This window comes from Bradyrhizobium sp. MOS003 (assembly GCF_003020125.1).
Classification (GTDB): Bacteria; Pseudomonadota; Alphaproteobacteria; order Rhizobiales; family Xanthobacteraceae; genus Bradyrhizobium.
In genome coordinates, this window is sequence record NZ_PYFW01000008.1 from 225,942 (window position 1) to 281,767 (window position 55,826).

The following is a 55,826-nucleotide window of genomic DNA, read 5'->3' on the forward strand; positions in this document are numbered from 1 at the left end:
GACCGCGCCAAATATCAAAAGCCCGATCACGATCTCGACACGATCGGCGACCTCTTCGCCGAGTTGCGAAGCTGCTGGTCGCCGCCATCGGATAGTGCGCGCGCGGGCATGCAGATGTCGGTGCGTTTCAGCTTCAACAGGGCCGGTGGCCTGATCGGCCCGCCGCGCCTCACATTCGCGACCCCAGGCGCTCCGGCCGACACCCGTACGACATATCTGAAGGCGATTAACGCGTCGCTGAACGCCTGCCTGCCGCTGAAATTCACCGGCGGACTCGCCGGCGCCCTGGCCGGGCGGCCGATCGCGATCCGCTATGTCGACAATCGTGAGCTGGGAAAATAGCTCTATCCCCTCATCCTGAGGAGCGCGTTCGTCACGCGCGTCTCGAAGGATGAAAGGCCCCCGCTGTTGCCGCAGCCGGGCCTGCATGGTTCGAGACGCGCGCAAGGGCGCGCTCCTCACCATGAGGGGTGAGAGTTGCGACCGCCGGGCAATCGATGATACGCCATTGGTGGGGGCTGCTTTGCGGGGAGGATGTCGTGGGTCTGCTGGTCATGATCCTGGGGCTTGCGCTGTTTTTTGCGGCCCATGTGTTCACCACCAAACGTGAGGCGCGCGCGCAGGCGATCGCGAGGCTGGGTGAGGGGACCTACAAGATCCTCTATGCCATGGTCTCGCTCGCGGGTCTCGCGCTGATCATCTGGGGCTTTGCGCATTACCGTGCGACGGGATGGATCGACGTCTGGTATCCGCCGAAGGCGATGAAGCACATCACGCTCGCGCTGATGCTGCCTGCGGTCATTTTGGTGGTCGCCTCCTATCTCCGCGGCCGCATCTACGCGACACTGAAGCACCCCATGCTGGCCGGTATCAAGCTGTGGGGGGCGGCGCATCTTTTGGCCAACGGCGACCTCGGCTCCATCATCCTGTTCGGCTCGTTCCTGGGCTGGGCTGTCTATGACCGCATTTCGCTTAAAGCTCGCACCGACGCCGGTGGCCCGCCGATTCCGGTGGGCGGCGTCAGCAACGATCTGATTGCGGTCGCCGTCGGTGTCGTCGCCTATCTCGCTCTGGCCTTTGCGTTCCATCCGGTCGTGATCGGCGTCCCCGTGATCGGGGTCTAGCCGGTCGGCACAAGACGAAACCCCGATGTCCATGTGTGGAAGCCGATAAGAGCAACAAGCAGAGGGCCCTTCGATGGACTGGTCGCAATCTCAGATCCCGCCGATGCGGTTCGAGGCGCGTTTTGGCGACCGCGTGGTGCCGGCCTTTTGCGACCGGCCGTCCAGCGTATGGGCGATGATCGCGGAGGCGCGCGATCGCAATGCCGACGGTGAGGCGCTGGTCGCAGGCAACGCCCGGCTGAGCTGGCGGCAGGTCGTGGAGCAGGCTGCGCGGATCGCCGCGGGCTTCCGCAAGCTCGGCCTGCAGCGCGGCGACCGCGTCGCGATCCTGCTCGGCAACCGCATCGAATTCCCGCTGCTGCTGTTCGCCGCCGCGCATGAGGGGCTGGTGACGGTGCTGCTCAGCACGCGCCAGCAGAAGCCGGAGATCGCCTATGTCCTCGCCGATTGCGGCGCCAGGATCCTGATCCACGAAGCAGGCCTTGCCGAGCGGCTGCCCGATGCGCAGGAGCTGCCTGATCTTGTCCACCGTATCGCCGTCGACGATGATCCGGCTCGCTCGCACTTCGCCGCGCTCGCCGACAACCCGCGGGCGCCTGCGCCGGTTGAGGTGAGCGAAGAGGACACCGCGATGATCCTCTACACTTCGGGCACCACAGGCAAGCCGAAGGGGGCGATGCTCACCCATTGCAACATCGTCCATTCCTCGATGGTATTCGTATCCTGTCTGCAATTGACGCAAGCGGACCGATCCATCGCTGCGGTGCCGCTCGGCCATGTCACCGGTGTCGTCGCCAACATCACGACCATGATCCGCTGCGGAGGCGCGCTGATCATCATGCCTGAGTTCAAGGCGGCCGATTATCTCAAGCTCGCCGCACGCGAGCGCGTCACCTACACGGTGATGGTGCCGGCGATGTACAATCTCTGTCTGCTGCAGCCCGATTTCGACGGCTACGATCTGTCGAGCTGGCGCATCGGCGGCTTCGGTGGCGCGCCGATGCCGGTCGCCACCATCAAGAAGCTCAAGGCGACCATTCCCGGCCTGAAGCTGATGAACTGCTACGGCGCGACCGAGACGACGTCGCCCTCGACGATCATGCCGGGCGAATTGACCGAAAGCCATATCGACAGCGTCGGCCTGCCGTGTCCCGGCGCTCGCATCGTCGCGATGGATCCGGACGGGCGCGAGCTGCCCCATAGCGAGATCGGCGAGCTCTGGATCCAGAGCGCCTCCGTCATCAAGGGCTATTGGAACAACCCGAAGGCCACCGCCGAGAGCTTCACCAGCGGGTTCTGGCATTCGGGCGATCTCGGCTCGGTCGATGCGGAAGGCTTCGTGCGCGTGTTCGACCGGCAGAAGGACATGATCAATCGCGGCGGCCTGAAGATCTATTCGGCCGAGGTGGAATCCGTGCTGGCCGGCCATCCCGCCGTGATCGAGAGCGCGATCATCGCCAAGGCCTGCCCGGTGCTGGGCGAGCGCGTCCACGCGGTGGTGGTGACGCGGGAGCCGGTGGCGGACAGCGACTTGCGGGCTTGGTGCGCCGAGCGCCTGTCCGACTACAAGGTTCCCGAGACCATGGCGATCACGCCCCAGCCGCTGCCCCGCAACGCCAACGGCAAGGTGCTGAAGCGGCAGCTTCGGGAGCTCCTGGGCGCTTGAGCCGACAGGTGCGCCACGGGCTGACCGGGTGGTTAACGCCTTGATCGGGCTCGCTTTGCCTTGCCAGCGCCATATCGTTAGGGTACCTCGCCGCCACGTGGGGGACGGGATTCCTGACGCGAACGCCTTGGCGCGCGCACCCGGACGGGCATGGGATTGGCATAAGTGGCTGAATTATTTGACGAAGTCGACGAGGAAGTACGTCGCGAACAGCTCAAGAAGCTGTGGGATAAATACTCGGTCTACTTCATCGCCCTGATGGTGCTGGTCGTGGCGGCCGTCGGCGGCTGGCGCGGCTATCAGTATCTGGAGGCCAAGAAGGCCGCCGAGGCCGGCGCCGCCTTCGAGAAGGCGGCCGAGCTGTCCGATCAGGACAAGCATGCCGAGGCGGAGGCCGCCTTCACCGAGCTCGCCGGCAAGGCGCCGTCTGGCTATCGCACCCTGGCGCGGCTGCGCGCCGCGGCCGAGGCGGCGCCCCGCGACGCCAAGGCTGCCGCCAAGATGTATGACGATATCGCTGCCGACCGCAGCGTCGGTGGTGAGTGGCAGGATCTGGCCAGGATCCGCGCCGCCGGTCTGCTGCTCGACAGCGCGTCCTATGCCGACATGCAGCAGCGGCTGGAGCCTTCCGCGGCGCCCAAATCGACCTTCCGCCACAGCGCCCGCGAGATGCTGGCGCTGTCGGCCTGGCGCAACAACGACATGACCGCGGCCCGCAAATGGCTCGACGCGATCGGTGAAGACGGCGAAACGCCACCCGGCCTGCGCTCGCGCGCCGAAGCGCTCCAGGCCCTGCTTCCGCCCGTCGCCAAGAGCTGAGCAAAAAGAGCTGAGCAAGAACAGCTGACGACGGCCCTTTGACGTAAACGAGACACACACGATGCGCCGCACGCCACGCTTGATCGCAGCCGCCGTCCTGATCGCCTTCACGGGCGTCCTGGGCGGCTGCTCCAGCTTCGATCCAAGCGACATGCTCGACTTCCTCGACACTAAGAAGAAGCTGCCGGGCGACCGCAAGCCGGTCTTCCCGGATGGCGTGCCGGGCCTCGAGCAGGGCGTCCCGAAGGAGATGTACAAGGGCGCTCAGCAGCAGCAGCCGGATCCGAACGCGCCTGCCGTCGCGGCTTTGCCTGCGGAGCCGCCGCCCGAGCCGGCCAAGCCGGCGAAGGGAGCCAAGGCGAAGCACACCAGGCAGCCCGCCGCCGCAGCCGTCGCGCCCGCGGAGGCGCCTGCCGGCGAGGTTGACGGAGAGGCCCAGCCGGAGGCGGCGCCGGCCACGGCCGCTCCACCGCCCAAGCACAAGATCGTCCGCAAGCGCACCACTGCACCGCCGCCGGACCAGCCGGTCCAGCAGGCGCAACCGACCCAGACCACGCAGCAGCAGACGCAGGGCGGCTTCCCGGCGCCGCTGCCGAGCGGCAGCTTCTCGCGCTGATATTCTTCATTGCATTGACAGACGCGGCTCCGGCAGCGCACGAATGATTCATGTCCTTCACGATCGCCATCATCGGCCGGCCCAATGTCGGCAAATCGACGCTGTTCAACCGTCTGGTTGGGCAGAAGCTGGCGCTCGTCGATGACCTGCCCGGGGTCACCCGCGACCGCCGCGAGGGTGAGGCCAGGCTCGGCGATCTCGAATTCACCATCATTGATACCGCCGGCCTCGACGAGGGCGCCAAGGGCTCGCTGACCGCGCGTATGCAGGAGCAGACCGAGACTGCGATCGCGCAGGCCGACGCGCTGTTCTTCGTCGTCGATGCCCGCGTCGGCCTCACGCCGACCGACCGCGCCTTCGCCGATTTCGCCCGCAAGGCCAACAAGCCGGTGCTGCTGGTCGCCAACAAGAGCGAGGGCAAGCACGGCGATGCCGGCGCGATGGAAGCCTTCGCGCTCGGCCTTGGCGATCCCATCCAGATCTCGGCCGAGCACGGCGAGGGCATGGGCGAGCTTTACGACGCGCTCGCCAAGCTGATGCCGGAGCCCGTCGAAGAGGATGAAACCGAGGACGACGAACCGCTCACCGAGGAAGAGGCCGCGACGCGCCCGATCCGGGTCGCCATCGTCGGCCGGCCCAATGCCGGCAAGTCGACGCTGATCAACCATCTGCTCGGCGAGGAACGCCTGCTGACGAGCCCGGAGGCCGGCACCACGCGCGATTCCATCGCGGTCGAAATCAACTGGAAGGGCCGCGAGTTTCGCGTGTTCGATACCGCAGGTCTCCGCCGGCGCTCCCGCATCGAGGAGAAGCTGGAAAAGCTCTCGGTCGCCGATGCCCTGCGCGCGGTCCGTTTTGCCGAAGTCGTGGTGATGATGATGGATTCGCAGAACCGCTTCGAGGAGCAGGATTTGCGCATCGCCGATCTGATCGAGCGCGAGGGGCGCGCGTTGGTGCTCGCCGTCAACAAATGGGATCTGATGGAGAGCAAGGGGGGCGGCGCGATCTCGGGCCTGCGCCGCGATGCCGACCATTTGCTGCCGCAGATCAAGGGCGTGCCGATCGTCGCCGTCTCGGGCCTGATGGGCGAGGGCATCGATCGGCTGATGCAGGCGATCCAGGATGCCTACGCGCTCTGGAACAAGCGCGTGTCGACTTCGGCATTGAACCGCTGGTTCGAGCAGGCAGTTCAGGCCAATCCGCCGCCGGCCGTGTCCGGGCGACGGCTCAAGCTCAATTACATCACCCAGACCAAGGCGCGCCCGCCGAGCTTCGTGCTATTCTGCTCGCGCGCCGACGCGGTGCCGCAGTCCTATCTGCGCTACCTCATCAATTCCATGCGCGAGACTTTCGAACTGCCGGGCACGCCGGTGCGCATCACCTTGCGCGAGAAGGCCAACCCCTTCGCCCATAAGCGCAAGCGGCCGTCGTGAGCAACGATGCCGGCGAGGCGATGGCGCAGAGCGCTGCGCCGGTCCGGCGCGGTGCCGTCGCCTTCATCTTCGTCACCATCCTGCTGGACATGCTCGCGCTCGGCGTGATCATGCCGATCCTGCCGAAGCTGATCGAGAGCTTCGTCGACAACGACACCGCGCACGCGGCGCGCATCTTCGGCCTGTTCGGCACCGCCTGGGCGCTGATGCAGTTCGTGTTCTCGCCGCTGTTGGGAGCGCTGTCAGATCGCTTCGGGCGGCGGCCGGTGGTGCTGCTGTCGAATTTCGGCCTCGCCGCCGATTACGTGCTGATGGCGCTGGCGCCATCCCTGCTGTGGTTGTTCGTCGGCATCTCCGGCATAACCTCGGCCAGCATCTCGACGGCGTTTGCTTACATCGCCGACATCACGCCGCCGGAGCGGCGCGCGGCGGTGTTCGGCCGGATTGGCGCGGCCTTCGGTGCCGGCTTCATCCTCGGGCCGGCGCTGGGCGGCCTGCTCGGCGATATCGATCCGCGGCTGCCGTTCTGGGCGTCGGCCGCCCTCAGCTTCGCCAATGCGCTCTACGGGCTGTTCGTCCTGCCGGAATCGCTCGCGCCCGACAAGCGCGCGCCGTTCCGCTGGAGGAGCGCCAGTCCGGTCGGTGCACTCCGCCTGCTGCGCTCCAATGCGATGCTTGCCGCGTTGTCCGTCGTCAATTTCATCGCGCAGGTCGCGCATGTCGTGCTGCCCTCGACCTTCGTGCTCTATGCGACCTATCGCTACGGCTGGGATTCCAAGACCGTAGGATTGACGCTGGCGATGGTCGGCATCTGCGCCATGGTGGTGCAGGGGCTCGCAATCGGCGCCATCGTCCGGGTCCTCGGCGAGCGGAATGCACTGCTGCTCGGCCTGTGTTGTGGGGCGCTCGGCTTTTTGGTCCTCGGCAGTGCACCGACCGGGCCGCTGTCCTGGATCGGGATTCCCATTCTGGCGCTGTGGGGCATTTCGGGTGCAGCGTCTCAAGCGCTGATGACGCGGCTGGTCGCGCCCGATCAGCAGGGCCAGCTCCAGGGCGCGACCGCGAGCGTGCAGAGCATGTCGCAACTCGTCGGCCCGTTCCTGTTCACGCTCACATTTTCATATTTCATCGGCGCCAGCGCGCCGCTGCATCTGCCCGGCGCGCCGTTCCTGCTCGCGGCGATGCTGATGGTGGTCTGCGTGGCGATCGCGGTGCGGACGCTGGGTGGACCGAGGACGGCCGAGTAGAAGTAGGGCGGATTAGCGAAGCGTAATCCGCCGTTTTCCAGGTGAGAGAAGTGGCGGGTTACGCCTGCGGCCAACCCGCCCTACGAATGGCTGTGGAGAATGCCGCGCGAGATCCCGGGTTCGATGCTTCGCATCGCCCCGGGATGTTCGCTACGCGGTTACTTCTTCACCAGCGGGCACTCGCTGTCCTTGAGCGGCTTGGCGGCATCTTCCGCCGAGATCGTGGCGATCTGCTTGTAGTAGTCCCACGGTCCCTTCGACTCCTCGGGCTTCTTCACCTCGAACAGATAGGCCGGGATGAGGCGGCGGCCGTCCTGACGCAGCGGCCCGTTGCCGAACAGCGGATCGTCGGTCGGCAGCTCCTTCATCTTGGCGACGACCTTGGCGCCGTCATGCGGATTGCCGCCGAGCGCGTCCATCGCCTTCAGATAGTGCAGCACCATCGCGTAGTTGCCGGCCTGGGTCATCGACGGCATCGCGCTCTTGCTGGCCAGCGCCGAGAAGCGCTTGGACCATTCGCGGGTCTTGTCGTTCATATCCCAGTAGAACGACTCCGTGAAGGTCAGCCCCTGTGCGGTCTTCAGGCCGAGCGAATGCACGTCGTTGATGAACAGCAGCAATGCCGCGAGCTTCTGACCGGCGGAGACGATGCCGAATTCGGCCGCCTGCTTGATCGAGTTCGTGGTGTCGCCGCCGGCATTGGCGAGGCCCACGACCTTGGCCTTGGACGATTGTGCCTGCAGCAGGAAGGACGAGAAGTCCGCGGTGTTGATCGGATGCTTGACGCTGCCGAGCACCTTGCCGCCGTTTGCGGTCACGACCGCCGTGGTGTCGCGCTCGAGCGCGTGGCCAAAGGCATAATCCGCGGTCAGGAAGAACCAGCTGTCACCGCCGGCCTTGGTCAGCGCCTTGCCGGTGCCGTTGGCCAGCATATAGGTGTCATAGGTGTAGGAGACCGTGTTCGGCGTGCAGGCCTTGCCGGTCAGGTCGGCGGAGGCGGCGCCGGAGTTCAGCAGGACCGCATTCTTTTCCTTGACGAGGTTGCTGACTGCCAGCGCGACACCGGAGTTCGGCGTATCGGCGATCGCATCGACCTTCTCGTTGTCGATCCACTGCCGGGCGATGTTGACGCCGACGTCGGGCTTGTTCTGGTGATCTCCGCTGATGACGTCGATCTTCCAGCCCTTCTTGAGCAGGCCGGAATCCTCGACCGCCATCTTGATCGCAACCACGGAATTGGGGCCGCCGATGTCGGCATAGAGGCTCGACATGTCATTGAGCACGCCGATCTTGACGGTCTTGTCCTGCGCGTAGGCGGATGTTGAAAAACCGAAGGCAGCACAGGCCAGAAGGGCCGCGGAGCGGCGCACGAACGTCGTCGTCATAAAAGGTTTCCTCCCTTGTCAAATATGCGGACGGCTCTCTTGCGGAGCCTTGTTCCGGCTGATGGCTCTAGCCTGTCCCAGGGCCGGCGGCAATGCGCCTAAAGCCGGATGACGCTGCGTCGTAGCGTCATCCGTCGGTTAACTTTTGGGCAAAATGCGTCGAGACGCTATTTGAGGGCGTCCGAGGTCAGCTTGAATTTCTGGATGCGCTTTCCGGTATCGACCTCGGCGGTATAGACATTACCCTTGCCGTCGATCGCCATGGCATGCACCCAGTGGAATTGACCAGCGTTGCGGCCGTTGTGCCCGAAGCTGCCGACCACGCTGCCGTCGTCGCGCTTGATCACCCTGATCTCGTTGTTCTCGCCGTCGGCGCTGAGCAGCCATGTCTGCTTCGGATCGGGCCAGATCGCGATGTCCCACACCGCGCCGTTGCCGAGCGTGTTCTTCTCGAAGAAGAACTCCTTCACGAAGCTGCCGTCCTTGTTGAACACCTGGATGCGGTTGTTGATACGGTCGCAGACATAGACGAGGCCGTCATTGGCCAGCTTCACGCAATGGACCGGATTGCCGAATTGCTGCGCCACCGGGGCCTTGGGATCGTACGGCCCTTGCTTGGCATCATCGGGCTTGTTGCCATAGGCGCCCCAATGCCGCTTGTAGGCGAGCGTCGTCGCATCGAACACGATGACGCGGCGGTTGCCGTAGCCGTCGGCGACGTAGATCTCGTTGGCCTCCTTGTCGATCGCGGTCTCGGCGGGCTTGCCGAGCTGGGTCGTGTCGTTGCTGCCGAGGCTCGGCGCGATCTTGCCAATCTGGGCAACGAACTTGCCGTCGAGCGTGAACTTCAGAATCGCATTATCATTGTCGGCATTGCCGCCGACCCAGACGAAGCCGCGTTCGTCGACCTCGATGCCATGCTCGCGGCCGACCCATTCGTAGCCTTGGCCGGGACCGCCCCATGAGCGCAGCAGATTGCCCTCGGCATCGAACTCGAGCACGGGCGGCGCCGAAACGCAGCATTTCGAGCGCGGCGGGGTGAGGCTCGCGCCCTTCTCGTCGTCGGTGAGCGAGCGCGGGCGATGGATCACCCAGATGTGGCCCTGCCCATCGACGGTGATGCCGCCGACCTGGCCGAGGATCCAGTTGTTCGGCAGCTGCTTCGGCCAGGAGGCATCGACCGCGAAAGTCGGAACGTCGCCGGCGGTCGCCGCATACGGAAGCGCGAATACGACGGCTGCGATCAGAATGGAGAGAGCGTGACGTGCGAGCGCAGACGCAGAGCCTGCGCGATCAAGCCATGGCGCCATGGCAACCTCCCTTTTTGGCGTGCGGCTTGCTGCCGCTTGCGCGCGGGCAGTCAATCGCGGGGAGGCAGTCGAGTCAATCAGGCAAGGGATTTACGCGGGCGAGCGGAAGCTCAGCAGGCTGCGGGTCTTGTAGTCGTAGAACTTGCCGGTCTCGGTCCAGTCGGGCGAGCACATCGGCACGATGAATTCGGCGACCTGCTCGGCCGTGTCGAGCGTCGCCGGGTCTTCGCCCGGCATCAGCGTGGCCCGCATGCGGGTGCGGACCGGGCCCGGGTTGAACAGATTGACGCGCAGCCTGGTGTTCGCAGTCTCCTGCGCCCAGGCGCGGGCCAGCGTCTCCAGCGCGGCCTTGGACGCCGCATAGGGACTGACATAGGCGGTCGCCTTGTTGGCGGCGCCCGACGTGACGAACACGGCGCGGCCGGCGTCGGACTCCTTCAGCAGCGGCTCCATGCAGCGGATCAGCTGGAAGTTGGCGGAGACGTTGACGGCCATCACGTCGGTGAAGCTCTTCAGCTCGATATGGCCGATCGGCGAGGACGGGCCGAGCACGCCGGCATTGCCGACGAGGATGTCCAGCTTGCCGTAGCGTTCGTGCAGGCCGGCGCCGAGCCGCGCGATGCCGTCGGAATCGGTGAGGTTCAGCGGCACCAGCGTGGCGCTACCGCCCAGTTTCCGAATCTCGTCGTCGAGCTCCTCAAGCCCTCCTTGCGTGCGCGCGGTGGCAACGATATGCGCGCCGGCTTTCGCCAGCGCGAGCGCCGTGGCGTAGCCGATGCCGCGCGAGGCGCCGGTGACGAGAGCGATGCGGTCGGCGAGGGGATTTGTCATCGTCGAATACTTCCGTCATGCCCGGGCTTGCCCGCCTGCGCGGCCGAAGCCGCTTCGGCGAGGCGAAGGCCCGGGGCATCCACGTTCTTTGCGGCGGGTATTACAGACGTCGATGGCCGGGACAAGCCCGGCCATGACGAAAAAGCAGCCCTCTGATGAGCCCCGGGATGACGGCTGCGCCGTCAGCTCGCTTCCGCCAGCAGCGACAGCTGCCGCGGCTGCTGCTCGGTCTGGGTCTGGTCGGTGAGGTGGGTCGGATACGCCCCGGTGAAGCAATGATCCGAGAACTTCGGATTGGCGGGGTCGCGGCCGGGCTCGCCCATGGCGCGGTACATGCCGTCGATCGACAGGAAAGCGAGCGAGTCCGCGCCGATAATCTCGCGCATCTCCTCCAGCGAATGGGTCGCCGCCAGAAGACCGCCGCGGTCGGGCAGGTCGATGCCGTAATAGTCGGGATAGAGGATCGGGGGCGAAGCGAGGCGGAAGTGCACTTCCTTGGCACCGGCATCGCGCATCATGCGCACGATCTTCTTCGAGGTGGTGCCGCGCACCAGCGAGTCGTCGATCAGGATGATGCGCTTGCCTTCGATCGCGGCGCGGTTGGCCGAATGCTTCATGCGCACGCCGGATTCGCGGATCGCCTGCGTCGGCTGGATGAAGGTGCGGCCGACATAATGGTTGCGGATGATGCCGAGCTCGAACGGCACGCCCGAATGCTGGCTGTAGCCGACGGCGGCGGGCACGCCGGAATCCGGCACCGGCACCACGACGTCGATCGGCACGTGACTCTCGCGCGCGAGCTGCGCGCCGAAGGCCTTGCGCACCTCGTAAACCGAGCGGCCGTGGACGATGGAGTCCGGACGGGAGAAGTAGATGTATTCGAAGATGCAGGGCCGCGGCGCGATCCGCGGAAACGGCTTGTGGACGTCCTGGCCGTTCTCGTCGAACACGACGACTTCGCCCGGCTCGATGTCGCGCACGAAGCGGGCGCCGATGATGTCGAGGGCGCAGGTCTCCGACGTCAGGATCGGGCAGCCGTCGAGCTCGCCGAGCACCAGCGGACGGATGCCGCGCGGATCGCGCGCGCCGACCAGCTTCTTGTTGGTCAGCGAGACCAGCGCATAGGCGCCCTCGATCTCGCGCAGCGCGTCGATATAGCGTTCGATGAAGCGGCTGCGCCTTGAGCGCGCGACCAGGTGCAGGATCACCTCGGTGTCGGTGGTCGACTGCATCATCGCGCCGCTCTTCACGAGCTCGCGGCGCAGCGTCAGGCCGTTGGTGAGATTGCCGTTGTGGGCGACCGCGAGGCCGCCGGCATTGAGCTCGGCGAAAAGCGGCTGCACGTTGCGCAGGATGGTGGCGCCGGTGGTGGAGTAGCGGACATGGCCGACGGCCATGTTGCCGGGCAGGCGGTCGATCACCTCGCGGCGGGAGAAGGTGTCGCCGACGAGGCCGAGGCGGCGTTCGCTGTGAAACCGACTGCCATCGTAAGAGACGATGCCTGCGGCCTCCTGGCCGCGATGCTGAAGCGCGTGCAGGCCGAGCGCGGTGATGGCGGCGGCGTCAGGGTGACCGTAGATGCCGAAGACGCCGCATTCCTCGCGCAGCGTATCTCCTTCCAGGTCGTCCTGAACCTCTAGCGCGGCCGGACCCGGGCCGGCGTTTGGATCGAGATCAAATTGGGCGTCCTGGTCAGGGTCTCGCATCTCGTCCGCGCCTCTCTTTGGGGCTAAATCAACGCGCCGCAGGTTTCTCGATCAGCTTTTTCAGGCCGTCACGAGCAGGTTTACTGTATCCATCGCCACTGCCCGAAGGCTGCTGCTCGGATTCAGCTTGATCATCATCTGGTTTGTTTTTCTTGAATCTCTTCAAGATGGTGTTCTCGGGGTCGTCAGGCAAGAGCGCCATCAGCCAATCTCCGGTTCCCTGCAGCACCACGCGGGATTTGGCCCCCGTGACCCAGTCCGGGCGCTGCTTGTCCGGAACCAGCCAGGTGAAGAACAGGAAGGCGACCACGACGATCAAAAGCCCGCGAGCGAGCCCAAACAGGAAGCCGAGGGTCCGGTCCAGGGCGCCGATTCTGGAATCCAGGATCATGTCCGAGATCCGGACCGTGATCACGGAGACCACGACCAGGGTGCCCACGAACACACCGGCGACGACGACGACGCTCGCCACGGTGTCGTTGTTGAAATAGCTCTTGGCGGTCGGGAGCAGCTTCGAGAAGGAGTACAGCGTCACGATCGCCGCCGCGCCCCAGGCCGCGATCGACAGGATTTCGCGCATGAAGCCACGAACCATGGCGAGCAGGCCCGAGATCAGCATCACACCGAGCAGGATCAGGTCGAGGATGGTTACTGGCATCGGCTGGTCTGGTCCGCTCGTACGTCGAAGGTGCTCTAACCGAATCGGTGTTTGGCCGCTGCCCTAAAAGAGGGGCAGACGGCGTTCCCGGCAAGGCCGCAACCACGCAATCCCATGCTGCTTTTGTGACGGCTGTATAGCGGCGGGGGCGGGGGACGTCACCACCAGCTAACCCTCTCCGCGGCGGAATCTTGCCGGTGTGGCATTTTTCTCTGCCTGCGGGTTCTGTTCGCCGCGGCGGGAGCCTCGGGCGGCGATCTCGGCGACCAGCGTCGTCAGGCTGTTGACCGTGTTCAGGGACAGTCCGGCGTCGCCACCGGCATCACCGCCACGGGCCGATTCGGGCAGCACGGCGCGCTTGAAGCCGAGCTTGGCTGCTTCTTTCAGCCGCGCCGGGGTCTGCGCCACCGGACGAATGACGCCGGAGAGCGAAATCTCGCCGAAATAGACGGCATCCGTGGGTAACTGAGCGTTAACCAGCGACGACACCAGCGCAGCCGCGGCCGCCATGTCCGCCGCCGGCTCGTGGATGCGCAGGCCGCCGGCGACGTTCAGATAGACGTCGTGGCCGGACAGCTTGACCCCGCAATGGGCCTCCAGCACCGCCAGCACCATGGAAAGCCGGCTCTGATCCCAGCCGACCACGGCCCGGCGCGGCGTACCGAGCGAGGTCGGCGCCACCAGCGCCTGCAACTCGACCAGAACGGGCCGCGTGCCTTCGATGCCCGCGAAGACTGCGGTGCCGGGCGTGCCGAGATCGCGCTCGGAGAGGAACAGCTCCGAGGGGTTGGTGACTTCGCGCAAGCCCAATCCCGTCATCTCGAACACGCCGATCTCGTCGGTCGGCCCGAAACGGTTCTTCACGGCGCGCAGGATACGGAATTGCTGCGAGCCTTCGCCCTCGAACGACAGCACGGCGTCGACCATGTGCTCGACCACGCGGGGGCCGGCGATCTGGCCGTCCTTGGTGACATGGCCGACCAGGATGATGGCAGCGCCGGTCTTCTTGGCGAAACGGATCAGCGCCTGAGCCGAGGCGCGCACCTGGGTCACCGTGCCCGGCGCCGATTCCACGGTGTCGGTCCACATCGTCTGGATCGAATCGATCACGATCAGCCGGGGCACCGCGCCCTCGGACAGCGTCGAGACGATGTCCTCGACCGAGGTTTCGGCGGCGAGCTGCACCGGTGCATCCGAGAGCCCAAGCCGTTCGGCGCGCAGCCGCACCTGGGCGATGGCTTCTTCGCCGGAGATGTAGACGATGCGATGGCCGGCGCGCGCCATCAGGCTGGTCGCCTGCGTAAGCAGCGTCGATTTGCCGATGCCGGGATCGCCGCCCACCAGCAGCACCGAGCCGCGGACGAAGCCGCCGCCGGTGACGCGGTCGAGTTCGGTCATGCCTGAGGACAGGCGAGGCGCATCCTGGGTTTTCCCCGACAGGCTCTCCAGCGCAAACGTCCGTCCCTTGCGCTTGGAGCGGATCGAGACCGGGACGCTGCCGCCGGTGTCCTCCTCGGCGAGCGTATTCCACTCGCCGCAGGATTCGCACTTGCCCTGCCAGCGGTTATAGGCCGCGCCGCAGTTCTGGCAGACGAAGGAAAGCGTGTTCTTGGCCATGGGGAACGGGTGAGTCGCGGTTTTCAGGTTGCTGATAGCACGGAATGACGGGGCGATATCCCGGTCGGTCGCGCCGGATATACCTTTCGTTAGCCTTATGCCGCCGTAGGGGAGCCGATTTTGCGAAGTGTTAGCTGACGCGGGTCCATTTCTGGAACCATAAAGGGGCGGCGGAGAGGCATGACGAAAATCCTGCGCTTATTGCTCGTTGCGGGCGCAGTTTGTGGCGGCCTCGTCGCGTCCGCCTGCCACAGCCTCGCCAGGTCCCTCGACATCGTCTTCGTCAATCCCGGCAAGACCGGAGAGGTCTATTGGGACATGGTCGCGCAGACCATGCAGGCCGCCGGCCGCAAGCTCGACGCGCATGTCGAGGTGCTGAACAGCGAGCGCAACTATCGCACCATGCAGGAGCTCGGCTTCGGCGTGCTGGCGCGTCACGACAAGCCCGATTTCCTCATCCTGTCGAACGAGGAATCCGCCGCCGTCCCGATCGTGGAAGCGGCCGAGGCTGCCGGCGTCAAGACGTTGCTGCTCTCGAACACGCTGATCGGCGAGGATGCGGTGCGTCTTGGACCGCCCAGGCAGAAGCTCAAGACCTGGCTCGGCGACATCACGACCGATCTTCAGACCGCGGGCGCACGGATGGCCAATGCCCTGATCCGAACCGCGCGTGACGAGAAATGGCAGAGCCCGGACGGCAAGATCCACATCCTCGGCATCGGCGGTGACGAGATCACGCCGGCCTCGATCGCGCGCAACGCCGGTCTCAAGCTCGCGGTGGATGCCGCGCCTGACGTTGTGGTGGACCGGCTGCTGTTCGCCAACTGGACGCAGTCGGAGGCCGAGAACGTCACCGCGAATTATCTGAGCTGGGCCTCGCGCAAGCAAATCCGTCCCGCCGGCATCTGGGCCGGCAACGATCCCATGGCGCTCGGTGCGATCCGCGCGGTGATGGCCGCCGGCCTCGTGCCTGGCCGCGACATCCAGCTCGTTGGCCTCAACTGGTCGGAGGAGGCGCTGCGCGAGATCAGGGCAGGCCGCCTGCTGCTGACCGACGGCGGGCATTTCCTGCTCGGCGGCTGGTCGATCGTCCTGTTGCGCGACTATGCCGACGGCTGCGATTTCGCGGCTGTGTCGCCTCGGGTCGAGGTCAAGACGTCCGCGATCACGCGCCAAAATCTCGGTTCGGTCGGCGACCTCATCAAGACGCGCGCGTTCGACCGGATAGACTTTGCCCGCTTCAGGGCGAAGGCGGGTCGCTGCGGCCACTATGACTTTTCCCTCGACGCGCTCATTTCGTCCCTGCCGGTTCCCGAAGGCGTTGCCGACTGATGAGCAAGGATGAGGCGATGATTGATCCCGAACGCCACGAGCCGGCCGCACCGCGCTTGCGCCCGGTCGTTCGCGCCATGATCTGGGCTACGGTACCCGTGCTGCTGCTGGTGCAATTGCTCGCCTCGACCGGCATGGAGGCTTCGAGCTTCTGGTCCCAGATCAGTCAGCTCGACGCCCACATGGCCCGGGTCGCCGAGAGCCGGGCCGAGCTGATCGCCGAGCCGCTCTGGAAGATGCGCTACGACCAGGTGACGGGCGTGCTCAACGAGATCATGAACGACGAGACCATCGCGGGAGCAACCGTCTATGACGATACGGGCGCAGCGATCGCCCGCGTGGTGGCGCGCTCCGAAGACCATTCGATCGCAGAGATCTCGCGCCCGGTCCATTACAGCAACGGCAACATGGCGGTTCAGGCCGGCCGTATCGTGATCGCCTATTCCTATGCGGGGCTTTACGCAGGCGCGGGCAGCCGGATGGTGCGCCTGCTGGTCGTCGGCCTGCTCGCGACGTTCGCGACACTGATCGCGATGCGGATCTCCGCCAACATCTTCATCGGCAGGCCGCTCGCGGCCATGATGTCGGCGATCCAGCGCAGCAAGCAGGACGGCCGGGCCTATCCGGCGGACGTCAAATCCTCCAACGAATTCGGCCAGCTCGCGCGCGCCTTCAACGCGATGCAGCACACGACATCGGGCGCGCTCGACCGGCTCGGGCACATGGCCGGGCACGATCCGCTCACGGGACTTCCCAACCGGCGCTCCCTGACCGAGCGGCTGGCCGTGGCGAGCCGCGATGGAGGCAGGCCGGACGCGCTGGTCGCGTTCTGCTTCATCGATCTCGACGACTTCAAGGGCATCAACGACACTTTCGGCCACGAGGCCGGCGACAATTTCCTGGTTCATATCGCCGAGCGCCTTCGCGGCGCTGTCGAAGCGGAGGACTGGGTCGCCCGGCTCGGCGGCGACGAGTTCGTCGTCATCCGTCCCGAGGTCGGTCACGAAAAGGCGGCGTACGCATTCGCCCAGCAGGTGCTGGACGCCATTTCCGAACCGATCCGGCTCCACGACAAGCAGGTCGTGCCGCGCGCCAGCATCGGCCTTGCCGTGCGCCGCGCCGACGATCCGGAGCTGTCGCATCTGCCGACGCTGGCCGACATCGCGCTCTATCACGCCAAGAGCAAGGCGCCCGGCACGGTCGCTGTGCTGGACGAAGCGCTCCAGCGCGATTACCGCCACGACAGGGATCTCGAGCTCGCCATTCCCGCGGGCTTTGCCGAGGGACAATTCGAGGTCTGGTACCAGAGCCAGGTCGACCTCGAAAGCCACGACGTCGTCGGCCTGGAGGCGCTGATCCGCTGGCGCCATCCCGAACATGGCGTGATCGGTCCCGGCGAATTCCTGCCGTTGATCGAACGCAGCGGCAACAATGCGCGGCTGACCCGCTACGTACTGACCGATGCCTGCCGGGCCTTGCAACGCCTGGCCGCGGCCGGCCGGCCGCAGATCCGGATCGCGATCAATCTGCCGCCGTCCGAGCTTGCCGACCACTCGCTCGCCGCCGAGCTGCGTGCGACCTGCGCGCGCTTCGACGTTGCCGCCAGCTCGCTCGAGCTCGAGATCACCGAGGGATCGCTGATCAACAACATCGCCAGCGCCACCGAGACGCTGCATCGCCTGCGCCGCCTGGGTGCCACCATCGCGCTCGACGATTTCGGCACCGGCTACAGCTCGCTCGCTCATCTCAGGCGCTTCCCGCTCGACAAGGTCAAGATCGACAAGGCCTTCATCAGCGAGATTCCCAATAGCGCAGAAGACAAGGCGATCGTCGGCGTGATCGCATCGCTCGCCGGCACGCTGGGGCTCACTTTGGTCGCCGAAGGCATCGAGCGGCCCGGGCAGGCGGCGGCCATGCGCGAGATGGGCGTGAGGTTCGGACAGGGCTATCTCTACCAGCGGCCGCAGCCGCTCGACGCCTTGCTGGAATGGCTCGAGAAGCGGCCGAGGGCCGAGAGCTGCATCGTCACCGACAGCCCGTCGATCGCGCCCGAATTCGCCGCCTGAGCGCAGGCGATTACGGCTGCGTCGCGTTCCAGAGCATCGAGAGACCGGCTGCGATCATGATCGCGTCCATCACCAGGCGGAACATGTCCGGCTTGAGGTGCAGCACGAAGCGTTTTGCGATGAACGCGCCCGACATCAGCGAGGAGCCCGCGATCAGGCCCTTCATGAAGACATCGCCGGTCAGCGCGCCGAAGCGCTCGAAGGTCACGGATTTCGCGAAGTAGAGGCCGAGCGAGCTCGCGGCCTCGGTCGCAAGGAAAGCACCCCTGGACAGGCCGTAGAACAGAAACAGCGGCACGCTGAGAGGGCCGGTGGAGACCACGATGCCGGTGAGATAGCCGATCACGGCGCCGCCGATCGCCAGATGCCAGAGATTGGCCTTGAGGTCGTGCCGCGCCAGCCAGTGCCGCACCGGCACCATCGCAATCAGGAAGACGCCGATGGCGAGATCGACGGCGTGCGAGGGCAGGGCCAGCAGCGTCCGGGCGCCGAGCACGGCGGCCGGAATGCCCGTGACCGAATAGGCCGCGCAGGCCCGCCAGTCGACCTCGCGCCACCAGGCCAGGATGCGCGAGAAGTTCGCCATCACGGACGCGACCGCCATGATCGGCACCGCTTCCTTCGGCCCATAGGCATAGACCAGCACCGGCATCAGCATGATCGACGAACCGGTGCCGACGATGCCTGAGATGGTGCCGGCAATGAGGCCGACGGCGAGGACGAACAGAAAGGCCACGTGCAGGGCTCCAGGAATCGGAGCACTTTAGCCGGACATGGCGCTAAGCGAGAGACGGAATCTTCTCCCGCATCGGCATGCCGGCCTGCGCACCGGGCGTGAGGCACTTTTGGGCCGCCGCTTCGCATCCGACCCCAAGAGCGGTTTGCAACGGAACCCCTTCGTGGATCATCGCCGCAAATGCACCGGCAAAGGTGTCGCCGGCGCCGGTGGTGTCCACGGGCACGATACGCGGCGCGGGCGCGCGCAGGCGGGTTCCGTCCGCTGCGACAGCCAAGGCGCCTTGGGCGCCGGCAGTGACGATGCAGGTGAGGTTGCCGGCCTTCGCAAGCTCCGTTGCTGCGGCTTCGTAATCGGAGCGAGCGAGGCCGATGGCAGCGGCAGCGTCGAGCGCCTCGTGTTCGTTGGCGAGAAGAAAGTCGGTGGCGGCGAGAAGCTCGGTCACCACCTCGCGCGTCATCTTCTCGGGAACGGGTGCGAGATTCCAAATGACGGTGCCGGAGGCGGAATGCGTCCGGCGTGCCGCTGCCAGCGCCTGCGCAAAGGGTATTTCCATCTGAAGCACAAGCACCGTGTCGGCACCGAAGAGCGTCGCGGGAAGCTCGCCGGCATTCGCCGTCATATTGGCGCCGCTGGCCACCGTAATCGCATTCTCGCCGGCCGGATCGACCGTGATGAAGGCGCAGCCGGTGGACTCATCCGCCCTGACGACCAGCGCGGCGTCAACGCCGTTCGCCTGGAGATTCGCGATCGCACTGTCGCCAAACCCATCCCGGCCGACGCGGCCCGCCATGCGGACCTGGCCGGGTGCTGCTATCCGTGCGGCAGCAACGGCCTGGTTGGCGCCCTTGCCGCCGAAATGGCGCTGGTAGGAGGGTGCGAGCACGGTCCGGCCGGGGCCGGGAATGACCGGGACCTGCGCCACCAGATCGATGTTGATCGACCCGAACACCAGGATCATGGCGCGACGTCAGCCTTGCTCGTCCATGATGCGCAGTTTTTCGACGCGGCGGCGGAAATCCTCGTCGGTGGAGAATTCGGCGGAGAGGTAGGACGAGACGAGGTCGACGGCGAGCCACGCGCCGACGATCTGCGCGCCGATGCACATGACGTTCACATCGTCATGCTCGACGCTCTGATGCGCCGAATGGACGTCGTGGCAGACCGCGGCGCGGATGCCCTTCATCTTGTTGGCGGCGATGGAGGCGCCGACGCCGGTGCCGCAGACCATGATCCCGCGCGCCGCTTCGCCCGATGTCACCTTCTGGGCGACCGCCCGTGCGATGTCGGGAAAGTCAACCGGCTTGTCGTCATAGGAGCCGACGTCGACGACGTCGTGGCCGAGCTTGCGGATGTGGTCGATGACGGTCTGCTTGAGCGGCCAACCGGCGTGGTCGGATCCGATGACGAGACGCATGTGATGTCCTTCTTGACCTTGCAATGGCCGTGACAGCCGCACGCGGCCGTCACGGCGTTTGGTTTCAGCTACGCATGTCCGCGGGAAGATCGACGCCGTGGAATTTCTTGTAGATTGCGTTGAGCTTACCGTTCTTGACGTTTTCGGTGATCCAGGCGTTGAGCTTGTCCATCAGGGGCTGCTCACCCTTCTTCAGGCCGATGGCGAGGTCGAAGGTTGCCAGCGGAATCCTGGATTCGAACACGCGCGAAGGATTCTTCACGCCGATCTGGTTGATGATCGTCGCGGACGAGCCGACGCAATCGACCTGGCCCGAGACCGCCGCCGTCACCATGGTGGCGTCGTCGTCGTAACGTGCGATCTTGAGGTCCTTGTCCTTCATGTTGGACAGGGTGGTGTCCTGCGTGGTGCCACGCGAGACGCCGATCGATTTGTCCTTCAGGTCGGGCCAGTCCTTGACGGTCGAGGATTTCAGGCAACCGACGTCGGATTGCAGCGTCGCGTAGCGCTTGGTGAAGTCGATCACCTTGGCGCGGTCCGGTGTCACCGACAGGGTCGAGATGATGATGTCGGCCTTGCCGGTCAGGACGTTGGGAATGCGGGTTGCGCCGGTGGTCTGGATGAATTCAAGTTCGAGCCCCCAGTCCTTGGCGAGCAGCTGCGCCACCTCGACGTCGGAGCCGGTCGGCTTCATGGTGGAATCCATCATGCCCGAGGGCGGAATGGCAAGGTCCGTCGAGATGCGGATCTTCTTCGCTTTCATGATGTCGTCGAGCAGGTCGGCCGATGCCGGTGTCGCGGCCATCATGATGAAACCGCACAATGCGGCGGCAGCTCCCAGCATTATCTTCTTGGTCATCCCTGGTTCTCCTCTCCTTGTTATGATTTTAGGTTTCCCGTCCCCACGAATTGGGTGAGTTCGGGCGTGGTCGGCGACGTCAGGATCGAGGCAGGTCCGGTCTCGTGAACCTTGCCTCGATGCATGAACACGATCCGGTCGGCGATGCCCTTGGCGAAGCCCATCTCGTGGGTGACCATCACCATGGTCATGCCGTCGGCTGCGAGCTGCTCGATCACCTTCAGCACCTCGCTGGTGAGCTCGGGATCGAGCGCGGAGGTGATTTCGTCGAACAGCATCACCTTGGGCTGCATCGCGAGCGAGCGGGCGATTGCGGCGCGCTGCTGCTGGCCGCCCGAGAGCTGCTCCGGATAGGCGTGCAGCTTCTCCTCGAGCCCGACCTGCGCCAGCACCTTTCGGGCGAGATCCCGGGCCTGGGCCGTCGCCATGCCCTTCACCGCGCAAGGCGCGAGCGTGATGTTCTGCTCGATCGTGAGATGGGGAAACAGGTTGTAGCTCTGGAAGACGATACCGACGTCCTGGCGCAGCGCGCGCAAATCGACGTCGGGGCGGTCGACCCGGTGGCCGCAGACGACGATCTCGCCGCCGTCGACCTTCTCGAAGCGGTCGATGCAGCGCAGCGCCGTGCTCTTGCCGGAGCCGGAACGGCCGATCAGCGCGAGCACTTCGCCGCGCTGGACGGCAAAAGAGACGCCGTCGAGCACCCGGAGCGGGCCAAAGCTCTTCTGTACGTCGCGGAGCGACACGATCGGTTCGGATGAGGGGTTCTGCTGCATGTCAGGCTGGTGCAAGGTTGGACCTGCCACGCCCCACCCGCTTTTCCAGCCGCTGGCTGAACAGGGAGAGGGGATAGCACATGGCGAAATAGGTGACGGCGATGATCGCGTAGATGGCGAACGGCTCGAACAGCGAGTTGTTGACGATCTGGCCCGAGCGCATCAGCTCCACGAAGCCGACGACGGATGCGAGCGAGGTGTTCTTGATGATCTGCACCATGAAGCCGACGGTCGGCGGCGTGGCGATGCGGATCGCCTGCGGCAGGATCACCTTCATCATGCGCTGGGTCCGGCTCAGCGCCAGGCCCTCGGCGGCCTCCCATTGCGGCTTCGGCACCGACTCGATGCAGCCGCGCCAGATCTCGCCGAGATAGGCGGCGACATAGAGCGTCAGCGAGGCGCCGGCGGCCGCAAGCGGCGAGACCTTCAGGCCGATGGCCGCGAAGCCGAAATAGCCGAGAAACAGGATGACGAGCAGCGGCGTGCCCTGGATGAGCTGGACATAGACGGCGCTGGCGATCCGCACCGATTTGAGCGGCGAGATCCGCGCCAGCGCGATCACGAAGCCGACGATGCCGCCGCCGATCAGCGCGATCACCGACAGGCCGATCGTCCAAAGCGCGCCTTGGCCCAGGAACATCAGATGGTTGATGTTGAGATGTCCGCCCATGGTCATCTCACAGCGGCGTGCCGAGCCGGCGACGGCGCGGGAACAGCACGAGGCCGAGGCCCCAGAAGCCCGCGCGCATCACCAGCGACAGGATGATGTAGAGCACGGCGACGATGATGTAGGTCTCGAAGGCGCGATAGGTGTCCGACTGGATGTAGTTGGCGACGGCAGTAAGCTCTTCTGCCGAGATCTGCGAGCAGACCGAGGAGGCCAGCATCAGCAGCACGAACTGGCTGGTCAGCGCCGGATAGACCTTCTCGATCGCGGGCAGCAGGATGATGTGCCAGTAGATCTGCAACCGCGACAGCGCCAGGCCTTCGGCGGCCTCGATCTGCCCGCGGGGGATCGCCTCGAAACCGGCGCGCATGATCTCGGCGGTGTAGGCACCGACATTGATCGTCAGCGCGGCCACCGCCACGGTGAAAGCGGAGAGTTTCAGGCCCAGGCTGGCGAGGCCGAAATAGACCAGGAAGATTTGCACCAGCAGCGGTGTGTTGCGGATCGCCTCGACATAGACTTTGCAGGCGCCTGCAATTGCTGCACTCCGCGAGCCGCGGCCGACGGCTGCGAGCGTGCCGATCAGGGCGCCGAGCACGGTCGCGAAGAATGCCAACTCGAGCGTCAGTGCGGCGCCGGCCAAAAAGCTTGGCCAGCGTTCCAGGACTGCGGGAAAGTCGAGTTGGATGCTCATCGTCGGAGGTTCAACCCGTGGTCTGGTTGGTCATGCGGTCGTAAACGCGGAACAGCGCCTGGTTGCCGTTGCTGCCTTCTCCATGAGCGCGGGCGTCGACATATTGGCTGGTCACGAGCGCGGTGCCGGGCAGGGGCACGCTCAGCGCCTGCGCGTGCTCCTGCACGAGGCGGAGGTCCTTGAGCTGCAGATCGATCCGGAAGCCGGCGGAGACGTCGCCTGCGATCATCGCAGGCCCGAGCTTGTCGAGCATCCAGGAGGCGGCGGAGCCTCCGAGCAACACCCGGCGCAGCAGATTGAGGTCGAGGCCCGAAGCTCGGCCGAGCGCCAGCGCCTCGCAGATCGCCTGAATGTTGATGCCACAGATCAGCTGATTGCAGAGCTTGACCGTCTGTCCGGCGCCGGACGCACCGACATGCGTGATGGTCGTGCCCATCGCGCGGAAGAACGGCTCGGCCCTGGCGAAGGCGTCCACATCGCCGCCGGCCATGATCGAAAGCGCGGCGTTCTTGGCGCCCACGGGGCCGCCCGAGACCGGCGCGTCGATGAAGCTGACACCGACCTTTTGCAGGTCGGCGTGGATATTCCGGACCGCGACCGGCGAGATCGTGCTCATGTCGACGATCAGCTTGCCCGGCGGCGGCGACCTCAGCAGGCCTTGCTCGCCGTAGATGGTCGCTTCGACATGGGGTGTGTCGGGCAGCATGGTGATGACGACGTCGGCGCCTTGCGCAGCATCGGCCGCGCTCCTGCCGCGAACTGCGCCATCCTTGACGCTGTCGGCCAATGCGGCCTCGTTGAGGTCGAAGACGCGTACGGCGTGGCCGGCCCCCAGCAAGTTGCGCACCATCTCGCGGCCCATCGTTCCGATGCCGATGAAGCCGACGCTGCCCTTGTCATTCCGTCCCATGTCGTCAGTCCGTTTCTTGATTGATTGAAGTCCTGGTCCCTTGGCCGGCCTGCCATCAGCCCGAGGCGATGGTCCTGTCGATGTCGCCGACGATGGCGCGCCTGCGGTATTCGTCGCCGATGGCAAAGTGCTTGCGCAGCGTCGCGTCGGCGCGCTCGGGGTCGCGCGCGATCACGGCGTCGAAGATGCGGCGGTGGTCGTCGATCAGGTACGTCTTCATCGACGGGAAGGCCTGGACCAGCTTGCGCCGGCTGCGATGCGAATGGGTCAAAAGGCCCGCCAGCGAACCGTGCAGCACGGTCAGCGTCTCCGAATGCGACGCGATGACGATGGCGCGATGGAATTCGAAATCGGCCATGCCGCCGGCATCCGCCTCGTCGATCGTCTCGCCGATTTTCGCGAGCGCGCGCTGCAGGCGTTCGAAATCGGCGATGTTGGCGCGCTCGCAGGCGAGGCGGATGGCCTGGCATTCGATCGCGACACGCGCCTGCATGACGTCGTCGAGCATGTCCGCCTGCTGGGCGAGCGCGAAAGTGAAGAAATCATTCAGCACGGAGACATCCGGCCGCGTCACCACGGTGCCGATGCGGTCGCGGATCTCAACGATGCCGAGCACGGTGAGGGCGCGCAGCGCCTCGCGGACGATCGGCCGGCTGACGCCGAGGAGCGTGGCCAGCTCGCGCTCCGAGATGAGGCGGTCGCCCGGCTTGAGCGAGCCCGCAAGGAGCCGCTCGCGCAGAAAGGCGAACACCTTCTCGAACCCGGTTTCGCCGTCGGCGGTTCTCTTGAGTTCCATCCCGGTCTCGTTGGTCTGATCTTGGTCAGACCAGTATGCTAACCACGGCGGGGCGGTCAAGGGGCTATGATCGGTCGCTAGGGCGCAGCGCCACCGCTTATCACCAACGTGCAAGCCACTGAGCTGGCCACACTGGCTGCGGCCGCGGCCCGCGAATTCGCCGTCGATCCGGCCCTGTGGCCGGTCGAGGCAAACTCTCGGCCGCGACCGGCATGCCGGTCGCGCTCTGCCTTGGCTCCAAGGGAGGCCGCCGGCCAGCTAGCCGGGCAGTGGCGCCTCCGCGACATCGAGCAGTGCGCCGAGACCCTGGCGCAGGCGGCGCGTCGCCGCATTCTCGGTGGCAAGGCCAAAGACGACGAGCGATCGTCCTGTCACCTCGTAGGCGTGCCCAAACTCGAAGGAAGGCATCTGGACATCGGGCTGATTGGTGTCGATCAGCCCGAGCCAGCGGCTTCCGTCAGTGACGGGCGGCAGGACGAAATTCACCACGTCGTAATGGGCATTGTAGATCAGAAGCATCGTTGCGTCCGAGCCGCGGCGCTTGATGCCGGTTTCTTGGGCGCGTCCGTCGAGCAGCATGCCAAAGCACTTGGCATTGCCGTCCTGCCATTGCTCGCTGCTCATTTCGTCGCCGGAGGGCGACAGCCATGTCACGTCCTTGACGTCGAGCTCTTCATTGTGGGAGCCGACCAGAAAGCGGCTGCGATAGAGGATCGGGAAAGCCTTTCGCGTAGCGATCAGCTTGCGCGTGAACTCACGGAGGTTACGGCCGTTTGCCGTTATCCCCATCCAGTCGAGCCAGGCGGTCTCGTTGTCCTGGGCATAGGCGTTGTTGTTGCCGTTCTGAGTGTGCCCGAACTCGTCACCCGCAAGCAGCATCGGCGTGCCGTGCGACAGCAGCATGGTTGCCAGCATGTTGCGCTTCTGGCGTTCGCGTAGCGCGATGATCTCGGGATCGTCCGTCGGGCCTTCCGCTCCACAATTCCAGGAGTGGTTGTTGCTGTGACCGTCGCGATTGTCCTCCCCGTTCGCCTCGTTGTGCTTCTCGTTGTACGAGACGAGATCGTTGAGGTTGAAGCCGTCATGCGCAGTGACGAAGTTGACGCTGGCCCATGGCCGCCGGCCGCGCTTGTTGAAGAGGTCCCCGGATCCGGACACCCGCTTGGCAAAGTCTGCGAGCGTGCCTTCGTCACCCTTCCAGAACGCACGCACGGTGTCCCTGAACTTGTCGTTCCATTCGGCCCATCCGGGCGGATACTGGCCGACCTGGTAACCGCCAGGACCGATGTCCCAGGGTTCTGCGATCAGCTTGACGCTGGACAACACCGGATCCTGACGGCAGGCGTCGAGGAAGCCGCCGCCTTCGTCGAAGCCGTAGGGCTCGCGCGCGAGGATGGTGGCGAGGTCGAAGCGAAAGCCGTCGACCCGCATATCGGTCGCCCAGTAGCGCAGGGAATCCGCAACCAGCTGGAGCACGCGGGGGTGCGAGAGGTTCACCGTGTTGCCGGTGCCGGTATCGTTGATGTAGTAGCGCTTCTTGTCCGGCAGCAAGCGGTAATAACTGGCGTTGTCGATGCCCTTGAACGACAGGGTCGGGCCGAGCTCGTTACCTTCCGCGGTGTGATTGTAGACGACGTCCAGGATGATCTCGATACCGTGGGCGTGGAACTGGTTGACCATTTCCTTGAATTCGTTCGCGAACGGCGTCTTCATGTAACGCGGCTCTGGGGCGAAGAACGCGATGGAGTTGTAGCCCCAGTAATTGCGCAGGCCTTTATCGACCAGGTAGCTGTCGTCAACGAAGGCGTGGATCGGCAACAGCTCTGCGCTCGTGATTCCGAGTGAGCGCAGATAGGCGGGGATTTCCGAATGCGCGAGCCCCGAGAACGTGCCGCGGTCGGCTTCAGGCACCAGTGGATGCTGCTGAGTAAAGCCTTTGACGTGCATCTCGTAGACGATCGTCCGCTCCCACGGCACTTCGGGCTTGCGCGACGCGCCCCAGGTGAACGCGGGGTCGATGACGCGGCACTTCTGCATGAGTCGTGCGCTGTCGCGCTCGTCGAAGGAGAGGTCCTTGTCGGCGTGATCCAGCTGGTAGCCGAACAGCTCGGGTCCCCAGCGGAGCCGTCCAACCAGCTGCTTGGCATAGGGGTCGAGCAGGAGCTTGTTGGGATTGAAGCGGTGTCCGGCGTCAGGCTCATAAGGCCCATGGACGCGGTAGCCGTAGACGGTGCCCGGGCGGGCGGAGGGCAGATAGCCGTGCCAGACCTCGTCGGTGTATTCCGGAAGCTCGATCCGTTCGAGCTCGGTCTCGCCGTCGTCGTCGAAAAGGCAGAGCTCGACCTTGGTGGCATGGGCCGAGAACAACGCGAAATTGACGCCGAGGCCGTCCCAGGTCGCGCCAAGCGGAAACGGTTTGCCCTCGGTGATCCGGGTTCGTCGAAGGCTCGACGCCGCCCGAGTCAGGGCGTCGTCGTGTTTTATCTTCTGGTCCATGCTTGCCCCCAATGAAAACGCGGTTAGGAAATCGGCGCTGTTGCTGTCACTTCGGTTGCTGCCTGCTCGGATGCCGATGCCGAAGCGATCACGGCTGCGGGAGGCACCTCGGCCGGCTTGGGCAGCTCGACAGCCCGCTGTTTGGCCGCCTCCTTGCTGATCGCAGAGATCGAATTGCCGATCCGTCCGACAATTGCGGTCAGTTCTGTCTCGGAGAGGCCCAGTCGCTTTCTGACCAGGCGCATCTGCACGCGGTCGGTCAGGTCCAGCTTGTTGCGGATCGGCTTCGGTGTCGAGCGGCGCATGGCGAACTCCCGTGTTCACTGGCAACCGTGGCCCTATGATCTTGTTCCAGTGCCCGCGGTCGGCTTCAGCCCGCGCTCACCGCGCTCGGGTCCGGGCTGACGGTAGGTACCGGCATCCGGATTGCTTCTTCGCCCGCAGGGATCGTCAGTACGTCTAGCTGCGGCGGACGCCTCAGCGCCGGCAAGCGGCGATAGGCGGCGAGATAGTCCTTGGCCATGCGCTCGGCGGTGAAGCGTTGCTCGAACTGCGCGCGGATCGCATGGCGCTGGAGCGAGCCGATCGAATGTGCTGCGGCAACCGCCTCGTCCATTGTGTTCACGACGAATCCGCTGACGCCGTGGTCGATGACCTCAGGCACAGATCCGTGGGCGAAAGCGATCACGGGCGTGCCGCATGCCATGGCTTCGATCATGACGAGGCCGAACGGCTCCGGCCAGCAGATCGGAAACAGAAGCGCGCGGGCATTGCCCAGGAAGTCGGCCTTCTGGAATTCGTTGATCTCGCCGATGAACTCGACATTCGGATGGGCAGCCACCATCGGCGCGATGACCTGATCCCAATAGCATTGGTCGGCGGCGTCGATCTTCGCGGCCATCTTCAGCGGGACGCCGGTTCTGGCCGCGATCTCGATCGCCTTGTCCGGCCCTTTTTCCGGCGAAATGCGGCCCAGGAAGGCAAAATAGTTGCCGGACGGCTCGGGCCGGAATGTCAGGACATTCTCGGGCAGTCCATGAAGCACGGTGCCCAGCCAGTTGACGGGCGGCATCGGACGACGCTGCGCATTCGAGATCGAGACCAGAGGCGCGTCGGGGAAGGCCGAGTAGAACGGCATCAAATCGGGCAGGTCGAGCCGCCCGTGCAATGTGGTGAGGATCCGATCCACATAGGGCCGCATCAAGGGATAGTGCAGGTGATCGATGTGGAAGTGAAGCACGTCGAATTCGTGGGCACGATGCGCCACCCTGTCCAGCATCATGACGTGATGGGGCGTCATGTCCTTGACACCGGGATCCAGACGCAAGGCCATCTTGGAGCAGGGTACCAGTTCGGCCGATGTAATCGAATCCCCGCTCGCGAACAGGGTCACCTCGTGGCCCTGTCGTACAAGTTCTTCAGTAAGGTAAGAGACGATCCGCTCGGTGCCGCCGTAAAAACGCGGAGGGCAACTTTCGACCAGTGGAGCGATTTGCGCGATCTTCATGGTTCGTCCCCCCGATGCCCGCTAGATCGATGATTTGTAGAGCGCGGCGTAGGATTTGGCCGACTGGCTCCAGTTGAAGGCCTGAGCCATCGCGGACCTGCGCATGTGGTCGAGGCGATCCTTCATGCCGAAGGTCGAGAAGGCCCGGCAGAGGCTTCCTAGGAAGCCCGGCGCCGATACATGGTCGAACAGGAAGCCGGTCTCGCCGTCGACGATGGTCTCGGCGAGGCCGCCGGTGCGATGGCCGATCGGCAGGGAGCCGAAGCGCTGGGCATACATCTGGCTCAGCCCGCATGGCTCGAAGCGCGACGGCATCAACGTGTAGTCGCTGCCGGCGAAGATCTTCCGCGCCTCGGCATCGTCGAAGCCGATCTTGACGGCGATGGAGCCCGGCGCGCGAGCCTGTGCCTGCAGCAGGGCCTGCTCGAACCGCGGTTCGCCCTTGCCCGTGACGACGATCTGGCCGCCGGCATCGACGATGGCTTGCGCGCTTTCGATGACGAGGTCGACACCCTTCTGGTGCACGAGCCGCGCGACGAGGGCGAACAGGGGGCCACGGGAGACCGCTAGCCCGAACTGATCCCTGACATCGTCGGCATTCATGGAACGTTCGGCCCAGTCGCCGGCCCCGAACGGCTGGAGCAGCGATGAGCAGGTTCGCGGATCCCAGCTCTCGTCGATGCCGTTCAGGATGCCGGACAATTGGTTGCGCTCCGCTCTCTGCCTCAGGAGGCCTTCGAGACCGCAGCCGAATTCGGCGGTGGTGATCTCCCGCGCATAGGTCTGGCTGACGGTCGTCAGGTGCGAGGCATAGACCAGACCCGCCTTGATGAAGGACAGGCGGTTGTAGAATTCGACGCCGTCGATGTTGAAGCTGGCCTCGGGAATCCCGAGCGGAGCGAGAGAGCTGCGGTCGAAGACACCCTGATAGGCCAGATTATGGATCGTGAAGACGGTCGGAATGTGCGCGTAGTGCCATTCCAGATAGCCGGGGATCAGCGCGCATTGCCAATCGTTTGCGTGAACCAGATCGGCCGACCAATCCTTGTCGACCAATCCCCTGGCAAGCTGCGCGGCCGCGTAGGAGAAGGTCGCGAACCTCACATTGTTGTCGCCCCAATCCGCCCCGCTGCCGTCGGCATAGGGCGTGCCGTCGCGCTCGAATAGCTCCGGACAGCGTACGACGTAGTAGGCCAGACCGTCCGCGGTGTGTCCGAGATCAACGTCGAACGCCGGCAGGGCAGCAAACGGCGGGCCTCGACCCACGGTCTTGAGATCGCTCAAGCCGCGCAGGACCGCCGGATAGCCTGGAATGATGACGCGTACGTCAGCAAAATCTCGCAAGGCGCGCGGCAGGGCCGCAGAAACGGCGGCAAGTCCGCCAACTTGAATGAAGTCTGATACTTCAGGCGTCGCGAACAGGATCCGCATTCGCTATGCCCACCAACCGGGACAATAGTGGTCTTTGCCAACCATCTTCGAATTCCAAGGGCGCTTCCTCAGTGAAGCGCTGTTCCTTTGAATTCTGCGATGCAACAAAAGTTCCTAAGCTCCGCCTGCGACTGAGCTTTTTTTGTCGTTGAGTGTAAAAATGTACACAAGTGAGCCGCGTCGTCCTCCCGCGCATCTTTGGCGGAACGGGTGAAGAAATGTGGACGCGCGCACGGCTGTTGCGAGGAACGAATATACGAACGTCAGCTTTCCTGTCCCCAGGCATCCTTAAGTACTCGTGACGGCTCGCCCATGGCACTTCACTCCCGGGCATGCCGTTCTCCGAGCATGCAGGCGAAGGCAGACGAATTTGATTCAAAGATTGGGACTTGCCGGCCAGGCTCGGCGCCACGGTGCTCACATCGTCGATCATGGGGTCAGCTTCAACCTGTGGGCCCCGTCGGCCCGCTCGGTGGAATTGCTGGAGGCCGGCCGACCCCCGCAACGGATGTCGCGCGATGACGACGGCTGGTATCAGCTGCTCAGCCCGACCGCGCATGCCGGCACGCGCTATCAGTTCAGGATCAACGAGGACCTGATCGTCCCTGACCCGGCCTCCTTCTTCCAGCCGGATGATGTCGGCGCACCAAGCGAAGTGGTCGATACCGCTACGCTGCGTGATGCCGTTGTTTATCCGGGGCGTGCATGGCCGGAAGCCGTGATCTATGAGCTGCACGTCGGCACCTTCAGCGAGGAGGGAACCTATGCGGGCGTCGAGAACCGGTTGCCCTATCTGCGCGATATCGGCATCACCGCGATCGAGCTCATGCCGATCAACGATGTCCCCGGCCGGTACAATTGGGGCTATGACGGCGTTCTGCTGAATGCGCCCAATGCGCGCTACGGCAGGCCGCAGGATCTCAAGCGGCTTTTGCGGGCAGCTCACGCGCTGGACATCATGGTCTATCTCGACGTGGTCCATAACCATTTCGGGCCGCAGTTGAATTATCTGCACAGCTACGCGGAGAATTTCTTCACCCAGCGTCACACCACCGGCTGGGGGCCTGCCGTCAACCTGGAGGGACGAGACGGCGCCTTGGTGCGCGAATTCCTGATCGAGAACGCGCTGATGTGGCTGCGCGACTACGGCTTCGACGGGCTGCGCTTCGATGCAGTTCACGCGCTGAAAGACGATTCCGAGCGGCACTTTCTCGCCGAGCTTGCCGAGACCATCCGCCACGAATTGCCGGGCCGGCGCGTGCATCTGATGCTGGAGAACGAGGCCAATCAGGCGCATCTGCTGGATCGCGTGGAAGGACGTCCGAGACATTACGACGCCCAGTGGGGTGACGATTTCCACAATGCGCTTCATGTCCTGCTGACGGGAGAAGACGAGGGATATTACCGCGCGTTTGCGGACAAGCCGCTCGAACATCTTGCGCGATCGCTCACCGAAGGCTTTGCCTACCAGGGCGAGGTCTTCGCGCTTCATAACGAGCCTCGCGGCGAGCCGAGCGCCCATCTGCCGCCGGACGCCACCGTCTTCTTCGCCCAAAACCACGACCAGATCGGTAACCGGGCTCTAGGTGAGCGACTGTCGACATTGATCAGTCCGGACAAGCTTGGCCAGGCGATGGCGTTGGTTCTGCTCAATCCGCATATTCCCATGCTGTTCATGGGTGAGGAGGCGGCCGTCGAAACGCCGTTCCTGTTCTTCGCAGACTGGACGGGAGAAGCCGCCGAGTTGACGCGGGAAGGGCGGCGCAAGGAGTTCTCGCACTTCAAGTCATTCTCGACGCCTGAAATGCGCGCCAGAATTCCGGATCCGTGCGACGAGAGGACTTTTCATGCCTCGAAGCTCGACTGGAACGACATCGATCGGTCTCCCCGCCGTGCGCAGTTTCGAGCGGTGACGTCGCGGCTGCTGACGATCCGGCGCGAGAAGATCGTGCCGCTGATCGAACAAGGTTTCGCCTCTGCGCACCGCGAACTGCTCGGCGATCATCCGCGTCAGGGCGGGATAGACGTGCGCTGGCAGACAGAGAAAGGAGACACTCTGCAGATTGTCGCTAACTTTGCCGACCGGCCGCTACCCATGCCGAAGCTGGTGGCGGGCGAATGCCTTTGGCGGGGAGGGCCGGCGCAAGAACAAGCGCTCCTGCCGGGCGACATCATTGCCCGGCTTGGTCAGCCATGACCTTTCACAGCAGCATCGATCGCGCCTGTCTCGACCGGACCCGGTGCGCGAACGCATGCTCCCGGTTGCAATTGGCTGGGCAAATCGCGATCATGAGGCGGTGACCCTGTTGTCCCTCAGAAGCGACGTCCGGCGGCTGTACGAGGGCGCTACGCCAAATGGCGTGCGCTTCCGCTACGCGCTGCTTGCCTTCGACATCGTGACGGTGCTGTTCATCATCGCCACCTCGTTCCTGCATCCCAGCGAGATCATCGAGACGCTCGACGTTCTGTTCGGCATGCTTCTGCTTGCCGACTTCTCGGCGCGACTGCTCGTCGGCCGTCATCCCTTCCGGAAGTTCCGTCAGGTCGCGACCTGGGCTGACATGGTGGCGATCGTATCCTTCCTGGCACCGCTTGCCGGCGAGGCGGGCGGCTTCCTCCGGATCCTGCGAACGCTGGGGCTGCTTCGCGATTACCAGATGCTGGCGAGGCTCCGCATCGATTCTCCGTTTTTTCGTCGCAACGAAGACGTCATCTTCGCTGTCACGAACCTCGCCGTCTTCATATTCGTCATGACCGGCATCGTTTACGAGACGCAGAAGTTTCGTAACGAACAGATCCACAACTACGCCGATGCGCTGTATTTCACGGTGACGGCGCTGACGACGACCGGCTTCGGCGACATCACGCTGCCGGGCACGCTGGGCCGTCTCATCACCGTCGTGATCATGATCTTCGGCGTGACCCTGTTCTTCAATCTCGCCCGCGCGCTTCTCAGTCCCAACAAAGTGCGATTTCCATGTCCGGATTGCGGGCTGCAGAGGCACGATGCCGACGCCGTGCATTGCAAAGCCTGCGGTATACTCCTCAATATTCCCGATGAAGGCGCGACCTGAACGGCCTCACGCCCATTCACGCCGGCGGACGTCACTCATGCCTGACATCGCGCCGGGTGTTTGCCGGGGCAAGGGCAATCTGGCATTCGGGGTGCGTAAGTCATTGAATCGATTGAGGTGTGCTACTGTGCATGGGGTTGTTTTCACGTTTTTTGTCCAGGCAGCCGCTGCTGACAGCATGTTGGCAGCAGGGGCAGGCTACGACCATCTCCTGACAAAACGGGGAGCGGGTCATGCCGATCGAGGCAAGCTGTCATTGCGGTGAAACGGTGTTCGAGGTGACGGAGCCGCCCACGAACGTCACGCGCTGCACCTGCTCGCTTTGCGCCAAGCGCGGCGTGTTATGGGCCTATTACACGCCGGCGCAGTTTCGTCTGCTGTCACCGCCGGACAATGTCGCGACCTATCTCTGGGGCAGCCGCACGGTCAAACACCATTTTTGCGCGAGCTGCGGCTGCGGCACCTATTCAGAGTCGCCGGACTGGTCGACCGGCAAGCCGGATTTCGACAACCCCAAGGTCGCGGTGAACGCGCGCCTGTTCGACGATTTCGATCTGGAGGCCGTGCCGGTCAACATGATCGACGGCAAGAATCTGTGGTGAGCCTGCAAGTACGCGCATGTGTCTGCTGCACGTTCGTGCTCTTGGGGCGATTTCGAAAAGCTGATTTGGTCCGGCCCTGAAAAAGGGCAGGAAGCCATGACGCGTTTTTTTGCGCGAGTGATGCTCGCATTGTGTCTGGCCGTTGCAGCCGGCTTCAATGCACAGGCACAGACCAAGCCGAAGGTGACTTCGCTCGGACCAGACTTCCCCAAGGCCGCGCTGTTCGTCGGCAACAGCTTCTTTTACTACAACAACGGCATGCCCGGGCATCTGACCTTCATGGAGCGGGCTATGGATCCCGCCAATAAGGCTGTGTATCGCAACACCATGGTGACGATCGGCGGCTCCGGCCTCGACTGGCACGACATGGACAACCTGCTGCGGCCGGGCGGCCTCGGCGCATATTCCTTCGACGAGAGAACAACGTCGTCTTCAACAAGCCGGGCCGGCAGTACGACGCCGTCGTGATCATGGATTGCAGCCAGTGCCCGGTCCATCCGCAATTGAGGGATGCGTTCACGGCCTTCGCGAAGAAGGACAGCGAGATCGTCCGCGCCCACGGCATGCGGCCGGTGCTGCTCATGTCCTGGGCCTATGCCGACAAGCCGGAGATGACGGAAGCGTTGGCCGAAGCCTACACGATCGCAGGCAATGCCAACGATGCGCTGGTCATTCCTGCGGGTCTTGCCTTCGCGCGCGTGCGCAAGTTGCAGCCGGAGCTCAATCTCTACGCACCGGACAAGCGGCATCCGAGTCCGGCGGGCACCTATCTTGCGGCATGCGTTACGTTTGCCGCGTTGACGGGCCGTTCGCCCGTCGACAATGCCTACACGATGGGTCTGGATGTCGGGACGACGCAGCTGCTGCAAAAGGCGGCGTGGGACACGGTGCAGGACTATTATGGGCGGTGAACCCGCGTGATCTCGTAGGGTGGGCAAAGGCGCGTCTGCGCCGTGCCCACGATCTCTCTCCTTAATCGATTTAGGGTGGGCACGCTTCGCTTTGCCCACCCTACGGCACCTCGCTTACTTCAACACCACCCACGCCGGCGCGTGATCGCTCGCCCCGTCCTCGTCGCGAATCTTTTTGTCGACGCCGGCCTTGGCCAGCCGTGAGAGCAGCGCAGGACTCAGCAGGAGATGATCGAGCCGCAGCCCCGCGTCGCGCGGCCAGCGGTTCCGCTTGTAGTCCCAGAACGTGTAGATGCGCTTGTCCGGATGCAGTTCGCGGATCGCATCGCACCAGCCCTGCTCGACGAGCGAAGCATAGGCCGCGCGGCTCTTCGGCTGCACCAGCGCGTCCTTGTCCCATGAGCGCGTCGGATAGATGTCGATCTCGGTTGGCGCGACGTTGTAGTCGCCGGCGAGCACCACGGGCAGATCCTGCTTAATGAAGCTCCTGGCGTGGCGCTTCAGCCGCGCGAACCAGTCCAGCTTGTAGTCGAATTTCGGTCCCGGCTGCGGATTGCCGTTCGGCAGATAGATGCTGGTGACGATGATTCCGCGCACGGCGGCCTCGATGTAGCGGGCTTCGAGATCGCCGGGCCTTCCAGGCAAGCGGTCGCGGGTGAGAATGGGCTCTGCATTGCGGGCGAGGATGGCGACACCGTTCCATGTCTTCTGTCCTCGCCACACTGCGCCATAGCCGGCCTTTTCGATCGCGGCCGCCGGAAATTCGCCATCACTTGCCTTCAATTCCTGAAGCGCGACGACATCGGGCTTTGCCGCGCCCAGCCATGCCAACAGATTTGGCAGGCGGCGGTTGACGTTGTTGATGTTGAACGTCGCGATCTTCATGTAGAGCTACCGGCTCCTGCCTTCCGTATCCGGAGATACAATGTCCAAGTTGAACTTTGCCGCCATCGTCGTCGCCCTCGCGTTCTCAGGGGCTGCGTCGGCACAATCGTCCGACCCGCGCGGTGCGTGCAAGGCAGACTATGACAAATTCTGCGCCGGCATCGCGCCCGGTGGCGGCCGTGTCGTGGCCTGCCTCGACGCCAAGCGCGACCAGCTCAGCGTGTCCTGCAAGACGGCGCTCGACGGCCGTAAGAAGAAGTAAGCGGCTGACGACTAGGTGGGCAGCGGCGGCGGCGCCGCGGGCTGCTCGATCGGTGGCGGGGAGGGCGGTTGCTCCGCCGTGCTCGCCGGAACCGGCTTCGTCAGCGGCTCCTCCACATTGCCGCCCTTGTAGAGGCGGGCGTAGCGGTGGCCGAGGCTGGTCAACACCTCATAGCCGATGGTGCCGAAATGATGCGCGAGTTCGTCGACGGTGATGCCTTCGCCGAGCAGCGTCACCATATGGCCGCGCCGCGCCGCGTTCGGCGGCAGATCGGTGATGTCGATCGCGATCAGATCCATCGAGATGCGGCCGGCGACCGGGCACCGCTTGCCGGCGACGATGACTTCGGCACCGCGGGTGCCGTCATTGGAACTGGCGGCGCGGAAATAGCCGTCGGCATAGCCGACTGCGATGATCGCGAGCTTGGTCGGCCGCCGCGCGGTCCAGGTACCGCCATAGCCGACGCTCTCGCCGCGCTCGATGGTGCGGATCTGCACGATGCGCGCCTTGAGGTCGACCACCGGCTGCATCGGATTGTCGGCCTCCGGCGTCGGGTTGACGCCGTAGAGGGCGGCGCCCGGCCGCACCAGGTCGAACTGGAAGGGCGCGCCGAGGAAGATGCCGGAGGAATTGGCGAGCGCCGCCGGCACGCCGGAGAACTCGCTGGCGATGCCGCGGAAGGCCGCGAGCTGCTTGGCGTTCACCGGGTTGTTGAGCTGCTCGGCCGAGACCAGATGGCTCATCACCAGCGTGATGCCGTGATCGCCGGCATTGATGCGCGGGATGATGGCCTGCGCTTCCGATAATGTCAGACCGAGCCGGTTCATGCCGGTGTCGATGTGGATCGCCGCGCCCCCGGTCCAGCCGGTGCGGCGGCAGAACACGTCCCATTCGGCGAGCTCGTTGAGGTCGCCGATGACGGGACGGCAATTGATCTTGGCGTAGTGCTCGCCGGTGTTCTGGAAATAGCCGCCGAGCACGTAGATCGTGGGCTCCGGGACGGCGGCGCGCACCTTGCGCGCTTCCTCGATGGTGGCGACGAAGAAGGTTTTGCAGCCGGCCTTGCTCAGCGCACGCGCGACCTCGGCGGCGCCGCAGCCATAGGCGTCGGCCTTGATCACCGCCGAGCATTCGGCCGGCACCGCGGTCTTCTCGAGCTTGCGCCAGTTGGCGATGATGGCGTCGAGATCGACGGTCAGCACGCCGCCATAGGCAGCGAGCGCGGCAGCCTGATTGGCCTCCGCGGAGAGAAGGCCGGATTGCGAGACGGTTTTCGGGTCGGACGCCATTGTCATGGCGTCGTTTTACGCAAGAGGCAGGTCCTGTTCAAGGAACTCAGTAGTCGTTGCCGCTGCGAACCGGGACCTGACTGTCGGGGGCGAGGTCGCCGAACCGTGTGACCGAGGCTTCGAAGGCCAGGTCGACGGTGCCGGTCGGGCCGTGACGCTGCTTGCCGATGATGACCTCGGCCTTTCCGTGCGCAAGACTCATGTCGAGCTGCCACTTCTCGTGTTCAGGCGTGCCCGGGCGCGGCTCTTTCATGGCGAGGTAGTATTCCTCGCGATACACGAACAGCACAACGTCGGCGTCCTGCTCGATCGAGCCGGATTCACGAAGGTCGGACAGCTGCGGCCGTTTGTCGTCGCGGGACTCGACCTGTCGTGACAGCTGCGACAGCGCGATCACGGGAACGTTGAGTTCCTTCGCCAGCGCCTTCAGGCTGGTCGTGATCTCGGTGATTTCCTGCACGCGATTATCGCTCCGCTTGCCCGAGCCCGACAGCAGCTGGATGTAGTCGATCACCAGCAGGTCGAGGCCCTTCTGTCGCTTCAGCCGGCGCGCGCGCGCCATCAGCTGCGCGATCGACAGGCCGCCGGTCGCGTCGACATAGAACGGCAGCGACTGCAGTTCGATCGAGACCTCCCGGATCTTTTCGAAATCGGCCTCCGAGATGCCGCCGCGGCGGATGTGGGAGGAGGGAACGCCGGTGCGCTCGGCCACGATACGGGTTGCGAGCTGGTCGGCCGACATTTCGCAGGAGAAGAAGCCGATCACGCCGCCATTGGCGGCCTTGGTGGTGCCATCGGCCTGGACTTCCGGAACATAGGCTTGCGCGACATTGTAGGCGATGTTGGTCGCCAGCGACGTCTTGCCCATGCCAGGACGGCCCGCGACGATGATGAGGTCGGAGTGCTGCAGGCCGCCCATCTTGGTGTCGAGGTCGCGCATCCCCGTCGAGATGCCGGACAGCTTGCCGTCGCGCTGGAACGCCTTTGCGGCGAGATCGACCGCGACCGCCAGTGCCTGGGAGAATTTCTGGAAGCCGCCGTCATAGCGACCGGATTCGGCGAGTTCGTAGAGGCGGCGTTCGGCATCCTCGATCTGCGCGCGCGGCGCGAAATCGACCGGGGCGTCATAGGCGACATTGACCATGTCCTCGCCGATGCCGATCAGGTCGCGGCGCAGCGCCAGGTCGTAGATGGTGCGGCCGTAGTCCTGGGCGTTGATGATGGTGGTCGCTTCGGCCGCGAGGCGCGCAAGATATTGCCCGATGGTCATGCCGCCGACGTCGGTATCGGCGGGCAGGAACGTCTTCAGCGTCACGGGCGTGGCGACCTTGCCCATCCGGATCAGGCTGGCCGCGGTCTCGTAGATGGTCTGGTGCAGCGGCTCGAAATAATGCTTCGGCTCGAGGAAGTCGGAGACACGGTAGAACGCATCATTGTTGACCAGGATCGCGCCCAGAAGGCTCTGTTCCGCTTCGATATTATGCGGCGCGCTCCGATAGGCGGGAGTGCCGGGCTCGGGCGCGAGTTTGAGGACGTTCGAATCAGTCAGGGCCATGGTCCAACGTGCTTAGCAATTTTGTTGGGCGGATGCGGGGCCGGGATAAAGCGCCGCCGCACGCGAAAGCGGAAGCGAAAGCTGACCGCTATCAACCGCTCAGTTAAAATGGTGGATGATTAACGCTCGCAGCACGCACCGCGCTTGACGGATTTTTGCGGAACTCGCCCCCGCCAGGAAGCGGCCGCGCCCGCGCCATGGAAAAATCCTGAAACCGTGAGCCTTATAGCCTGAGCCCTAAATGGCATGAACCTTATGGACCGGCGCACAGACGAATCCAGAAACGCGCGAAATGACGCACGCTGGCGGCTTCAGTCTCGCCTTCAGATCAGCAGGAGGTAGACCAGTGCCACCAGAGCCGCCCCGACGCCGGTAACGATCAGGGCAAAATCGGTGCGGAGGTCGTCCTGCACGTCGAATGAGGTTTGGGTCTCTTTGCTCATGGCGACGGTCTAAGCCAGGCCCGACCAGACTTATGTGAATTGGATCACATCTCCCCGGATTCTTTCGGGGGTATGGACGGAACAGGCAGGCGGAGAAGGGAATTGTCTCCCGCGATCCGCCAACAGGGAACGAGGCAGGCGATGCGGCCAGAACGGCAGCACCAGATTTGGCGGAGCGAGGCCGGCAGCCGGCTTTGGCTCTCGGGGCTGATTGCGGCCATGGAGCACGCGGAACGACCCGAAATCCGTCGCCAGCCTGTCGCACCCGAAATCATGGTCGAGCTGCAGGCGCAACTGGCGTTAACAGCCCTTTCCCGCTCCTGCCAGATTTCGATCCTGCGTCACTAGGATCTATTCACCAGCCAATTTGGGCCTGGGCTTGCTCGAGCCTTCGCGGGCTCGCCGGATCTCCTCACGCGGCATGTAGTCGCGCGTCACCAGCACCCCGTCGGAGAGCTGCTCGGCCGCTTGCGCCGCGCCTTTGGGGGCGGCTGCGCTAATGCGCTGAGTTCACAGCCGATATCCTCAAACCGCCTAATCACATTCTTGCGCGTGGTGCCTGCTTCCATTCGTGGCTCAATCGGATAAAAGGTGACCCCGCCGCGCCCGATGCCGGCTGCACCTCTCGGAATTCAATGGAGATGATGGGAATGTCGAGCCGAGCGCTCAGCCTCGCGACGGTAGTGCTTCTGATCGGCTTCGGCGCGTCCGATACCGTTCTTGCGCAGGCGACCAACCTCGAGGCCGGCAAAACCCCGTCCCAGATTTTCTCGCAGACCTGCAATGCCTGTCACAAGAGCCCGCGCGGACTTCTGAAGTCCGTTGCGCCGGGCTCCCTGCCGGGCTTCCTGCGCCAGCACTACACCACGAGCTCGGACATGGCGGGCATCCTCGCCTCCTATCTCGTCTCCAACGGCGCCGCCGATACGCGCTATCAGGCCAAGGACGGCAAGGACAAGAAGGACGGCGCCAAGGAGAAGGATGCCAGCTCCAATCCCGAGCATCAGGGCCGCCGGCCGCGCGCCCAGGACGCCGCCAAGCCGGACGGCGAGGCTGCTCCCGCTGCGGATGGTGCGCGCCAGAAGCGCGCCGCACGTCCGGCCGAGGACGGCACGAAGCCCGAGGGGCAGGCTGCGCCCGAGGGACGCAAGGGCAAGCGGCGCGCCAAGCCCGGCACTGAAGAAGCCCCGAAGGTCGACGCCGCCGCGCCGGCCACCGAAGAGAAGAAGAACGAGCCCAAGCCGGAGTCCAAGCCCGAGCCGAAGCCCGACGAGGCCAAGCCCGATAGCAGCAAGGCGTCGGAGAAGCCCGCCGAGACCAAGCCCGAGAGCGCCAAGGTCGAGCCCCGCGGCACCGAAGCTCCGGCGCTGCGGCCCGATCCGGTCCCGGCGGTGACGCCGGCTGCACCGGCCGCCGCGAAGCCTGCCGAGCCGGCGGCACCCAAACCGACGGAAGAGGCTGCTCCCAAACCGGCTGCGCCTGCGGCCAGTTCCGAACCGGCGGCCAAGCCGCAGCAGCCGGCTCCGCCCGCGACCGCAGCAGCCCCGTCTGCCGCGCCAGCCGAGTCCTCCGGTCCGCCGGCACCGCCGATCTCGCGTTAAGCCAGCTGCTTTTCTTATCGATATGCGGAGGCCGCGTTCATCGCGGCCTCCGCATCGTATTGACCACCGCTAGAGCAATACTCTAGAGTGATACTCTAGGAGGCGTTGATGACGGCGAGCGTGCGGGACGACCTGTTGGCAGCCGGGCTAATCGTGTTCGACCGCGTCGGCTTCGAAGCTGCGACGGTGGCCGCGATCCGCACCCGGGCGCGCGCCTCCAACGGCAGCTTCTTCCACGCCTTTGCCTCGAAGAAGGAGCTCGCCGGCGCGCTGTTCCTGGAGGTCCTGCGGCACTATCACGCCGCGGTGCTGGCCACGCTCGATCCCGTGCCCAATGCGGAGCAGGGCATCGATCGGCTGATCCGGGCCCACCTCTACTGGGTCGTGACCAGCCGGCGCGAGGCGCGCTATTTGTTCGAGATTTCGCGGAGCGAGTGGGGCGAGGACGTCCGCGACGCCCAGCGCGCGCAGAATGCGCGGCTCGCCGAGGGCATCGAGCGCTGGCGTGCGCCGCTGGTCGCAAACGGCGAGCTCTTGCCGATGACGCCGGTGATGTTCGTGAGCCAGCTCATCGGTCCCGCGCAGATCTTCTGCCGCGCTTTCCTGTCGGGACGCGACCGCGCCGATCCGCGCGTCGAGGCCGACACGCTGATCGCCTGCGCCTGCCGTGCGCTCCGACCGCCCGAACGCATCAACAAACGATAAGGAGAGCGATATGCGCAACGAGGCAGATCCTGAATTTGCACCGATCTCCGAACGCATTCATGCCAATGTCGGTCGGCAAGGCTTCATGAACCTGGTCGGCGCCGAGCTTTCGGAATTGTCGCGCGGCACCTGCACGATCGCCGTGGATCGCCGGCCGGAGCTGCTGCAGCAGCACGGCTTCTTCCATGGCGGCGTCACCGCCTTCCTGGTCGACAACGCCACGACGATCGCAGCCGCCACCTCGCGCGGCCAGCCGGCGCTGACGGCGGAATACAAGCTCAATTTGTCACCCGCGGTCGGCGAGAGGCTGATCTGCCGCGCGAGGGTGATCAAGCCTGGCCGCCAGGTGTCGGTGGTCGCGGCCGACGTGTTCTGCGTCAGCGACGGTGTCGAGAAGCACACGGCAACGGCGCTGGCCTCGATCGCGATGTTGAGCGAGGACGTCGCCGCAAAAACGAAAAACCCGGCCGCCTGAGGCGACCGGGTTTCGATACCTGTCATTGCCGGGCTTGACCCGGCAATCCATCGACTTGAGCAAAATCCCTTTGATGGATGCGCGGGTCAGGCCCGCGCATGACGAGTTGTGGCTTACTTCTCTTCCGCAGCCGGCGCCGGCTCGGCTTCGTCCTGCTCGGCTTCCGGATCGAAGAACTCGCCGGCGGCGGCGATCGCCTCGGCGGCTGCGTCGCGGTCCTCGTTGCGGGTCGAGATGTCCTCGCCGCGGTTGATGCGCTCGGCCTCGTCCTGGCTGCGGGCAACCGTGACGGAGATCTCGACCTCAACCTCGGGGTGGATGGCAACAGTGATGGAGCGCTTGCCGATGACCTTGATCGGCGCATCGAGCTGAACCTGCGGGCGGGCCAGCGAGATGCCGTCAGCTTCGAACGCGACGACGATGTCACGCACGTTGACCGAGCCGAACAGCTGGCCGGATTCCGAGGCCTGACGGATCACGATGATGTTCTTGCCCGCGATCTTCTCGGCGACCTTGGACGCCTCGCCCTTGCTCTGCAGGTTGCGAGCTTCGAGGTCGGCCTTCATGCCGTCGTACTTGGCCTTGTTGTCGGTGGTGGCGCGCAGCGCCTTGCCACGCTTGAGCAGGAAATTGCGGGCATAGCCGTCGCGAACCTTCACGACTTCGCCCATCTGGCCGAGCTTGCTCACGCGTTCCAGCAAAATGACTTCCATATTCGTTCTCCTTTGAAGTGTTGAGTGTGGATTTTCGAACTTGAACTTAAGCGGTTGGCAGTGGCGGCGGCTGCCGGCTGCGCAGGAAGCGCTCGCGGAAGCCGAACACTGCGTCCGCCATTCCGAGGATCACCATCGCAATCACCGGCCAGCCGAACACGACCACGACGGCGTAGGTCGAGCCGAGCCAGAACGTGCGGCTCTTCAGCGCCAGCGTGAGCGTATGCAGCACGGCAAAGCCGGTCAGCGCATAGCCCATCATCAGCGCGGTGGCGGTGATCTGTGCGGCGATCGCGAGCAGCCCGCCGGTGAAGCAGAAGGCGAGCGCGATGCACAGCGCCACCAGCGTCATCGGCGGCAGCTCCGCCGTCTTCATGTCCGGCCACGGGCGACGCAGCCGGCCCGAGGTCGCCGTAATCTTGGCGCTGAGCCAGAGGTTGAGGGTCAGCGTCATCATCGCGATGATGGTGGCCCCGGCCGGTGCGATCCGCACCAGCGCATCGACGAACTGACCGGCCTCGCCGGAGCTTTGCGGGTCGGTGGCCCGGAGCATGCGCATCAGGCCGCGCCGCAGCGTGCCGATGATGGTCTCGGCGTCGGTCCCGAGCGTGAGCAGGGCGGCGATCGTGGTCAGCGTGGCGAAGCCCGCGAGCCACAGCAGGATGCGGCCGACCGGATACCATTCGAGCTCGGGCTCTGCGGGCGCGGCGGCGTCCGGCGCGACATGTCCGACTGGACGGCTGAGCAGGACGAGATGGCCGAGCCACCACGCCGGCAGCGCGACGGTGACGGCGAAGGCGATGCAATAGGGCAGGCCGAACAGCGCACCGAGGCCGATCGCGGCTGCGATGCCGCCGAGGCTCGCGCATAGTGGTCCCCAGCCGATCGCGGCGACCATCAGCGGCAGCGGTGCGAGATAGAACAGGACGAGCGAGATCAGCGCGCCCGAAATGATCGAGGCGAACATCAGCGCCGACGCAGCGCCGGCAATCAGGGCTATCAGCACAAAGGCCATCATCAGCTGTCCCGCTCCCTTCGAGCGGTTAGAGGCATCTCGCCCCAACCATCGGCAACCGGACGACCCGGAAGCCTTATGAGATTAAAGAGTGCAGCCGGCGGCGATGTCGCCGCCGGCTGAATTCGTCTTAGCGAATGACGTAGGGCAGCAGGCCCAGGAACCGCGCGCGCTTGATGGCGCGGGCGAGTTCACGCTGCTTCTTCGCGGACACCGCGGTGATGCGGCTCGGCACGATCTTGCCGCGCTCGGAGACGTAACGCATCAAGAGCTTGGAGTCCTTGTAGTCGATCTTGGGAGCATTGGCGCCCGTGAACGGGCAGCTCTTGCGACGACGGAAAAACGGGCGGCGTGCACCAGCTTCAGCCATTGTTCTTACTCCCCTTCCGTCGTGGTCGTGGTTTCAGCGTCTTCGCGCGGACGGCGCGGGCCTCGGTCACCGCGGAAGCCACCACCGTCACGATCGCCGCCACGGAAACCACCCTCGCGGTCGCCGCGGAAGCCACCGCCTTCGCGGTCGCCACGGAAGCCGCCGCCACGGTCGTCGCGCTCGCGGTCACGGTCGGCCTTGCGCATCATCGCGGACGGGCCTTCCTCGAGTTCCTCGACGCGGACGCTGAGATAGCGGATCACGTCTTCGCTGATGCGCTCCTGGCGCTCGATCTCGGCGATCGCCGCGGACGGCGCGTCGATGTTGAGCAGCACGAAGTGCGCCTTGCGGTTCTTGTTCATGCGGTAGGTGAGGGAGCGTACGCCCCAATTCTCGGTCTTGGTGACCTTGCCGCCGAGACCCTCGACGATACCGGTCATCTGCGCAGTCAGCTCTTCGACCTGCTGCGTGCTCGCGTCCTGACGCGCGAGAAAGACATGCTCATAAAGAGCCATGGTGGTCCTTTCCTCATGTTGGCGCATCGCCCGGCGTCAAGCCCTTAAGAGGCCTTCGGAAAGGACTCTGGGATTAAGCTCAGAAGGCGGAAACACGGGACGACGGGCCGACTGGCCCTGCCACACCAAAATCACGAATGATTTGCTGAGACCGTCCGTTCAGCTCCCGGCCGGGGTCTGCGGATGCGCGCCTTATACGGATTTTGGCCGGCTTGGCAAGGTTGGAACACCTCGTTTTGGGCCAGACGATACCGGCGAGGCGGCCAGCCCCACCTCGATACCGGCTTGATCTATTTGTTTGTATAGCATACAAATAATGGGATCGGGAGGTTCTGATGGCAGGTGAGTCGGTCCAGGCTCCGTTCGAGGCTTCGACGGGCGATCCCAAGCACGCTGCGCGGGCCACACGGTCGGCCGGCCGCAAGATGCGGTCGCTGCTGCTGGATGCGGCGAGCCCGTTGTTCCGGGAGCGCGGGCTGTCAGGTACGGCGATTACTGATATCGCGGCGGCCGCGGACGCATTCCCGAGCCAGATCACCTATTATTTCCGCACCAAGGAGGCGCTGTTCGTCGAATGCGCCTGCCGCGAACTGCTGTATCTGGCGCGTGCGACGGAGCAGGCGGCGCTGAAGGCGCGCACGCCGCGGGACTACACGCATGCGCTGGCGCAGACCGTGACGGCGAGCGATTCAGTGGCGTTCTTCGCCGAAGCGCTGACATTGACGCGGCGCCGCCAGGATCTCGCACCGCTCGTGGAGCGCACGATCGAGCGCCTGCACGGCGAAGGCGCGCGCGCCTATGCGAGCCAGGTGGCGCGGCACGGCTGGCGCTCGCTGCGCGCGCCCGACGAAAGCTCGCGGCGGTTCTGGGCCGTTGCGATCGGAATCATTCTCGAAGGCTACGCGATGGGACGTTCGCCCGAGGCGCTCTGCGCCGAGATGCTGCGCGTGCTCGGCGAGCAGGCGAAATCCACCGGTGAGGCGACACGTCTGCGTCTCGTCGATGATGCAGCAAGCAATTCGAACGAGGAAGGCTAGCCCATGACCGCGCTTCGCATGCGTGCCCGCGATTTCCTGACCGACGACCAGCTTGCCGACGTGCGCCAGCGTGTGACGTGGAAAGGCGTTGCCCTGATCGCGCACGCCTGGGCGCTCATCATCGGTGCGATCGCCTTGGTCGCGTGGTGGCCCAATCCGGTCACTTATGTCCTCGCTGTCGCGATCATCGGCTCGCGCCAGCTGGGCCTTGCGATCCTGATGCATGACGGCGCGCATGGCTGTCTGTCCGCCGATGAGAAAACCAATCTGGCCCTGAGCCAGTGGTTCTGTGCCTATCCGCTGTTTGCGGAGACGCGCAGCTACCGGCGTTACCACCTTCAGCACCATGCGCGCACCCAGCAGGAAGATGATCCCGATCTCGTGCTGTCGGCGCCGTTTCCGATTACGAAGCTGAGCTATCGCCGCAAGTTCATTCGCGACATCACCGGACAGACCGGCTACCAGCAGCGCAAGGCACAACTGCTCAACGCGCTCGGTCCGAAGGACTGGCCGTGGCGCCGGCGCGCGGCGCATTTTTGGGAGAAGCTCGGCCCGCAATGCCTGCTCAATGCCGCGATGTTCGCAGCACTCGCGGCGGCCGGCGTGTGGTGGGCCTATCCGCTGCTATGGCTGGTGCCACTTCTGACCTGGATGATGGTCATCACCCGCATCCGTAACATTGCAGAGCATGCCGTCGTCCCCGACAGCAGCGATCCCTTGCGCAACACCCGCACCACGCATGCCAATGTTCTCGAGCGCCTGTTCATCGCGCCGTACTATGTGAACTACCACCTCGAGCATCATCTGCTGTTCTACGTGCCCTGCTACAATCTGCCGAAGGTCCATCACCTGCTGAGCGAGAGCCGGCACGCTGACCGCATGGAGGTGCAGCCGAACTACGCAGCGGTGCTGCGGCTGGCGACGGCAAGGCCTGACAGGGAGGATCGGCCGGGGCAGTTGGCGAGCAGCGCGCGCCGTGCGCAGGCTGGAGCGGAGGTCGATGCCAACCAGACCGCCGGTGGATTTTGACGGGACGTATCCCCAATCGAATGCCAGCCAGGATTTCCGTCGCGGCTTGACAGTCCGGCCCCTGACAGTGTCTACGGCCCCCTTTGGAGCATGATCCGGAACCATGGCCCAGCGCCGTGCGTAAAGGCCGCGTGTAATCGGCTGCCGGTCCTTGAAAGGGATCGTGCCCGACAAGCAGGGAGCGCCGATGACGGCTGCATTCACATTTCCTGGGCAGGGTTCCCAGGCGGTCGGCATGGGCAAGGCCCTGGCCGACGCTTTTCCGGTCGCGCGTGCCGTGTTCGACGAGGTCGATGCCGCGCTCGGAGAGAAGCTGACGGCGATCATCTGGGATGGTCCGGCCGAAACCCTTCAGCTCACCCAGAACGCCCAGCCGGCTTTGATGGCGGTCTCGATCGCCACCCTGCGCGTGTTGGAAGCTGAAGCGGATTTTTCCGTGGGACGGGACGCCGCCTTCGTCGCCGGCCACTCGCTCGGTGAATATTCAGCGCTGGCCGCGGCCGGCAGCCTGACGGTTTCGGATACCGCCCGTCTGCTTCGCACCCGCGGTCTCGCAATGCAAAAGGCCGTCCCGGTTGGCGCCGGCGCGATGGCCGCTCTGCTCGGCCTCGACTACGAGGCCGCCATGGCGGTCGCGGGCGAGGCGGCGCAAGGGGAGGTCTGCCAGGCCGCCAACGACAATGGCGGCGGGCAGGTGGTCGTCTCCGGCGACAAGGCTGCGGTCGATCGCGCCGTCGAGATCGCCAAGACCAAGGGCGCCAAGCGCGCGATGTTGCTGCCGGTCTCCGCCCCGTTCCACTGCAAGCTGATGCAGCCCGCCGCCGACGCCATGGCGGACGCGCTCTCGAAGGTCACGATCAAGGCGCCGGCCGCGCCGCTGGTGTCGAACGTGCTGGCGAGCGCCATCACCGATCCCGATGAGATCCGCCGCCGTCTGGTCGAGCAGGTCACGGGAACGGTGCGCTGGCGCGAGTCGGTTGCCTATATGGCCGGGCAGGGGGTCACCCGTTTCTTCGAGATCGGCGCCGGCAAGGTGCTGACGGGACTCGTCAAGCGTATTGCCGACGGCGCTGTCGGCGTTGCCGTGGGCGGACCGAACGATATTGCCGCCGCCAAGGATGCATTGGCCGCTGCGAAGCAGGGCTAGAGGAGTTATCGATGTTCGATCTGACTGGCAGAAAGGCGCTCGTCACCGGCGCGACCGGCGGTATCGGCGGCGCGATCGCGCAGGCGCTGCATGCGCAGGGCGCGACGGTCGCGATCTCGGGAACGCGCAAGGAAGTGCTGGACGAGCTAGCCGGTAAGCTCGCCGAGCGCACCTTCGTGCTGCCCTGCAATCTCTCCAAGGCCGACGAGGTCGAGGCACTGGTGCCCGCTGCGGAAGCGGCAATGGGCCAGGTCGACATCCTCATCGCCAATGCCGGCATCACCCGCGACAATCTCTTCGTGCAGCTTCGTGACGAGGATTGGGAGGAGGTCATCAACATCAATCTGACCTCGACTTTCCGCCTGGCGCGCGCCGCCACCAAGCTGATGATGCGCAAGCGCTTCGGCCGCATCATCGCCATCACCTCTGTGGTCGGCGTTACCGGTAATCCCGGGCAAGGCAATTATACGGCGTCGAAGGCGGGCCTGATCGGCATGATCAAGACGCTGGGGGCCGAATACGCCAAGCGCGGCGTCACCGCCAACTGCATCGCGCCGGGCTTCATCAAGACGCCGATGACCGATGCGCTCAACGACAAGCAGCGCGAAACGATTCTGACCAGGGTTCCGGCCGCCCGCCTGGGGACGCCCGAGGACATCGCCGCGGCCGCCGTCTACCTGAGTTCAAACGAAGCAGCCTACGTCACCGGGCAGACCATCCACGTCAACGGCGGTATGGCCATGATCTGACGTCTCGTTCGGCGCTGCCCACAGGGACGGCGCCGGATGTGGCAAACGGCCGTTTCCGGAGCGAAATGAGGCTTGTAGTCAAGGTAATTGAAGTATGCTAACCGGACCTTCAACGGATGGGCAAAGAACGCCATTGCAGGTTTTTGAAACCCTGTATATTGGCGATGCGGAGCCTTGGCCGACGTTCGCCGGGCCCTGTATCGGTTAGCATGGGGCCAAATCAAAGTTCGTAAGCGAAGGCAAGTAACGCGACCACGACGGCTCGTATCGTCCCGGGGGGTCGGGTCTACAGGGAACAACACGAGGTTAAGCAATGAGTGACATTGGCGAGCGGGTTAAGAAGATCGTGGTCGAACACCTTGGTGTTGAACCCGAGAAGGTTGTCGACGCTGCGAGCTTCATCGACGACCTCGGCGCCGACAGTCTGGACACCGTCGAGCTGGTGATGGCGTTCGAAGAAGAATTCGGTTGCGAGATTCCGGACGACGCCGCGGAAACGATTCTCACCGTCGGCGACGCCACGAAATTTCTCGAGAAGAACGCGAAGAGCTAAGGCTCTTCTTTTTCGCGGGGACAACATTGAAACCGGACGGGCCGCTTCCCAGCGGTCAGCCGGTTTCTTGTTATTGGCCGTGAATCTTTCGATGCGGAGTTTTCGGATATGAGGCGGGTCGTCGTCACGGGTCTCGGCATGGTCTCGCCACTCGGCTGTGGCGTCGAGCCGACCTGGAAGCGCATCCTCAACGGCGAAAGCGGTGCGCGCAGGATCGAGAGCTTCGACGTCTCCGATCTGCAGACCAAATACGCCTGCACCGTCGTGCGCGGCGACGGCACCAACGACAGCTTCAATCCCGATATCTGGATGGAGCCGAAGGACCAGCGCAAGGTCGACGACTTCATCATCTTCGGCATGGCGGCTGCGGGCCAGGCGCTCGACGATGCCAATTGGCATCCCGAGTCCGAAGAGGACAAATGCGCGACCGGAACCATGATCGGGTCCGGCATCGGTGGCCTCAGCGGTATCGCAGAGACCGCGATCCTCCTGAAGGAACGCGGGCCGCGCCGCGTGTCGCCGTTCTTCATTCCGGGCCGCCTGATCAATCTCGCCTCCGGCTACGTCTCGATCAAGCACGGGCTGAAGGGACCGAACCATTCGGTGGTCACCGCTTGCTCGACCGGTGCGCATGCCGTCGGCGATGCCGCGCGCCTGATTGCGCTGGGCGATGCCGACGTGATGGTCGCAGGCGGCGCCGAATCGCCGATCAGCCGCATCGGCATTGCCGGCTTCAACGCCGCGCGTGCGCTCTCGACCGGATTCAACGACACACCCGAGAAGGCCTCGCGACCCTACGACAAGGACCGCGATGGGTTCGTGATGGGCGAGGGCGCCGGAGTCCTCGTGCTGGAAGAGCTCGAGCACGCCCAGCGCCGCGGCGCCAGGATCTATGCCGAGGTGATCGGCTATGGCCTGTCGGGTGATGCCTATCACATTACGTCGCCGGCGCCGGATGGCGATGGCGGCTTCCGCAGCATGTCGGCCGCGCTCAAGCGGGCCGGCCTGACCGCCTCCGATCTCGACTACATCAACGCGCACGGCACCTCGACGCCGCTCGGCGACGAGATCGAGCTCGGTGCCGTCGAGCGTCTGCTCGGCAATGCCGCCTCCAAGGTTGCGATGTCCTCGACCAAATCGTCGACGGGTCATCTGCTCGGCGCGGCCGGTGCGATCGAAGCGATTTTCGCCATTCTCGCGATTCGCGATAATGTCGTGCCGCCGACCATCAACCTCGACAATCCGTCGGTGGAGACCGCGATCGATCTCGTGCCGCACACGGCGAAGAAGCGAGAGGTCAACGTCGCCTTGTCGAACTCGTTTGGTTTTGGCGGTACCAATGCGTCGGTGATCCTCCGGCGTTTGGTCAGTTAGTTTGAGTTTGAGACGAATCCACCGTTTTGCCGTATTCGGCGATAGTCATGGAAGTGGGCGCGTGCATTTGGCAGGGCAAGCGATTGTCGGGCCGCGGTTGAACCGGCAGGATTCAGGTTGTTTTGATGAGTGAAAGGCCGCCCATTTCGCCCCGGAGTCCGCGGGCAGCGCTCGAGCCCGAGCAGCTCCCGCCGCCGCCGAAGCGGTCGGAGCGTGCGCGCAATCCTTTCGTGGTCGTCGGCAACGCCATCATCACCCTTCTGCTGGTCGCCATGCTCGGCGCCGGCGGCATATATTATTACGGCCGGCAGGTGCTCGAGGCGCCGGGGCCGCTGAAGGACGACAAGATCGTCAATATCCCGCAGCGTGCGGGCAAGCGCGACATCGCCGAGACGCTGAACCGGGAAGGTGTCACCGACGTCAATCCCTGGGTGTTCATCGCCAGCGTCGCTGCGTTGAAGGCGAGCTCGGACCTCAAGCCGGGTGAATATTCGTTCCAGAAGAACGCCTCGCTCCGCGACGTCATCGCCACCATCGTCGAGGGCAAGGTGGTGCAGCATGCCGTCACGATTCCGGAAGGGCTCACCTCGGAGCAGATCGTGGCCCGCCTGTCCGACAACGACATCTTCACCGGCAGCGTGCGCGAGCTGCCGCGCGAGGGCACGCTGTTGCCGGAGACGTACAAGTTCCCGCGCGGCACTCCGCGCGAGCAGGTGATCCAGCGCATGCAGCAGGCGCACAAGCGCGTGCTCGGCGAGATCTGGGAGCGCCGCAATCAGGACATTCCTGTCAAGACGCCGGAGCAACTGGTGACGCTCGCCTCGATCGTCGAGAAGGAAACCGGCAAGCCGGACGAACGCAGCCGTGTCGCCGCGGTGTTCACCAACCGGCTGAAGCAGCGGATCAAGCTGCAGTCCGACCCGACCATCATCTACGGTCTCGTCGGCGGCAAGGGCACGCTGGGCCGGCCGATCAAGCGCAGCGAGATCACGCAGCCGTCGCCCTACAACACCTATGTGATCGAGGGCCTGCCGCCGGGTCCGATCGCCAATCCCGGCCGCGCCTCCCTGGAGGCTGCCGCCAATCCGGCGCGCACCCGCGACCTCTTCTTCGTCGCCGACGGTACCGGCGGGCACGCCTTCACCGAGACTTACGACGCGCACCAGAAGAACGTCGCCAAGCTCCGCGCGATCGAAAAGCAGATCCAGAACGACACGGTGGAGCCGGCCGAGGATGCGCCGCCGCCAGCCGCCGCGCCGCCTGGAACTGCCGATACGCCGACGGCGGCGACGCCGGCGCGACCCAATCAACAGAAGAAGCCGCCCGCGGCACGCCCCACCGGTCCGGCACCGGCGCGGCAGGGCGCGGTGCAACCCTCGCCACCGGTGGTCCAGCGCTAGGCGCGCTGCAGACCTGCCCGCGGACTTTGCGGATTCCACTTTCCTGAAAAATAGTCTTAAGTTTCGCGTGGCTTGATGCCTCGCGAATCCCGTGTTTCTGGAGAATCTGACCTGATGGCGCTGTCGTCCATGACCGGCTTTGCCCGAAGCCACGGCGCAAGCGGGCCGTATACGTTCGAATGGGAATTGAAATCGGTCAACGCCAAGGGCTTTGACCTCAGGGTGCGGCTACCGCAGGGGTTCGACGAGCTCGAGGCGCACGCCAAGAAGCGGGCCGGCGAACTGTTGTCGCGCGGCACCGTCTACGCCAATCTCACCGTCAAGCGCGCCAATGCCGCTGCCGCCGTTCGCGTCAACGAGGACGTGCTCAATGCCGTCCTGAAGGCCGCCGCCGTCATCGCCGGCAAGGTCGACGCGGTGGCGCCGAGCGTCGACGGCCTGCTCGCCATCAAGGGCGTGATCGAGGTCGCCGAGCCCGAGGGCGACGAGGAGGAGGACAAGGCCGCGCGTATTGCTGCAGCCGAAGCCTTCGACAAGGCGCTCGCCGAACTCGTTGAGATGCGCAAGCGCGAGGGCACCTCGCTCGGTCAGATCCTGACCCAGCGGGTCGACGAGGTCGAGCAACTGGCGAAGAAGGCCGAGGCCGCGCCCGGTCGCAAGCCGGAGGCGATCAAGGCGAGGCTCGCCGAGCAGATCGCTACCCTGCTCGATACCTCCGATCGGTTCGATTCCGACCGCCTGATGCAGGAGGCGATCCTGATCGCGACCAGGGCTGACATCCGCGAGGAGCTCGACCGCATCGCTTCCCACATCGCGCAGGCGCGCGAGCTGATCGGCAAGGGCGGACCGATCGGCCGCAAGCTCGACTTCCTGGCGCAGGAGTTCCACCGCGAGGTCAACACCTGCTGTTCGAAGTCGAACGACATCGAGCTGACCAACACGGGCCTCGCCATGAAGAACGTGGTCGAGCAGTTCCGCGAGCAGGTCCAGAATCTGGAGTGATCGATGACGAGCGGCGGCGGTCACGGAACTGACGGTGTCGAGCGGCGCGGCCTGATGTTCGTGCTGTCCTCGCCCTCGGGCGCGGGCAAAACGACGCTGTCGCGTCTTTTGATGGACCGGATGTCCGGCCTGAGAATGTCGGTCTCGGCGACCACGCGGCCGAAGCGGCCGGGCGAGGTCGACGGCAAGGACTATCTCTTCGTCGACAAGCCGCGCTTCGAGGCGATGGTGAAGGGCGACGAACTGCTGGAATGGGCCACCGTGTTCGACAACAGCTACGGCACGCCCCGTGGCCCCGTCGAAACCGCTCTGTCCGCCGGGCAGGACGTGCTGTTTGACATCGACTGGCAGGGCACGCAGCAGCTGCGCGAGAAGGCGCGCGCCGACGTCGTCAGCGTCTTCATCCTGCCGCCCTCGGCGGCCGATCTGGAGAAGCGCCTGCATTCACGCGCGCAGGATTCCGACGAGGTCATCCGCAAACGCATGAGCCGCGCCAGTCACGAGATGAGCCACTGGGCCGAGTACGACTACATCGTGATCAACCACGACGTCGACGAGGCCTTCGCCGAGGTGCAGTCGATCCTGAAGGCCGAGCGCCTCAAGCGCGAGCGGCGGACTGGCCTCGTTGGATTCGTGCGAGGTTTGCAAGGGCAGCTTCAGGCCTAGGCTGCGGCAGTTGCGGCCCTTGCGTCGCCAGGCGTTCCAGCATCGCGGTGATCACGTCGACGTCGACGGCATCCTCGATCTGCGCATTTTCATCGCGATGGTCTTCGTCGCGAGCGAACGGCTTTTCGGCGTCGGTCTTCCGGGCCGCCAGCCGAGGCGCAGCTTCGATCTCGAAGGCGCCGTCGAAGATGTCGGCCTCGTCGAGTTCGGCGGCCTCGCTGCGAACGGCGGCGGATTGCGCCGCGATCCTGCCGATCTCCCTGGTGAAGGCCGCGATTTGCACGGTCTGCTGCGGTCGGGCTTCATCGAAGTCGACCGGGCGCGGTCGCGCGTCCGGCGTCGCACCGAGCCAAGGCGCGCGGCTTGCGTCCTGGTCCTGCGTGCCCCAATCGTCCCAATGCCCGCGGCGCTCGGCGACCTGGAGGCGCACGCGCCTGCGGGCGAGACGGTAGATGACGCTGGCGAGCAGGCCGGCGAGCGCCAGTGCGCCGCCGATCACGAGCAGCAGCATCTGCAACGAGCCGACCGGTTTGTCGGCGGTGCTGTCTGCCGCAGCCAGGGCCGTCGGCGCGGGAGGCTTTGCCGGCTTCGCGCTCGGCGCAGCTGTTGCGACAGGAGCGGGCTGCGGCGTGGGCGGTGCGACTGTGGTCGCGACATCGGGCCAAGGCGTGGCGACGGCAGGTTGCTGCGGGTTGCTGTCGGTGGCTTGGTCCTGCGTCTGTTGCGCCGGCGTCGAGGCTGTGGCCTGCGCGACGGCATTCGACGTCCTGGAGGTGACACCACTGCGTGGCGTCAGATATTCGGCTCGCGCGTCCTGCACTGTCTGCTGCCGTGACGGCGCTGGATCCGGCGTTGGCGTGTCGGTCGTGGCCTGGGCGCTCTGGGTGACCTTGCTGCCTTCAGCGCGCAGATACCAGCATTGCCGCTTGGTCGAGCGCTCGAGACGATAGTGCCAGTGCTGCCCCTGCGGCGCGGCGCCCTTCGGCGAGGCGAGGCAGTCGGTGGCTGCATTGGCCGTGGCGGGTGCGCTCGGCGCGGTCTGCGACACGGCAGCCAGCGGTACGCCGGCAACGATGCTGCCGATCAGCGCGGATACGAATTTTGCGGTGCGGTTGCCCATCCTGGTCTCCCGTTTACGCATGACGCAACTCTCAACCAGCCCGTTGTCATCAAAGACTTGGGTGGCAATGAGCCGCAAATCCGGAGAGGATGTGGCTTGAATTGGGCTCGCGGAGCGTCCGTCCTGCTGCGGGGCAGGCGATTTCCCGCTATTGCTTCGCAGAGCTCCAGGTTCCGCCGCAGCCATCGGAGCGGCGCCAGGTTCCGGAACCGCTGCGCGCGCCGAGCCGTCCGGAGCCGGTGAAGGTCACGCCGTCGCCTTGACCGATCGTGCTGACCGAACCGCTTGGGCTGACGGTGCCACTGACACCTTGGCCGATGACCTTGCCCGACGAGACCACGACCGCGCCCGACGTGGTGCCGCCGCAGCCGACGCTGGTCACAATCCAGGCGCCGTCAAAGCCGCCACCTCCGCCGCCGCCGCTTCGCCGTGACGACGAGCGCTGCTCTTCAGCCGCCGGCTTGCTCCGGCGCGCGGGTGGGGCCGGCTCGGCCGAACGATCCTGGCGCGAGCCGGACATCGACTTCTCGTCATTGCCGATCGAGCCGCCGGCGCTGCCGGACTGGGCGAAGACGGGTGATGAGGCGATGGCGCCGGTGAGAAGGACGGCGAGGGCAATCGTACGGATGACGACAAAAGGCATGAGCAAACATCCAAATTAAAAAATGATATCAGCGGCCGGAGCCGTCGGCGCAAACGGATCCGATAATGCGGCAAGCTTTGCCAGCCTTGCCGCATTCTTCAAGCGCGGCGTCCCTGGCACGCTGCACGCCCTCGCGCTGGACCAGCGACCAGGATTTGTCGGAGATCGCAAACGCGCCACAGCTTCGCCCGTAGAAGGACAGCTCGATCGGGCATTTGGCGCCGGCGCAATTGCCGCGCGCATCGGCGACCGCCGCGCGCCGCGAGGCGTGGTTCCACGAGATGCCCCATTTGCTGTTGTCCGGCCCGTAGACGATCGAGCCCCACGGCTTGAGATCCTCCATCTTGCGCATGCGCAGCAGCAGGCCTTCGGTGGCTTCACCCGTGGGCGTCATCGATATCCGCTGTTGCAGCTTCGTGACGGCGCGGGTGAGGCCGTCGGGCGTGTCAGGGTCGAAATTGAGCTCGTAGAGCCGCTCGCTGAGCTCACTGAGCAGGGCGGCATCGCGCAAGGGGACGCGATCGGGATCGGCACGCAAGCGCTCCGCCGGCAGGGGATCGGGCTGCATCGCCGCGATTTTCGGCGGGGCAGT

At 65.0% G+C, this 55,826-nt stretch carries 57 protein-coding genes (2 of these 57 cut by a window edge); 28 read left to right on the top strand and 29 right to left on the bottom strand.

What is annotated here, in order from left to right:
• The 7 genes from C7G42_RS28450 to C7G42_RS28480 all read left to right on the top strand — a co-directional run.
• Nucleotides 1-342: the 3' portion of a UCP034077 family protein gene (locus tag C7G42_RS28450; protein ID WP_106952291.1), read on the top strand. 237 nt of this gene lie to the left of the window's left edge; 342 of the gene's 579 nt are visible here — the last part of the coding sequence; its start codon lies beyond the left edge, outside the window; its stop codon occupies nt 340-342.
• 197 nt (nt 343-539) lie between these two features.
• Nucleotides 540-1,124 carry an NnrU family protein gene (locus tag C7G42_RS28455; RefSeq protein ID WP_106952229.1) on the top strand — a complete coding sequence of 195 codons (585 nt, stop codon included), beginning with the start codon at nt 540-542 and terminating at the stop codon, nt 1,122-1,124.
• Nucleotides 1,125-1,197: 73 nt separating this feature from the next.
• Nucleotides 1,198-2,790: a class I adenylate-forming enzyme family protein gene (locus C7G42_RS28460; RefSeq protein WP_106952230.1), complete on the top strand. Its 1,593-nt coding sequence runs from the start codon at nt 1,198-1,200 to the stop codon at nt 2,788-2,790.
• 165 nt (nt 2,791-2,955) lie between these two features.
• Nucleotides 2,956-3,609 carry a tetratricopeptide repeat protein gene (locus C7G42_RS28465; protein ID WP_106952231.1) on the top strand — a complete coding sequence of 218 codons (654 nt, stop codon included), beginning with the start codon at nt 2,956-2,958 and terminating at the stop codon, nt 3,607-3,609.
• Between the two features lie 61 nt (nt 3,610-3,670).
• Nucleotides 3,671-4,225 carry a hypothetical protein gene (locus tag C7G42_RS28470; RefSeq protein WP_106952232.1) on the top strand — a complete coding sequence of 185 codons (555 nt, stop codon included), beginning with the start codon at nt 3,671-3,673 and terminating at the stop codon, nt 4,223-4,225.
• A 50-nt stretch (nt 4,226-4,275) separates the two neighbouring features.
• Entirely contained in the window at nt 4,276-5,658 is a 1,383-nt protein-coding gene (gene der / locus C7G42_RS28475) for a ribosome biogenesis GTPase Der (protein ID WP_106952233.1), read from the top strand.
• Complete coding sequence (locus C7G42_RS28480; protein WP_106952234.1) at nt 5,655-6,905, top strand: TCR/Tet family MFS transporter; 1,251 nt, start codon at nt 5,655-5,657, stop codon at nt 6,903-6,905. Before der ends, C7G42_RS28480 begins: the two co-directional genes overlap by 4 nt.
• 158 nt (nt 6,906-7,063) lie before the next feature.
• On the opposite strand, the gene C7G42_RS28485 is transcribed toward C7G42_RS28480, so the two are convergent.
• The 6 genes from C7G42_RS28485 to radA form a co-directional block, all read right to left on the bottom strand.
• A complete protein-coding gene (locus C7G42_RS28485) occupies nt 7,064-8,290 on the bottom strand; it encodes an ABC transporter substrate-binding protein (protein WP_106952235.1) in 1,227 nt (408 codons plus the stop codon).
• Between the two features lie 167 nt (nt 8,291-8,457).
• A complete protein-coding gene (locus C7G42_RS28490) occupies nt 8,458-9,600 on the bottom strand; it encodes an NHL repeat-containing protein (protein ID WP_106952236.1) in 1,143 nt (380 codons plus the stop codon).
• A gap of 90 nt (nt 9,601-9,690) precedes the next feature.
• Nucleotides 9,691-10,431 carry an SDR family NAD(P)-dependent oxidoreductase gene (locus C7G42_RS28495; protein ID WP_106952237.1) on the bottom strand — a complete coding sequence of 247 codons (741 nt, stop codon included), beginning with the start codon at nt 10,429-10,431 and terminating at the stop codon, nt 9,691-9,693.
• Between the two features lie 182 nt (nt 10,432-10,613).
• A complete protein-coding gene (gene purF / locus C7G42_RS28500; RefSeq protein ID WP_106952238.1) occupies nt 10,614-12,137 on the bottom strand; it encodes an amidophosphoribosyltransferase in 1,524 nt (507 codons plus the stop codon).
• Between the two features lie 28 nt (nt 12,138-12,165).
• The gene (locus C7G42_RS28505; RefSeq protein ID WP_106952239.1) at nt 12,166-12,795 is read right to left on the bottom strand and encodes a CvpA family protein; all 630 of its coding nucleotides are present in this window, start codon (nt 12,793-12,795) and stop codon (nt 12,166-12,168) included.
• A gap of 168 nt (nt 12,796-12,963) precedes the next feature.
• Nucleotides 12,964-14,412, bottom strand: a complete 1,449-nt coding sequence (gene radA, locus C7G42_RS28510; RefSeq protein ID WP_106952240.1) for a DNA repair protein RadA — start codon at nt 14,410-14,412, stop codon at nt 12,964-12,966.
• Between the two features lie 180 nt (nt 14,413-14,592).
• Between radA and C7G42_RS28515 the strand changes: the two genes are divergently transcribed.
• Together C7G42_RS28515 and C7G42_RS28520 are read left to right on the top strand one after the other, a co-directional pair.
• A complete protein-coding gene (locus C7G42_RS28515; protein WP_106952241.1) occupies nt 14,593-15,744 on the top strand; it encodes an ABC transporter substrate-binding protein in 1,152 nt (383 codons plus the stop codon).
• 17 nt (nt 15,745-15,761) lie between these two features.
• The gene (locus tag C7G42_RS28520) at nt 15,762-17,810 is read left to right on the top strand and encodes a putative bifunctional diguanylate cyclase/phosphodiesterase (protein ID WP_502694240.1); all 2,049 of its coding nucleotides are present in this window, start codon (nt 15,762-15,764) and stop codon (nt 17,808-17,810) included.
• A 10-nt stretch (nt 17,811-17,820) separates the two neighbouring features.
• On the opposite strand, the gene C7G42_RS28525 is transcribed toward C7G42_RS28520, so the two are convergent.
• From C7G42_RS28525 to glgA, 13 genes are all read right to left on the bottom strand, one after another.
• On the bottom strand, nt 17,821-18,546 hold the full coding sequence (locus C7G42_RS28525; protein WP_106952243.1) for a sulfite exporter TauE/SafE family protein: 726 nt from the start codon (nt 18,544-18,546) through the stop codon (nt 17,821-17,823).
• A 43-nt stretch (nt 18,547-18,589) separates the two neighbouring features.
• Nucleotides 18,590-19,507, bottom strand: coding sequence for a ribokinase (locus C7G42_RS28530; RefSeq protein WP_106952244.1), 918 nt, complete (start codon nt 19,505-19,507; stop codon nt 18,590-18,592).
• A 9-nt stretch (nt 19,508-19,516) separates the two neighbouring features.
• Nucleotides 19,517-19,963 carry a ribose 5-phosphate isomerase B gene (gene rpiB, locus C7G42_RS28535; RefSeq protein WP_106952245.1) on the bottom strand — a complete coding sequence of 149 codons (447 nt, stop codon included), beginning with the start codon at nt 19,961-19,963 and terminating at the stop codon, nt 19,517-19,519.
• Between the two features lie 64 nt (nt 19,964-20,027).
• On the bottom strand, nt 20,028-20,822 hold the full coding sequence (locus C7G42_RS28540; protein WP_106952246.1) for a transporter substrate-binding domain-containing protein: 795 nt from the start codon (nt 20,820-20,822) through the stop codon (nt 20,028-20,030).
• 20 nt (nt 20,823-20,842) lie between these two features.
• Complete coding sequence (locus tag C7G42_RS28545; protein WP_106952247.1) at nt 20,843-21,598, bottom strand: amino acid ABC transporter ATP-binding protein; 756 nt, start codon at nt 21,596-21,598, stop codon at nt 20,843-20,845.
• 1 nt (nt 21,599) lies between these two features.
• Nucleotides 21,600-22,268, bottom strand: a complete 669-nt coding sequence (locus tag C7G42_RS28550) for an amino acid ABC transporter permease (protein ID WP_199581193.1) — start codon at nt 22,266-22,268, stop codon at nt 21,600-21,602.
• 7 nt (nt 22,269-22,275) lie between these two features.
• Nucleotides 22,276-22,959 (bottom strand): amino acid ABC transporter permease, encoded by a 684-nt coding sequence (locus C7G42_RS28555; RefSeq protein WP_106952249.1) that lies wholly within the window; start codon nt 22,957-22,959, stop codon nt 22,276-22,278.
• Between the two features lie 10 nt (nt 22,960-22,969).
• Nucleotides 22,970-23,869 (bottom strand): NAD(P)-dependent oxidoreductase, encoded by a 900-nt coding sequence (locus tag C7G42_RS28560; RefSeq protein WP_106952250.1) that lies wholly within the window; start codon nt 23,867-23,869, stop codon nt 22,970-22,972.
• A 55-nt stretch (nt 23,870-23,924) separates the two neighbouring features.
• Complete coding sequence (locus C7G42_RS28565) at nt 23,925-24,665, bottom strand: FadR/GntR family transcriptional regulator (RefSeq protein WP_106952251.1); 741 nt, start codon at nt 24,663-24,665, stop codon at nt 23,925-23,927.
• Nucleotides 24,666-24,923: 258 nt separating this feature from the next.
• Nucleotides 24,924-27,161: a glycogen debranching protein GlgX gene (gene glgX / locus C7G42_RS28570; protein ID WP_106952252.1), complete on the bottom strand. Its 2,238-nt coding sequence runs from the start codon at nt 27,159-27,161 to the stop codon at nt 24,924-24,926.
• A gap of 23 nt (nt 27,162-27,184) precedes the next feature.
• The gene (locus C7G42_RS28575) at nt 27,185-27,466 is read right to left on the bottom strand and encodes a DUF3606 domain-containing protein (protein ID WP_106952253.1); all 282 of its coding nucleotides are present in this window, start codon (nt 27,464-27,466) and stop codon (nt 27,185-27,187) included.
• Between the two features lie 65 nt (nt 27,467-27,531).
• Entirely contained in the window at nt 27,532-28,668 is a 1,137-nt protein-coding gene (locus tag C7G42_RS28580; RefSeq protein ID WP_106952254.1) for a glycosyltransferase family 4 protein, read from the bottom strand.
• Between the two features lie 21 nt (nt 28,669-28,689).
• Entirely contained in the window at nt 28,690-30,099 is a 1,410-nt protein-coding gene (glgA, locus tag C7G42_RS28585; protein WP_106952255.1) for a glycogen synthase GlgA, read from the bottom strand.
• Nucleotides 30,100-30,481: 382 nt separating this feature from the next.
• Here glgA and treZ point away from each other — a divergent pair, with 382 nt between their 5' ends.
• From treZ to C7G42_RS35935, 5 genes are all read left to right on the top strand, one after another.
• Nucleotides 30,482-32,296 (top strand): malto-oligosyltrehalose trehalohydrolase, encoded by a 1,815-nt coding sequence (treZ, locus tag C7G42_RS28590; RefSeq protein ID WP_106952256.1) that lies wholly within the window; start codon nt 30,482-30,484, stop codon nt 32,294-32,296.
• Nucleotides 32,297-32,351: 55 nt separating this feature from the next.
• Nucleotides 32,352-33,173, top strand: a complete 822-nt coding sequence (locus tag C7G42_RS28595) for a potassium channel family protein (protein WP_502694241.1) — start codon at nt 32,352-32,354, stop codon at nt 33,171-33,173.
• Nucleotides 33,174-33,406: 233 nt separating this feature from the next.
• Nucleotides 33,407-33,775 (top strand): GFA family protein, encoded by a 369-nt coding sequence (locus C7G42_RS28600; RefSeq protein ID WP_106952257.1) that lies wholly within the window; start codon nt 33,407-33,409, stop codon nt 33,773-33,775.
• 18 nt (nt 33,776-33,793) lie between these two features.
• On the top strand, nt 33,794-34,243 hold the full coding sequence (locus tag C7G42_RS35930) for a hypothetical protein (RefSeq protein ID WP_245428007.1): 450 nt from the start codon (nt 33,794-33,796) through the stop codon (nt 34,241-34,243).
• Nucleotides 34,240-34,686, top strand: a complete 447-nt coding sequence (locus C7G42_RS35935) for an SGNH/GDSL hydrolase family protein (protein WP_245428009.1) — start codon at nt 34,240-34,242, stop codon at nt 34,684-34,686. Before C7G42_RS35930 ends, C7G42_RS35935 begins: the two co-directional genes overlap by 4 nt.
• Nucleotides 34,687-34,800: 114 nt before the next feature.
• On the opposite strand, the gene C7G42_RS28610 is transcribed toward C7G42_RS35935, so the two are convergent.
• A complete protein-coding gene (locus C7G42_RS28610; RefSeq protein WP_106952258.1) occupies nt 34,801-35,571 on the bottom strand; it encodes an exodeoxyribonuclease III in 771 nt (256 codons plus the stop codon).
• Nucleotides 35,572-35,611: 40 nt separating this feature from the next.
• Here C7G42_RS28610 and C7G42_RS28615 point away from each other — a divergent pair, with 40 nt between their 5' ends.
• On the top strand, nt 35,612-35,833 hold the full coding sequence (locus C7G42_RS28615; RefSeq protein ID WP_106952259.1) for a cysteine rich repeat-containing protein: 222 nt from the start codon (nt 35,612-35,614) through the stop codon (nt 35,831-35,833).
• An 11-nt stretch (nt 35,834-35,844) separates the two neighbouring features.
• Here C7G42_RS28615 and alr read toward each other — a convergent pair whose 3' ends face one another.
• Both alr and C7G42_RS28625 read right to left on the bottom strand, forming a co-directional pair.
• Nucleotides 35,845-37,122: an alanine racemase gene (gene alr / locus C7G42_RS28620; protein WP_199581197.1), complete on the bottom strand. Its 1,278-nt coding sequence runs from the start codon at nt 37,120-37,122 to the stop codon at nt 35,845-35,847.
• 46 nt (nt 37,123-37,168) lie between these two features.
• Complete coding sequence (locus C7G42_RS28625; protein WP_106952261.1) at nt 37,169-38,677, bottom strand: replicative DNA helicase; 1,509 nt, start codon at nt 38,675-38,677, stop codon at nt 37,169-37,171.
• A 545-nt stretch (nt 38,678-39,222) separates the two neighbouring features.
• Between C7G42_RS28625 and C7G42_RS28630 the strand changes: the two genes are divergently transcribed.
• From C7G42_RS28630 to C7G42_RS28645, 4 genes are all read left to right on the top strand, one after another.
• The gene (locus C7G42_RS28630; protein WP_245428011.1) at nt 39,223-39,468 is read left to right on the top strand and encodes a transcriptional regulator; all 246 of its coding nucleotides are present in this window, start codon (nt 39,223-39,225) and stop codon (nt 39,466-39,468) included.
• A gap of 302 nt (nt 39,469-39,770) precedes the next feature.
• Nucleotides 39,771-40,721, top strand: coding sequence for a hypothetical protein (locus tag C7G42_RS28635; RefSeq protein ID WP_199581194.1), 951 nt, complete (start codon nt 39,771-39,773; stop codon nt 40,719-40,721).
• Between the two features lie 108 nt (nt 40,722-40,829).
• Nucleotides 40,830-41,426: a TetR/AcrR family transcriptional regulator gene (locus C7G42_RS28640; protein ID WP_106952262.1), complete on the top strand. Its 597-nt coding sequence runs from the start codon at nt 40,830-40,832 to the stop codon at nt 41,424-41,426.
• Nucleotides 41,427-41,436: 10 nt separating this feature from the next.
• Nucleotides 41,437-41,901 (top strand): PaaI family thioesterase, encoded by a 465-nt coding sequence (locus tag C7G42_RS28645; protein WP_106952263.1) that lies wholly within the window; start codon nt 41,437-41,439, stop codon nt 41,899-41,901.
• A gap of 113 nt (nt 41,902-42,014) precedes the next feature.
• On the opposite strand, the gene rplI is transcribed toward C7G42_RS28645, so the two are convergent.
• The 4 genes from rplI to rpsF form a co-directional block, all read right to left on the bottom strand.
• A complete protein-coding gene (rplI, locus tag C7G42_RS28650; RefSeq protein ID WP_106952264.1) occupies nt 42,015-42,614 on the bottom strand; it encodes a 50S ribosomal protein L9 in 600 nt (199 codons plus the stop codon).
• Between the two features lie 46 nt (nt 42,615-42,660).
• A complete protein-coding gene (locus C7G42_RS28655; protein ID WP_106952265.1) occupies nt 42,661-43,632 on the bottom strand; it encodes a YybS family protein in 972 nt (323 codons plus the stop codon).
• 127 nt (nt 43,633-43,759) lie between these two features.
• Nucleotides 43,760-43,999: a 30S ribosomal protein S18 gene (rpsR, locus tag C7G42_RS28660; protein ID WP_007592020.1), complete on the bottom strand. Its 240-nt coding sequence runs from the start codon at nt 43,997-43,999 to the stop codon at nt 43,760-43,762.
• Between the two features lie 5 nt (nt 44,000-44,004).
• Nucleotides 44,005-44,514, bottom strand: a complete 510-nt coding sequence (rpsF, locus tag C7G42_RS28665; protein WP_106952266.1) for a 30S ribosomal protein S6 — start codon at nt 44,512-44,514, stop codon at nt 44,005-44,007.
• 335 nt (nt 44,515-44,849) lie between these two features.
• Here rpsF and C7G42_RS28670 point away from each other — a divergent pair, with 335 nt between their 5' ends.
• From C7G42_RS28670 to gmk, 9 genes are all read left to right on the top strand, one after another.
• Nucleotides 44,850-45,551, top strand: a complete 702-nt coding sequence (locus C7G42_RS28670) for a TetR/AcrR family transcriptional regulator C-terminal domain-containing protein (protein WP_106952267.1) — start codon at nt 44,850-44,852, stop codon at nt 45,549-45,551.
• Between the two features lie 3 nt (nt 45,552-45,554).
• The gene (locus C7G42_RS28675) at nt 45,555-46,580 is read left to right on the top strand and encodes a fatty acid desaturase family protein (protein ID WP_106952268.1); all 1,026 of its coding nucleotides are present in this window, start codon (nt 45,555-45,557) and stop codon (nt 46,578-46,580) included.
• A 187-nt stretch (nt 46,581-46,767) separates the two neighbouring features.
• Nucleotides 46,768-47,727, top strand: coding sequence for an ACP S-malonyltransferase (gene fabD, locus C7G42_RS28680; RefSeq protein ID WP_106952295.1), 960 nt, complete (start codon nt 46,768-46,770; stop codon nt 47,725-47,727).
• A gap of 11 nt (nt 47,728-47,738) precedes the next feature.
• Nucleotides 47,739-48,476 carry a 3-oxoacyl-[acyl-carrier-protein] reductase gene (gene fabG, locus C7G42_RS28685; protein ID WP_106952269.1) on the top strand — a complete coding sequence of 246 codons (738 nt, stop codon included), beginning with the start codon at nt 47,739-47,741 and terminating at the stop codon, nt 48,474-48,476.
• A gap of 313 nt (nt 48,477-48,789) precedes the next feature.
• Nucleotides 48,790-49,029, top strand: a complete 240-nt coding sequence (locus tag C7G42_RS28690; RefSeq protein ID WP_008130699.1) for an acyl carrier protein — start codon at nt 48,790-48,792, stop codon at nt 49,027-49,029.
• 108 nt (nt 49,030-49,137) lie between these two features.
• The gene (gene fabF, locus C7G42_RS28695; RefSeq protein WP_106952270.1) at nt 49,138-50,403 is read left to right on the top strand and encodes a beta-ketoacyl-ACP synthase II; all 1,266 of its coding nucleotides are present in this window, start codon (nt 49,138-49,140) and stop codon (nt 50,401-50,403) included.
• A 125-nt stretch (nt 50,404-50,528) separates the two neighbouring features.
• Entirely contained in the window at nt 50,529-51,803 is a 1,275-nt protein-coding gene (gene mltG / locus C7G42_RS28700; RefSeq protein WP_106952271.1) for an endolytic transglycosylase MltG, read from the top strand.
• Between the two features lie 114 nt (nt 51,804-51,917).
• On the top strand, nt 51,918-52,805 hold the full coding sequence (locus tag C7G42_RS28705) for a YicC/YloC family endoribonuclease (protein ID WP_106952272.1): 888 nt from the start codon (nt 51,918-51,920) through the stop codon (nt 52,803-52,805).
• Between the two features lie 3 nt (nt 52,806-52,808).
• Complete coding sequence (gene gmk / locus C7G42_RS28710; protein WP_106952273.1) at nt 52,809-53,471, top strand: guanylate kinase; 663 nt, start codon at nt 52,809-52,811, stop codon at nt 53,469-53,471.
• Here gmk and C7G42_RS28715 read toward each other — a convergent pair.
• The 3 genes from C7G42_RS28715 to C7G42_RS28725 all read right to left on the bottom strand — a co-directional run.
• The gene (locus C7G42_RS28715; RefSeq protein ID WP_106952274.1) at nt 53,404-54,612 is read right to left on the bottom strand and encodes a hypothetical protein; all 1,209 of its coding nucleotides are present in this window, start codon (nt 54,610-54,612) and stop codon (nt 53,404-53,406) included. The genes gmk and C7G42_RS28715 overlap by 68 nt on opposite strands.
• 127 nt (nt 54,613-54,739) lie before the next feature.
• A complete protein-coding gene (locus tag C7G42_RS28720) occupies nt 54,740-55,234 on the bottom strand; it encodes a hypothetical protein (protein ID WP_106952275.1) in 495 nt (164 codons plus the stop codon).
• 28 nt (nt 55,235-55,262) lie between these two features.
• On the bottom strand, nt 55,263-55,826 hold the 3' end of the coding sequence (locus C7G42_RS28725) for a caspase family protein (RefSeq protein ID WP_106952276.1). Its footprint extends 777 nt past the window's final position; only the last 564 of its 1,341 coding nucleotides appear in the window; the start codon falls outside the window, past its right edge; its stop codon occupies nt 55,263-55,265.

What these genes read in the sequence shown, in the direction of transcription:
- C7G42_RS28460 (WP_106952230.1), top strand. Translation starts at nt 1,198, where the DNA reads ATGGACTGGTCGCAATCTCAGATCCCGCCGATGCGGTTCGAGGCGCGT.
- C7G42_RS28470 (WP_106952232.1), top strand. Translation starts at nt 3,671, where the DNA reads ATGCGCCGCACGCCACGCTTGATCGCAGCCGCCGTCCTGATCGCCTTC.
- der (WP_106952233.1), top strand. Translation starts at nt 4,276, where the DNA reads ATGTCCTTCACGATCGCCATCATCGGCCGGCCCAATGTCGGCAAATCG.
- C7G42_RS28485 (WP_106952235.1), bottom strand. Translation starts at nt 8,290, where the DNA reads ATGACGACGACGTTCGTGCGCCGCTCCGCGGCCCTTCTGGCCTGTGCT.
- C7G42_RS28490 (WP_106952236.1), bottom strand. Translation starts at nt 9,600, where the DNA reads ATGGCGCCATGGCTTGATCGCGCAGGCTCTGCGTCTGCGCTCGCACGT.
- C7G42_RS28495 (WP_106952237.1), bottom strand. Translation starts at nt 10,431, where the DNA reads ATGACAAATCCCCTCGCCGACCGCATCGCTCTCGTCACCGGCGCCTCG.
- purF (WP_106952238.1), bottom strand. Translation starts at nt 12,137, where the DNA reads ATGCGAGACCCTGACCAGGACGCCCAATTTGATCTCGATCCAAACGCC.
- C7G42_RS28505 (WP_106952239.1), bottom strand. Translation starts at nt 12,795, where the DNA reads ATGCCAGTAACCATCCTCGACCTGATCCTGCTCGGTGTGATGCTGATC.
- radA (WP_106952240.1), bottom strand. Translation starts at nt 14,412, where the DNA reads ATGGCCAAGAACACGCTTTCCTTCGTCTGCCAGAACTGCGGCGCGGCC.
- C7G42_RS28515 (WP_106952241.1), top strand. Translation starts at nt 14,593, where the DNA reads ATGACGAAAATCCTGCGCTTATTGCTCGTTGCGGGCGCAGTTTGTGGC.
- C7G42_RS28520 (WP_502694240.1), top strand. Translation starts at nt 15,762, where the DNA reads ATGATTGATCCCGAACGCCACGAGCCGGCCGCACCGCGCTTGCGCCCG.
- C7G42_RS28530 (WP_106952244.1), bottom strand. Translation starts at nt 19,507, where the DNA reads ATGATCCTGGTGTTCGGGTCGATCAACATCGATCTGGTGGCGCAGGTC.
- rpiB (WP_106952245.1), bottom strand. Translation starts at nt 19,963, where the DNA reads ATGCGTCTCGTCATCGGATCCGACCACGCCGGTTGGCCGCTCAAGCAG.
- C7G42_RS28540 (WP_106952246.1), bottom strand. Translation starts at nt 20,822, where the DNA reads ATGACCAAGAAGATAATGCTGGGAGCTGCCGCCGCATTGTGCGGTTTC.
- C7G42_RS28545 (WP_106952247.1), bottom strand. Translation starts at nt 21,598, where the DNA reads ATGCAGCAGAACCCCTCATCCGAACCGATCGTGTCGCTCCGCGACGTA.
- C7G42_RS28550 (WP_199581193.1), bottom strand. Translation starts at nt 22,268, where the DNA reads ATGGGCGGACATCTCAACATCAACCATCTGATGTTCCTGGGCCAAGGC.
- C7G42_RS28555 (WP_106952249.1), bottom strand. Translation starts at nt 22,959, where the DNA reads ATGAGCATCCAACTCGACTTTCCCGCAGTCCTGGAACGCTGGCCAAGC.
- C7G42_RS28560 (WP_106952250.1), bottom strand. Translation starts at nt 23,869, where the DNA reads ATGGGACGGAATGACAAGGGCAGCGTCGGCTTCATCGGCATCGGAACG.
- C7G42_RS28565 (WP_106952251.1), bottom strand. Translation starts at nt 24,665, where the DNA reads ATGGAACTCAAGAGAACCGCCGACGGCGAAACCGGGTTCGAGAAGGTG.
- glgX (WP_106952252.1), bottom strand. Translation starts at nt 27,161, where the DNA reads ATGGACCAGAAGATAAAACACGACGACGCCCTGACTCGGGCGGCGTCG.
- C7G42_RS28575 (WP_106952253.1), bottom strand. Translation starts at nt 27,466, where the DNA reads ATGCGCCGCTCGACACCGAAGCCGATCCGCAACAAGCTGGACCTGACC.
- C7G42_RS28580 (WP_106952254.1), bottom strand. Translation starts at nt 28,668, where the DNA reads ATGAAGATCGCGCAAATCGCTCCACTGGTCGAAAGTTGCCCTCCGCGT.
- glgA (WP_106952255.1), bottom strand. Translation starts at nt 30,099, where the DNA reads ATGCGGATCCTGTTCGCGACGCCTGAAGTATCAGACTTCATTCAAGTT.
- C7G42_RS28595 (WP_502694241.1), top strand. Translation starts at nt 32,352, where the DNA reads ATGCTCCCGGTTGCAATTGGCTGGGCAAATCGCGATCATGAGGCGGTG.
- C7G42_RS28600 (WP_106952257.1), top strand. Translation starts at nt 33,407, where the DNA reads ATGCCGATCGAGGCAAGCTGTCATTGCGGTGAAACGGTGTTCGAGGTG.
- C7G42_RS28610 (WP_106952258.1), bottom strand. Translation starts at nt 35,571, where the DNA reads ATGAAGATCGCGACGTTCAACATCAACAACGTCAACCGCCGCCTGCCA.
- C7G42_RS28615 (WP_106952259.1), top strand. Translation starts at nt 35,612, where the DNA reads ATGTCCAAGTTGAACTTTGCCGCCATCGTCGTCGCCCTCGCGTTCTCA.
- alr (WP_199581197.1), bottom strand. Translation starts at nt 37,122, where the DNA reads ATGGCGTCCGACCCGAAAACCGTCTCGCAATCCGGCCTTCTCTCCGCG.
- C7G42_RS28625 (WP_106952261.1), bottom strand. Translation starts at nt 38,677, where the DNA reads ATGGCCCTGACTGATTCGAACGTCCTCAAACTCGCGCCCGAGCCCGGC.
- C7G42_RS28635 (WP_199581194.1), top strand. Translation starts at nt 39,771, where the DNA reads ATGTCGAGCCGAGCGCTCAGCCTCGCGACGGTAGTGCTTCTGATCGGC.
- C7G42_RS28640 (WP_106952262.1), top strand. Translation starts at nt 40,830, where the DNA reads ATGACGGCGAGCGTGCGGGACGACCTGTTGGCAGCCGGGCTAATCGTG.
- C7G42_RS28645 (WP_106952263.1), top strand. Translation starts at nt 41,437, where the DNA reads ATGCGCAACGAGGCAGATCCTGAATTTGCACCGATCTCCGAACGCATT.
- rplI (WP_106952264.1), bottom strand. Translation starts at nt 42,614, where the DNA reads ATGGAAGTCATTTTGCTGGAACGCGTGAGCAAGCTCGGCCAGATGGGC.
- C7G42_RS28655 (WP_106952265.1), bottom strand. Translation starts at nt 43,632, where the DNA reads ATGATGGCCTTTGTGCTGATAGCCCTGATTGCCGGCGCTGCGTCGGCG.
- rpsR (WP_007592020.1), bottom strand. Translation starts at nt 43,999, where the DNA reads ATGGCTGAAGCTGGTGCACGCCGCCCGTTTTTCCGTCGTCGCAAGAGC.
- rpsF (WP_106952266.1), bottom strand. Translation starts at nt 44,514, where the DNA reads ATGGCTCTTTATGAGCATGTCTTTCTCGCGCGTCAGGACGCGAGCACG.
- C7G42_RS28670 (WP_106952267.1), top strand. Translation starts at nt 44,850, where the DNA reads ATGGCAGGTGAGTCGGTCCAGGCTCCGTTCGAGGCTTCGACGGGCGAT.
- C7G42_RS28675 (WP_106952268.1), top strand. Translation starts at nt 45,555, where the DNA reads ATGACCGCGCTTCGCATGCGTGCCCGCGATTTCCTGACCGACGACCAG.
- fabD (WP_106952295.1), top strand. Translation starts at nt 46,768, where the DNA reads ATGACGGCTGCATTCACATTTCCTGGGCAGGGTTCCCAGGCGGTCGGC.
- fabG (WP_106952269.1), top strand. Translation starts at nt 47,739, where the DNA reads ATGTTCGATCTGACTGGCAGAAAGGCGCTCGTCACCGGCGCGACCGGC.
- C7G42_RS28690 (WP_008130699.1), top strand. Translation starts at nt 48,790, where the DNA reads ATGAGTGACATTGGCGAGCGGGTTAAGAAGATCGTGGTCGAACACCTT.
- fabF (WP_106952270.1), top strand. Translation starts at nt 49,138, where the DNA reads ATGAGGCGGGTCGTCGTCACGGGTCTCGGCATGGTCTCGCCACTCGGC.
- mltG (WP_106952271.1), top strand. Translation starts at nt 50,529, where the DNA reads ATGAGTGAAAGGCCGCCCATTTCGCCCCGGAGTCCGCGGGCAGCGCTC.
- C7G42_RS28705 (WP_106952272.1), top strand. Translation starts at nt 51,918, where the DNA reads ATGGCGCTGTCGTCCATGACCGGCTTTGCCCGAAGCCACGGCGCAAGC.
- gmk (WP_106952273.1), top strand. Translation starts at nt 52,809, where the DNA reads ATGACGAGCGGCGGCGGTCACGGAACTGACGGTGTCGAGCGGCGCGGC.
- C7G42_RS28715 (WP_106952274.1), bottom strand. Translation starts at nt 54,612, where the DNA reads ATGCGTAAACGGGAGACCAGGATGGGCAACCGCACCGCAAAATTCGTA.
- C7G42_RS28720 (WP_106952275.1), bottom strand. Translation starts at nt 55,234, where the DNA reads ATGCCTTTTGTCGTCATCCGTACGATTGCCCTCGCCGTCCTTCTCACC.